The 41702-nt window shown below is 66.7% G+C and carries 41 protein-coding genes (1 of these 41 cut by a window edge); 31 read left to right on the top strand and 10 right to left on the bottom strand.

Annotated features, from left to right (window positions below; genetic code table 11):
• Positions 1-508 precede the first annotated feature (508 nt).
• The 4 genes from rpmH (at position 509) to mnmE (ending at position 4445) form a co-directional block, all read left to right on the top strand.
• On the top strand, positions 509-643 hold the full coding sequence (rpmH, locus tag P8934_RS18780) for a 50S ribosomal protein L34 (protein WP_010626003.1): 135 nt from the start codon (positions 509-511) through the stop codon (positions 641-643).
• A gap of 13 nt (positions 644-656) precedes the next feature.
• Positions 657-1073 (top strand): ribonuclease P protein component, encoded by a 417-nt coding sequence (gene rnpA / locus P8934_RS18775; RefSeq protein WP_278032355.1) that lies wholly within the window; start codon positions 657-659, stop codon positions 1071-1073.
• A 204-nt stretch (positions 1074-1277) separates the two neighbouring features.
• Positions 1278-2975, top strand: a complete 1698-nt coding sequence (yidC, locus tag P8934_RS18770) for a membrane protein insertase YidC (RefSeq protein ID WP_278032354.1) — start codon at positions 1278-1280, stop codon at positions 2973-2975.
• Between the two features lie 99 nt (positions 2976-3074).
• A complete protein-coding gene (mnmE, locus tag P8934_RS18765; protein WP_278032353.1) occupies positions 3075-4445 on the top strand; it encodes a tRNA uridine-5-carboxymethylaminomethyl(34) synthesis GTPase MnmE in 1371 nt (456 codons plus the stop codon).
• A 194-nt stretch (positions 4446-4639) separates the two neighbouring features.
• Here the strand turns inward: mnmE and rlmJ are convergent, their stop codons facing one another.
• The 4 genes from rlmJ to rdgB all read right to left on the bottom strand — a co-directional run bounded on the left by rlmJ (position 4640) and on the right by rdgB (position 8101).
• The gene (rlmJ, locus tag P8934_RS18760; protein ID WP_278032352.1) at positions 4640-5488 is read right to left on the bottom strand and encodes a 23S rRNA (adenine(2030)-N(6))-methyltransferase RlmJ; all 849 of its coding nucleotides are present in this window, start codon (positions 5486-5488) and stop codon (positions 4640-4642) included.
• 88 nt (positions 5489-5576) lie between these two features.
• Positions 5577-6260 (bottom strand): OmpA family protein, encoded by a 684-nt coding sequence (locus P8934_RS18755; protein ID WP_133637136.1) that lies wholly within the window; start codon positions 6258-6260, stop codon positions 5577-5579.
• A gap of 30 nt (positions 6261-6290) precedes the next feature.
• The gene (gene hemW / locus P8934_RS18750; RefSeq protein ID WP_278032351.1) at positions 6291-7493 is read right to left on the bottom strand and encodes a radical SAM family heme chaperone HemW; all 1203 of its coding nucleotides are present in this window, start codon (positions 7491-7493) and stop codon (positions 6291-6293) included.
• Positions 7493-8101, bottom strand: a complete 609-nt coding sequence (rdgB, locus tag P8934_RS18745) for an RdgB/HAM1 family non-canonical purine NTP pyrophosphatase (protein ID WP_278032350.1) — start codon at positions 8099-8101, stop codon at positions 7493-7495. Before rdgB ends, hemW begins: the two co-directional genes overlap by 1 nt.
• Before the next feature lie 408 nt (positions 8102-8509).
• On the opposite strand from rdgB, the gene P8934_RS18740 reads away from it, so the two are divergent.
• Positions 8510-9211, top strand: coding sequence for a LuxR C-terminal-related transcriptional regulator (locus tag P8934_RS18740; protein ID WP_278032349.1), 702 nt, complete (start codon positions 8510-8512; stop codon positions 9209-9211).
• Between the two features lie 7 nt (positions 9212-9218).
• On the opposite strand, the gene P8934_RS18735 is transcribed toward P8934_RS18740, so the two are convergent.
• The 5 genes from P8934_RS18735 to P8934_RS18715 form a co-directional block, all read right to left on the bottom strand.
• Entirely contained in the window at positions 9219-10466 is a 1248-nt protein-coding gene (locus P8934_RS18735; RefSeq protein WP_278032348.1) for a bifunctional aminoglycoside phosphotransferase/ATP-binding protein, read from the bottom strand.
• A 30-nt stretch (positions 10467-10496) separates the two neighbouring features.
• The gene (gene hemL, locus P8934_RS18730) at positions 10497-11786 is read right to left on the bottom strand and encodes a glutamate-1-semialdehyde 2,1-aminomutase (protein ID WP_133637141.1); all 1290 of its coding nucleotides are present in this window, start codon (positions 11784-11786) and stop codon (positions 10497-10499) included.
• Positions 11787-11962: 176 nt separating this feature from the next.
• Entirely contained in the window at positions 11963-12823 is an 861-nt protein-coding gene (locus P8934_RS18725) for a hydroxymethylpyrimidine/phosphomethylpyrimidine kinase (RefSeq protein WP_278032347.1), read from the bottom strand.
• Positions 12823-13254: a protoporphyrinogen oxidase HemJ gene (gene hemJ / locus P8934_RS18720; protein WP_278032346.1), complete on the bottom strand. Its 432-nt coding sequence runs from the start codon at positions 13252-13254 to the stop codon at positions 12823-12825. The genes P8934_RS18725 and hemJ overlap by 1 nt, the downstream gene beginning before the upstream one ends.
• A 9-nt stretch (positions 13255-13263) precedes the next feature.
• Positions 13264-15036 carry a chloride channel protein gene (locus P8934_RS18715; protein WP_278032345.1) on the bottom strand — a complete coding sequence of 591 codons (1773 nt, stop codon included), beginning with the start codon at positions 15034-15036 and terminating at the stop codon, positions 13264-13266.
• 128 nt (positions 15037-15164) lie between these two features.
• Between P8934_RS18715 and argC the strand changes: the two genes are divergently transcribed.
• The 25 genes from argC to P8934_RS18590 all read left to right on the top strand — a co-directional run bounded on the left by argC (position 15165) and on the right by P8934_RS18590 (position 40529).
• Positions 15165-16199, top strand: coding sequence for an N-acetyl-gamma-glutamyl-phosphate reductase (gene argC / locus P8934_RS18710; RefSeq protein WP_278032344.1), 1035 nt, complete (start codon positions 15165-15167; stop codon positions 16197-16199).
• Positions 16200-16302: 103 nt separating this feature from the next.
• Complete coding sequence (erpA, locus tag P8934_RS18705) at positions 16303-16656, top strand: iron-sulfur cluster insertion protein ErpA (protein ID WP_278032343.1); 354 nt, start codon at positions 16303-16305, stop codon at positions 16654-16656.
• A 114-nt stretch (positions 16657-16770) separates the two neighbouring features.
• Complete coding sequence (locus P8934_RS18700; protein WP_278032342.1) at positions 16771-17538, top strand: transporter substrate-binding domain-containing protein; 768 nt, start codon at positions 16771-16773, stop codon at positions 17536-17538.
• 110 nt (positions 17539-17648) lie between these two features.
• Complete coding sequence (locus tag P8934_RS18695; protein ID WP_133637148.1) at positions 17649-18320, top strand: amino acid ABC transporter permease; 672 nt, start codon at positions 17649-17651, stop codon at positions 18318-18320.
• Between the two features lie 12 nt (positions 18321-18332).
• A complete protein-coding gene (locus P8934_RS18690) occupies positions 18333-19106 on the top strand; it encodes an amino acid ABC transporter ATP-binding protein (protein ID WP_278032341.1) in 774 nt (257 codons plus the stop codon).
• A 533-nt stretch (positions 19107-19639) separates the two neighbouring features.
• The gene (mnmG, locus tag P8934_RS18685; protein ID WP_278032340.1) at positions 19640-21544 is read left to right on the top strand and encodes a tRNA uridine-5-carboxymethylaminomethyl(34) synthesis enzyme MnmG; all 1905 of its coding nucleotides are present in this window, start codon (positions 19640-19642) and stop codon (positions 21542-21544) included.
• The gene (gene rsmG / locus P8934_RS18680) at positions 21541-22197 is read left to right on the top strand and encodes a 16S rRNA (guanine(527)-N(7))-methyltransferase RsmG (protein ID WP_278032339.1); all 657 of its coding nucleotides are present in this window, start codon (positions 21541-21543) and stop codon (positions 22195-22197) included. The genes mnmG and rsmG overlap by 4 nt, the downstream gene beginning before the upstream one ends.
• A gap of 37 nt (positions 22198-22234) precedes the next feature.
• The gene (locus P8934_RS18675; RefSeq protein WP_106231169.1) at positions 22235-23005 is read left to right on the top strand and encodes a ParA family protein; all 771 of its coding nucleotides are present in this window, start codon (positions 22235-22237) and stop codon (positions 23003-23005) included.
• Between the two features lie 41 nt (positions 23006-23046).
• On the top strand, positions 23047-23961 hold the full coding sequence (locus tag P8934_RS18670) for a ParB/RepB/Spo0J family partition protein (protein WP_278032338.1): 915 nt from the start codon (positions 23047-23049) through the stop codon (positions 23959-23961).
• Between the two features lie 180 nt (positions 23962-24141).
• A complete protein-coding gene (locus P8934_RS18665; RefSeq protein WP_278032337.1) occupies positions 24142-24525 on the top strand; it encodes an ATP synthase subunit I in 384 nt (127 codons plus the stop codon).
• Between the two features lie 24 nt (positions 24526-24549).
• Positions 24550-25374 (top strand): F0F1 ATP synthase subunit A, encoded by an 825-nt coding sequence (atpB, locus tag P8934_RS18660; protein ID WP_278032336.1) that lies wholly within the window; start codon positions 24550-24552, stop codon positions 25372-25374.
• A 63-nt stretch (positions 25375-25437) separates the two neighbouring features.
• A complete protein-coding gene (gene atpE, locus P8934_RS18655) occupies positions 25438-25665 on the top strand; it encodes a F0F1 ATP synthase subunit C (RefSeq protein ID WP_023006402.1) in 228 nt (75 codons plus the stop codon).
• Between the two features lie 75 nt (positions 25666-25740).
• Complete coding sequence (locus P8934_RS18650) at positions 25741-26211, top strand: F0F1 ATP synthase subunit B (protein ID WP_106231173.1); 471 nt, start codon at positions 25741-25743, stop codon at positions 26209-26211.
• An 11-nt stretch (positions 26212-26222) separates the two neighbouring features.
• Entirely contained in the window at positions 26223-26759 is a 537-nt protein-coding gene (locus P8934_RS18645) for a F0F1 ATP synthase subunit delta (protein WP_133637155.1), read from the top strand.
• A 16-nt stretch (positions 26760-26775) separates the two neighbouring features.
• Positions 26776-28320 carry a F0F1 ATP synthase subunit alpha gene (gene atpA / locus P8934_RS18640; protein ID WP_106231175.1) on the top strand — a complete coding sequence of 515 codons (1545 nt, stop codon included), beginning with the start codon at positions 26776-26778 and terminating at the stop codon, positions 28318-28320.
• Between the two features lie 71 nt (positions 28321-28391).
• Positions 28392-29273, top strand: a complete 882-nt coding sequence (atpG, locus tag P8934_RS18635) for a F0F1 ATP synthase subunit gamma (RefSeq protein ID WP_278032335.1) — start codon at positions 28392-28394, stop codon at positions 29271-29273.
• Between the two features lie 66 nt (positions 29274-29339).
• A complete protein-coding gene (gene atpD, locus P8934_RS18630; protein WP_278032334.1) occupies positions 29340-30716 on the top strand; it encodes a F0F1 ATP synthase subunit beta in 1377 nt (458 codons plus the stop codon).
• A 25-nt stretch (positions 30717-30741) separates the two neighbouring features.
• The gene (locus tag P8934_RS18625; RefSeq protein WP_133637157.1) at positions 30742-31170 is read left to right on the top strand and encodes a F0F1 ATP synthase subunit epsilon; all 429 of its coding nucleotides are present in this window, start codon (positions 30742-30744) and stop codon (positions 31168-31170) included.
• A gap of 128 nt (positions 31171-31298) precedes the next feature.
• The gene (mgtE, locus tag P8934_RS18620) at positions 31299-32675 is read left to right on the top strand and encodes a magnesium transporter (RefSeq protein ID WP_278032333.1); all 1377 of its coding nucleotides are present in this window, start codon (positions 31299-31301) and stop codon (positions 32673-32675) included.
• Positions 32676-32762: 87 nt separating this feature from the next.
• Positions 32763-33572 carry an undecaprenyl-diphosphate phosphatase gene (locus P8934_RS18615; protein WP_278032332.1) on the top strand — a complete coding sequence of 270 codons (810 nt, stop codon included), beginning with the start codon at positions 32763-32765 and terminating at the stop codon, positions 33570-33572.
• Positions 33569-34672, top strand: a complete 1104-nt coding sequence (locus tag P8934_RS18610; protein WP_278032331.1) for an FAD:protein FMN transferase — start codon at positions 33569-33571, stop codon at positions 34670-34672. The genes P8934_RS18615 and P8934_RS18610 overlap by 4 nt, the downstream gene beginning before the upstream one ends.
• A 68-nt stretch (positions 34673-34740) precedes the next feature.
• Positions 34741-36108, top strand: a complete 1368-nt coding sequence (gene glmU, locus P8934_RS18605) for a bifunctional UDP-N-acetylglucosamine diphosphorylase/glucosamine-1-phosphate N-acetyltransferase GlmU (RefSeq protein ID WP_278032330.1) — start codon at positions 34741-34743, stop codon at positions 36106-36108.
• Between the two features lie 11 nt (positions 36109-36119).
• Positions 36120-37955 (top strand): glutamine--fructose-6-phosphate transaminase (isomerizing), encoded by a 1836-nt coding sequence (gene glmS / locus P8934_RS18600; protein WP_278032329.1) that lies wholly within the window; start codon positions 36120-36122, stop codon positions 37953-37955.
• Positions 37956-37996: 41 nt separating this feature from the next.
• Entirely contained in the window at positions 37997-38827 is an 831-nt protein-coding gene (locus tag P8934_RS18595; protein ID WP_278032328.1) for a DUF72 domain-containing protein, read from the top strand.
• A 361-nt stretch (positions 38828-39188) separates the two neighbouring features.
• Positions 39189-40529 (top strand): sodium-dependent transporter, encoded by a 1341-nt coding sequence (locus P8934_RS18590; RefSeq protein WP_278032327.1) that lies wholly within the window; start codon positions 39189-39191, stop codon positions 40527-40529.
• 78 nt (positions 40530-40607) lie between these two features.
• On the opposite strand, the gene P8934_RS18585 is transcribed toward P8934_RS18590, so the two are convergent.
• Positions 40608-40823: a hypothetical protein gene (locus P8934_RS18585; protein WP_106231186.1), complete on the bottom strand. Its 216-nt coding sequence runs from the start codon at positions 40821-40823 to the stop codon at positions 40608-40610.
• A gap of 248 nt (positions 40824-41071) precedes the next feature.
• Here P8934_RS18585 and hexR point away from each other — a divergent pair, with 248 nt between their 5' ends.
• Positions 41072-41702, top strand: the 5' portion of a protein-coding gene (hexR, locus tag P8934_RS18580; protein WP_278032326.1) for a transcriptional regulator HexR. 233 nt of this gene lie beyond the right edge of the window; 631 of the gene's 864 nt are visible here — the first part of the coding sequence; it begins with the start codon at positions 41072-41074; its stop codon lies beyond the right edge, outside the window.

Below are 41702 nucleotides of genomic sequence, written 5' to 3'. Positions count from 1 at the left end.
CGACCTCACCATTGCATTGAAAACGACCGCCTATTGTATCGTTCAGGCGACGGGTTATCCACATGCCCCATGCCGCGATACGGTCTGTGGAAAACCCCTGCGCGACCCGCAACGAAACCCTTTTCGGCATGATGCACGACCCGCGCAGGTCGCCTCTACCTGCCGGGCGTCAGGGCAGGCAATCCCCGCCGCATCCCCACCTTGTCCACAGCAACTCTTTATCTCTAACATATTGATTAAAAATGGTTATACTGGCTTGATCACAATACATATCCCCAATAGTGATAACAGGGCGCGTCCCCTGCCGGTGATTGCCGGAGGGCGCGACGAGAGGACAGCGGGGCGCCATGCCCGGCCGGCAGCATCGGGACGCACGGAAGAATTGCACCGCGGGCCTGAAATCACTACAATTTCCGGTCTTGAACCGAATACCCCCGGGTCCGCCAGCGGCATCCGGATGTCTCCGAATGATCGATTCGTTCCGAAAACCACGTGGGAATAACGAGTTATGAAACGTACTTTTCAACCCAGCGTCCTCAAGCGCAAGCGCGTGCATGGCTTCCGTGCACGCATGGCCACCAAGAATGGTCGTGCCGTACTGGCCCGTCGCCGTGCCAAGGGCCGTAAGCGCCTGAGCGCCTGACTGCGGCCCTCGCGTGTCCAGTCAGGGCTATCCCCGGCAGCTGCGACTGCTGACCGCCGGGGATTATCGACGTGTCTTCGAAACGGCTGCATTCAAGGTCCACGGCAAGGGGCTGATGGCCCTCGCCTCTCCCAACGAGCGAGGTCATCCGCGACTCGGCCTGATCTTCAGCAAGAAGAACGTCCGCAGAGCCGTCGACCGAAACCGCCTCAAGCGCATCGTGCGTGAATCCATCCGGCTTCAGCAGCACCGCTTGCCCTCGGTGGATATCGTGGTGCTGGCAAGACGAGGAGTCCATGAACTGGACAATGCCACCGTGCATCGCCAGCTCCACGGGATGTGGCGTCGCCTGGAGCGAGAGGCGCGCAAGTCGTCCCCCGGGATGGACTCGCCCAGCCCGGAGAGCGGTAACGCGGGCCGCGCACGGTGACCGGCACCCTAGCGTGCCGGTGCACCCCGGAGCCGGCATGGACATGACCACTGCCTGCCTCGTTGCGCCCCTCCACGCTGACGCCTCGGATGCAGCCAGCCTGCACGCGTTGTCCAGCCTGCCTTCGGCAGGCTTTCGTGTATCTCGGGTGGGCGACCTGCGTTGCGCCATCGGAATGTTCACTACCCATCGGGCAGACCCCTCATGGACGTAAAACGACTTCTCCTCGTGATTCCCCTGGCGGTACTCGCGTACCTGCTGATCGTGCAGTGGAATCAGGACTACGGACAGGTGACCCCTGAGCCGCAAGCTCCCGCCATCACCAGCAGCGCTCCGGAAGGGTCCCGCCAGGACCCCGCATCCACGGGCAGCGACGACCTCTCGGTCCCGGCGACTGCCGGCCCGGCGGACGACATGACCGGCGAGATTCCCGGCGAGCCCGCCTCTGCGTCGGGCAGCCGTGACCTGGTGGCCGTCGTCACCGACGTGCTCGATGTCCGCATCGACCCCCAGGGGGGAGACATCGTCTACGCGGCGCTGCCCCAGCACCGCTTCAGCCTCGACTCCGAGCGCCCCTATGTGCTGCTCTCCGACAGCGAGGGTCGCAGCTATGTGGCACGCTCCGGCCTTCAGCTCGAGGGCCACGAGGGCCGCATCACCTTCACCCCCGAGGCGACCGAATACCGGCTGGGCGAGAACGACGAGCGACTCGAGGTTGACCTTGCCGCCGAAGTGAATGGCGTGGAGGTGATCAAGCGCTTCACCTTCGAGCGTGACAGCTACGCGGTGGACGTGAACTACTACCTGGCCAACAACACCGAGCAGCCCGTCACGGCCCGTTTCATCGGCCAGCTGGCCCGCGACAACAGCAGCGACCCCTCCAGCGGACCGGCCCTGGGCATGCAATCCTTCCTGGGCGCAGCCTACTCCACCCCGGAGGATCGCTACCTCAAGGTCGACTTCGAGGAGATCCAGGAAGGCGCCTTCAACAACCGCGATGTCGAGGGGGGCTGGGTCGCTATCATCCAGCACTACTTCACCTCGGCCTGGGCACCCGCCCAGAACCAGCAGAACCTCTACTACGCCACCACCGACTCCCGCGGCCGCAACGTGGCGGCCTTCGCCGGCCCCACCAGCAGCGTGGCCGCCAGCGGCGAGGCGACGCTGGGGGCGACCCTCTACATGGGCCCCAAGGTGCAGGAGCGACTGGAGGCCGTGGCCCCCCACCTGGAACTGACGGTGGACTTTGGCTGGCTGTGGTTCATCGCCAACCCGCTGTTCTGGCTGCTGGACCAGATCCATGACCTGATCGGCAACTGGGGCTGGTCCATCGTCCTGCTCACCCTGCTGGTGAAGCTGGCCCTCTGGCCGCTCTCCGCCAAGGCCTACAAGTCCATGGCCCGCATGCGCAAGCTGGGCCCTGAGATGCAGCGCCTCAAGGAGCAGTTCGGCGACGATCGCCAGAAGATGTCCCAGGAGATGATGAAGTTCTACCAGAAGGAGAAGATCAATCCCCTGGGCGGCTGCCTGCCGATCCTGGTGCAGATGCCGGTGTTCATCGCCCTCTACTGGATGCTGCTGGAATCCGTGGAACTGCGTCACGCCCCCTTCATGTTCTGGATCCAGGACCTCTCGGTGAAGGATCCCTACTTCATCCTGCCGATCCTGATGGGCGCCTCGATGTTCGTCCAGCAGATGCTCAACCCGACACCTCCGGACCCGATGCAGGCGAAGATCATGAAGATGCTGCCGATCGTCTTCACCTTCTTCTTCCTGTGGTTCCCGGCGGGCCTGGTCATCTACTGGGTGGTCAACAACTGCATCTCCATCGTTCAGCAGTATGCAATCACCCGCAAGATCGAGGCCGACCCGAGTATCGGCAAGGGCATGAAGACCAAGTAGCCCGGTGCTTCTCCCGACACCCAGACCCCCGCTCCGGCGGGGGTCTGGCGTTTGCGGGGCCCGACCCGGAGAATATCCCTTCCAGCAGAGGAGCCGCCGATGACCGCCAGTCTCCACGATCAGGACACCATCACCGCCCTGGCCACGCCACCAGGCCGCGGCGGCGTGGGCATCATCCGCCTCTCCGGCCCCGTCTGCAGGACGATCGCCGAGGCCATGGTGGGCCACTGCCCGACCCCACGATACGCCCACTACGGCCCCTTCCGCGGCGAATCCGCGGTGATCGACGAGGGCATCGCGCTGTTCTTCCCGGGACCCCACTCCTTCACCGGCGAGGATGTCCTGGAACTCCAGGGGCATGGCGGTCCGGTGATCATGGACCTTCTGCTCGAGCGCTGCGTGCAGCTGGGGGCACGGCTTGCCCGCCCCGGGGAGTTCTCGGAGCGCGCCTTCCTCAACGACAAGCTGGACCTGGCCCAGGCCGAGGCCATCGCCGACCTGATCGAGGCCAGTTCCCGGGGGGCGGCCGAGAACGCCGTGCGCTCCCTGCAGGGCGAGTTCTCGCGTCGCGTGGCATCACTGGTCCAGCGGCTGATCGAGTTGCGCATGTACGTCGAGGCCGCCATCGACTTCCCCGAGGAGGAGATCGACTTCCTCGCCGACGGGCATGTCGCCAGCCGGCTGGCCGCGGTCCAGACGGAACTGGCCGAGGTGCGGGCCGCGGCCGGTCAGGGGGCCCTGATGCGGGAAGGGATGAGCGTGGTGATCGCCGGGCGTCCCAATGCCGGCAAGTCGAGCCTGCTCAATGCGCTGACCGAACAGGATACCGCCATCGTCACCGACATCGAGGGCACGACCCGGGACGTGCTGCGTGAGCATATCCACCTGGATGGCATGCCCCTTCACGTCATCGACACGGCCGGACTGCGCGATACCCCGGACGCGGTGGAGAAGATCGGGGTGGCCCGGGCCTGGGGGGAGATCGAGAAGGCCGACCGGGTGCTGCTGCTGGTGGATGCGGCCACCACCGATGCCATCGACCCCATGGCCATCTGGCCCGAATTCGTCGCACGCCTTCAGGACCCCTCGCGGCTGACGCTGGTGCGCAACAAGATCGACGCCAGCCACGAAGCCCCCGGCATCGATAACGACGCCACCACGCCGGTGATCCGGCTGTCGGCCCGGAGCGGCGCGGGGGTGGATGGCCTCAGGGAGCACCTCAAGTCGGTGATGGGCTATGCCGCCACCACCGAAGGGCGTTTCTCGGCCCGGCGACGCCACCTGGAGGCTCTCGACCGCGCCAGCCAGGCGCTCGCCAATGGCGAGGCGCAGCTCGCCGGCTACGGGGCCGGTGAACTGCTTGCCGAGGACCTGCGCGATGCCCAGCAGGCGCTGGGGGAGATCACCGGGGAGTTCAGCGCGGATGACCTGCTGGGTGAGATCTTCGGCAGTTTCTGTATCGGCAAGTAGCCGCTCCCGCAGGACCGCGCTGTCAGCGCGGTCGATACCACCCCCGCTGGGTGAGATCTTCGGCAGTTTCTGTATCGGCAAGTAGCCGTTCCCGCAGGACCGCGCTGCCAGCGCGGTCGATACCACCCCTGCTGGGCGAGATCTTTGGCAGTTCCTGTATCGGCAACTAGCCCATTACTGCAGGGACCACTCACCTACTCCTCCACCCACCAGTCGCCGGTATGGCGGCTGGTGGCCCCCAGCAGCGGCGTGACCTGGCGCATGGCAGCTTCCAACCGCGTATCCAGCCCCCAGGGGGGATTGATCACCAGCATGCCGCTGCCGACCATGCCGCGCTCGCCCTCCTTCGCCTCGCGCAGCCTCAGCTCGCTGCGCCAGATCTTGCGCAGGCCACCCTCGCGCAGCCCCTCCAGCAGCTCCCGATGGCGGCCAACCGGCAGCAGCGGGTACCACACCAGCACGACGGCATGTCGCGCCAGGCGCATGGCCTCGAGCAGCACCTCGGCCACTTCGCCATACTCCGCCTTGCGCTCGTAGCTGGGGTCGACCAGCACACAAAGCCGCGGGGTGGCCACCGGTAGTCGCTTCACCAGACCCTCGAGGCCGTCGCCATGGATGCGCTGCACATTGTCGGGCAGTGTCTGGCGAGCCAGGTGGCCATGCTCGCCGGGGTGCAGTTCGAAGAGCATCAGCCGGTCACTGGCACGCAAGCGATCCGAGAGCCACCAGGGCGAGCCGGGATAGTGGTCGAGCCGGCCGTCTCGCGCCTGGACCCGGCCAACAGCAGCGAGCCAGTCGCCGAGCAGCGGGTCATCACCCAGTCGCGCCCTCGCCTGCCATAGCCGGGCAATGCCCTCCCGGTACTCCCCCAGCCTCGCGGTCTCCTCGGCCGCCAGCGGGTAGAGACCGCGACCGGCATGGGTATCCAAGTACGTAACGGGTGATTTCTTACGTAATAAATGGTCGACCACCGCGAAGAGCGTCAGATGCTTGTGAACATCGGCGAAATTGCCCGCATGATAGGCATGCTGGTAGGAAAGCATGGAAGGAGATCCGTGAGTCGGCAAGACGAAAGGGCCCGCCACTGCATGGCAGCGACGGGCCCGGATGGTACGGCTTCAGGAAGCCGAGTTACTGCTGCTGGAAGCGGGACTCGATAGGTGTGAGGGTGATCTCCACCCGACGATTCTGGGCCCGGCCCTGCTCGGTGTCGTTGCTGGCCACCGGCTGGTTCTCGCCATAGCCGCGCATGGCCAGGCGGTTGCGTGATACGCCGGACTGGGCGAGGTAGGTGCCCACCGAATCGGCACGACGTTCGGAGAGCCGCTGGTTGTAGCTGGCGTCGCCGGTGCTGTCGGTATGGCCCGCGATGTTGACCTGCGTATCGGGGTACTGCTGCAGCACCGCGGCCACGTCATTGAGGGCATTGCGCGCATTGGGGGTCAGGTCGCTGGAGTCGAAGGCGAAGGTCACCTCGCTCGGCATGTTGAGCACGATATCGTCACCGCGACGATCGACACCGATTCCGGTGCCCTGCGTGCTCTGACGCAGCTGCTCCTCCTGACGATCCATGTAGGCGCCAATGCCACCGCCGGCAGCGGCCCCCACGGCAGCGCCGATCAGGGCGCGATCGCGACGGCTGGTGCTGCCGTCACCACTGAGGGCACCGGCAGCGGCACCCACGGCGGCGCCGATGGCCGCACCCGTCCCAGTCTGGCTACGCTGGGTCTCCCCGGTATAAGGGTCGGTGGTGGTACAGCCTACCAGCAGCGCGGCGGCGGCCAGAGGTGCTATCAGTCGGATGGATCTGCTCATGGTGTCCTCTTCTCCTTGGGTTGACGAGTGTCATCCTTCACTGACCCGATCATCATCGATCAGAGCCAGCAACTCGTTCAAGAATAGTAGACCCTGGGGTGATGCCCTAAGCCAGTCGGCATCTTCCACAAGAAGTCCTTTTTCACGGGCCAAGACCAGCCTGTCAAGCAGCGCCCGCGGCCCACGCCCCGTATGGGCCTGCCAGGTCGACAGGGGCACCCCCTCCACCAGGCGCAGGGCATTCATGGCGAACTCCAGCGGCAACTCGCGCTCCTCGATCTCGGTTCGACCCGCCACGAAGCCGCGCGGGTCGTCGAGGCGACGCAGATAGGCGTCGGGCAGGCGCGATTTCCAGCGGCGCTGGATCTGCAGGCCAGCGTCGTCCGGAACGCTGAGCTTGCCATGAGCACCGGCGCCGATCCCCAGATAGTCGCCGAAGCGCCAATAGTTGAGGTTGTGACGCGAGCTGCGTCCGACACGGGCATAGGCGGAAATCTCGTAGCGCTCCAGGCCCGCGGCCTCCAGGCGCTCGTGTCCCAAGTCCTGGATGTCCCACAGCACCTCCTCCTCGGGGAGCGAAGGCGGGAAGGCATGGAATTCGGTATTGGGTTCCAGGGTCAGCTGGTACCAGGAGAGATGCTCCGGGGAGAGGGAGAGCGCCCGGTCGAGGTCGTCCAGCGCCAGGGCCGGCGTCTGCTGCGGAAGTCCGTGCATCAGGTCGAGGTTGAGGTTGTCGAAGCCCGCCTGACGCGCCTCCTCGACGGCCGCCACGGCATCGTCACCGCCATGGATACGCCCCAGGGCCGCCAGCTGTGCGTCCTGGAAGCTCTGCACGCCAAGCGACAGGCGGTTGATGCCCGCCGCCCGGTAGTGGGCGAAACGTCCTCGCTCCAGGGTCCCGGGATTCGCTTCCAGGGTGATCTCGATATCGGCGGCCAGCGGAAGCCGGCTTGCCACGGCCTGCAGCAGCCGTTCGTAGAAGCCGCCCGACATCAGGCTCGGGGTCCCCCCTCCGATGAAGATGCTCACCAGTTCGCGTCCCGCGACGAGCGGCAGGTCGGCCTCGAGATCCGCGATCAGCGCCTCGAGATAGCGGGCCTCGGGGAGCTCGGCGCGCTGCCCCACTCCATGGGAATTGAAGTCACAGTAGGGACACTTGCGCACGCACCAGGGGACGTGGACATAGAGCGACAGCGGTGGCATATCGAGTGCTGACAGGGCAGAGGCGCTCATCATTGCCCTTGCCCGACATCCATCGCCGCTACCAGCGCCTGCAGGGCCCGCCCCCGGTGGCTGAGCCGATTCTTCTGCTCGGCGGTGAGTTCGGCGGCAGTCGCGCCCTGATCGGGGAGCCAGAACAGCGGATCATAGCCGAAGCCCCCCTCGCCGCGGGGAGCCGGCAGGATCTCGCCTTCCCAGCTACGCTGCACGATAAGCGGCACCGGGTCCTCGGCATGGCGCAGCAGCACCAGCACGCACCAGTAGCGAGCTCGCCGATGCCCTTCAGGCACGTCGGTCAGGGATGCCAGCAGCCGGGCGTTGTTGCGCGCATCGCTCTTCGGCTCGCCGGCATAGCGCGCGGAGTAGATGCCGGGGGCCCCGTTCAGGGCATCGACCTCGAGGCCGGAATCGTCGGCCAGGGCCGGCAGCCCGCTAAGACGACTGGCTTCCCGGGCCTTGAGCAGGGCGTTCTCGACGAAGGTCAGGCCGGTCTCCTCGACATCGGCCACGCCGAAGTCGGCCTGGGGCCGCACGTCGAAGCCCAGCGGGGCGAGCAGCTGATGGAACTCGCGCAGCTTGCCGGTATTGCCACTGGCCAGGACCAGCAGGGCTGGGGTCATGGTCGATTCTCCAGACGATCAGGGATGGTCCATTCTACGAGCCGAGACCACCATGGGGAAACGGCCAGGCCGGGAAGATGAGGGGCAGGTCACTCATGAGGATGAGTTTTCTCATACATTATCGTGAGATGTGAAATCTCAAACTCGGGCGCATGAGGCTGAATTTCGTTGGCCGGTGGTCTCGACCGAAGCAGTAGGAAAGCCCCCTTCCGACGCCAACTCCTTGACCACGCTGGTTAACGGCTTATCTTGCGGCACAAAAAAATATAAAGGAATTTTATTATAACCAAAAGTTAGTAACGAAAGATTACATTCTGATCAAGACTAAGAGCCAGTGTGGCGCTTGTGCCACAAATGGCTGATTGCCTCATCATGAAGGTTAACCGCATCTTGCGAAGGGGTCGCACCATGGAACAGGGGAAGAGCCTGGTGTTGCTGGTCACCGCCAACAACCCTCAGTCACAACTCTTCATCAACTATCTCCACGACCAGCTCGACTGTCCGGTCTCGGTGGTCGCGCCGGGGACGGAGTGGAAGGGCAAGGATGCCTCGCCGACCGTGGTGCTGCTCGATGCGGATCATATCGACGAGGCGACCATGCAGCAGTGGCATGTCAAGGCGGCCGAGGCCGGTGACATGTCGCTGGCCGCCTTCAACCTGCGGGACGAGGAACATGCCGTCGAGGTCCTCTCGGCCATGAACCTGCAGGGGGTCTTCTATCGCAGCGATTCACTGGAGATGATCTGCAAGGGGCTTTCGATTCTGCTGGAAGGCAACCTGTGGATGTCGCGCTCGTTAATGACGCGCATGATCCAGTTCTTTCGCCGCCAGCAGCTCAACTCCTACCGGCCGGTCTGTGGCCTTACGCACCGCGAGCTGGAGATCATCGCCATGCTGGGCACGGGGGCCTCGAATATCGAGATCGCCGACCAGCTGTTCGTCAGCGAACACACCGTCAAGTCCCACCTCTACAACATCTTCCGCAAGATCAAGGTGCACAACCGCCTCCAGGCGGTGAACTGGGCCCGCCAGAACCTCGGCGCCCCGCCACCGCTGGTGGGACGCCGCCAGCGCGACACGTCCCACCAGGGCTCGCCTCACCCCAACTGACCGCACTTCAGGTCAAGCGCACGTGATCCTGGATCAGGCCCGCCAGGGTCTCGGCGGCATTGTCCGCCGTGGTATCGAGGTGCAGCAGGTGCAGGCGTTCCTCGTCACTGAAGGCCTCGCTGTCTGCCTGCTGGCGCGCCAGTATGGCCAGGCTCTCCTCGACCGGCACGCCGTGGCGCCGGGCGCGCTTGTCGATGCGCCGGCGCAGGGTGGCCTCATCGGCCTCGAAGCTGACCAGCAGCACCGGCAGGCCCCTGGCCTCGGCCTGCTGGCGCAGGAGATCACGCTGCTTCCGCTTGAGGAAGGTGCCGTCGACGCAGGTCGGGAAACCCGCCTCCAGCAAGGTGCCGGCGCATTCGGCCAGTCGACGGTAGGTGCGCTCGGTGGCCTCCCGGGCAAAGATGTCCACAGGTGGTCGTGACGAGACCGCCTGTGGATCGATATCGTGCAGCCGTCGCCGCTCCACATCCGAACAGAGGCGAACGGCCCCCAGGCGACCGACCAAGGTCCGGGTGAAACGGCTCTTGCCGCTGCCCGAGACGCCGATGCCGATGATCAGCGGCGGGAAACGGAACTCGGCATAGGCCTCTGCCAGTTCCAGGTAGCCCCGGCACTCCCGCATCGTCTCGGCCAGCAGGGCAGGGCGTTCGCCATCCTCACCGGCCGCCTGATGGCGCTGCAGGGCGCGTCGCGCACCGGACAGGGCCTCGACGACACGGAAGACCGAGAGCAGGCGAGCCAGCTCGTAGTCACCGGACCGGCGCAGGTAGCCATCGAGGGCCTGGCGAGCCAGGCCGGTCTCGCCATGGGATTCCAGCCCCACCAGCAGCGCCGCCAGGTCGCTGCCCGGATCGACGATGCTATCTCCCCCGGGTCCCAGGAGGTCCCGACCGATGGCATTGGCCAGCAGCACCCGGCCCTGGTCGCAGAGCCGACTGTCGGGCTGCGTGGTGGCCCAGCTCGCTGCCAGCAGCCGCTCCCGTCGCGCCAGGATGACCGGCGCCAGGCGGGCGAGGTCCTGCTCAAGCCACTGCCGGAGGCGGGCCAGACGCAGGCGATCCTCCTCCCCGGCCAGCAGCGGCTCGATGGCCGCGGTCTCCCCGTCGAGCCGTTCCCGGAGGGCGACCAGCCCCGCATCGTCGGGGCCAGTCGCTCCGGGCGAGCAGCGATGGAAGGCCACCAGCCGGTCGACCAGCTCCTCCAGCTGCAGCGCCTCCTCGCAGGAGGCCGCATGTTCGGCTTGTGTCTGGCGCATCTGGGGTCTCCCGCTATGGAGGGTAGGGTCTCAGGCCGGCTGCATCGCCGCGAATGCCTTCTCGGCGCCGTCCAGGGTGAGCTGGATGTCCTCGGGGGCATGGGCACTGGACATGAAGCCGGCCTCGAAGGCCGACGGCGCCAGGTAGACTCCCTGGTCGAGCATCAGGGAGAAGAAGCGACGGAAGGCATCGGCATCGCAGGCGGTGGCCTGGGCGAAGTTGTCGACCCGGCTCTGGCCGGTGAAGAAGACCCCGAACATGCCGCCGGCACGCTGGGTGATCATGTTGATACCCGCGGCATCGGCCCTCTCCTGGAGGCCATGGCAGAGGGTCTCGACCCGCTGCGCCAGGGCGTCATGGAAGCCCGGCTGGCGCAGCTTGCCGAGCAGCGTGATGCCCGCCGCCATGGCCAGCGGATTGCCGGAGAGGGTGCCGGCCTGGTAGACGGGACCGAGCGGGGAGATCACCTCCATGATCTCGCGACGACCGCCGAAGGCACCCACCGGCATGCCGCCACCGACGATCTTGCCCAGGCAGGTGAGGTCCGGCTCGATGCCGTAGTGGGCCTGGGCCCCGCCCATTGCCACGCGGAAACCGGTCATCACCTCGTCGAAGATCAGCACGCTACCGTGCTGGTCGCAGACGCGGCGCAGGGTCTCCAGAAAGCCTGGCTGCGGCGGGATACAGTTCATGTTGCCGGCCACCGGCTCGACGATGATGCAGGCCACCTCGCTGCCGATCTCCTCGAAGCACTGCTCCACGGCATCGGGATCGTTGTAGGAGAGGGTCACGGTGTGCTCGGCCAGGGAGGCCGGTACCCCGGGGGAGCTGGGTTCACCGTGGGTCAGGGCACCCGAGCCGGCCTTGACCAGCAGCGAGTCGGAGTGGCCGTGGTAGTTGCCCTCGAACTTGACGATCTTGTCGCGGCCGGTATAGCCCCGCGCCAGGCGGATGGCCGACATGGTCGCCTCGGTACCGGAATTGACCATGCGCACCATCTCGATGGAGGGGATCATCTCGCAGATCAGGTCGGCCATGGTGGTCTCGATGGCCGTGGGGGTGCCGAAGGAGAGGCCGCTGTCGAGCCGCTCACGCACCGCCCCCAGCACCTCGGGGTCGGCGTGGCCGGTGATCATGGGCCCCCAGGAGCCGACATAGTCGACATAGCGCTTGCCTTCCACATCATAGAGGTAGGCGCCCCGGGCACGCTCCATGAACACCGGGGGACGGTCCATCCCCTTGAAGGCGCGAACCGGCGAGTTGACCCCGCCGGGAATGTGGCGGCAGGCCTGCTCGAAGAGCTGTGCGGATGTGGTCATGTCAACCTCTTGCCCTGTTGATGCGTGCCCGATCTGACGGGCTGTGGATAGCTCTCTGGATAACCTTGTGGCAGGCGGTGAAGCGTCGGTGAATATCGTCAAACCTCGCTCGTCCATGCCTCTGCCGGGTTGGCCCCATTCTCGTCTCCCCGAGGGGCGATGGCCAGTCCGCCCCCTCATCCCGGCGGCGTCGCGGCGTCGATGGCAAGAAAGGCGGGCCTCGCCGGCAACTGCCAGAGCCGCCGCGGCAGCCGCTGGTCATGTCCCGGCTGCCAGCCGCTGGCCAGCGCCTGCCAGGTGAAGGCCTGCGCCTGCTCGCAGGCCGTGACCAGCGACTCGCCCGCCGCCAGGCGAGCCGCCAGGGCACTGGCCAGGGTACAGCCGGAGCCGTGGAAGCGCCCCGCGAGTCGCGGCCAGGTCCACTGCCGGCTGGTCTCCGGCGCATGCAGGGTGTGTTCCACCCGGTCGGCCGGCACCCGTCCCGCGGGGTGGTCGGTGCCGGTGACCAGCAGGGCCTGGCAGCCGAGGGACATCAACCTCACCGCCCGCTCGGTGTCATCGACGAATTCGGCACCCGCCAGGCGGGCCAGCTCCTGGCGGTTGGGCGTCAGGATATCCACATGCGGCAGCAGGTGATGGCACATGGCGTCGACAAGCTCGGCTGTGGACAAGTCACTGCCACCGCCGGCCCTGAGGACCGGATCCATCACCACCGGTACCCCTGGCCGACGTCGCAGGATATCCACCACGGCGTCCAGCACGGCGCCATCCGCGATCAGGCCGATCTTGATCGCGGCGATCTCGAAGTCGTCCAGGGCCGCCGACATGGCGAACAGGTCATCGGCGGGCACGGGCCTCACCGCGGTCACGTCCCGGCAGTTCTGCACCGTCAGCGCCGTGGGCACGGTCAACGCCCAGCCGCCGCAGGCCGCCACCGCCTCGCTATCGGCGACCAGGCCGGCGCCTCCGGTGGGGTCATGACCGGACAGCACCAGCACCGTCGGCAGGTGAGGGGAGAGTTCAGGAGAATCGGCCATCAGAACGGTTTCAGCACGGCCAGGAAGATGATCAGCAGCAGGGCGATCACCGGCAACTCGTTGAACCAGCGAAAGAACACATGGCCGCGTCGACAGCGCGCTTCGGCGAACTGCTTCAGGTAGATCAGGCAGACATGGTGATAGCCCACCAGCAACGCCACCAGCAGCAGCTTGGCATGGATCCAGCCCTGGGCGAGCCAGGCAGGATTGAGCACCAGCAGGGCGCCCCCGAACAGCAGCACAGCGATCATCGACGGGGTCATGATCCCGCGGTAGAGCTTGCGCTCCATCACCAGGAAGTGATCGATGGCCTGCTGCTCGCCCCTGTCCCGGGCCATGGCGTGGTAGACGTACAGGCGTGGCAAGTAGAACAGGGCGGCGAACCAGGTCACCATGGCCACCAGGTGCAGGGCCTTCATCCACAGATACATGACGACTCCTCAGCCGTGGGTCGAATCGGAAAAGCGGTAGTAGCGCTCGATGGCGTCGCGGGTGATGATACCGGAAATCCGCTTCTGCTTCGGCCGGTGACCGTGCTCCACGTATAGGGCATCCAGCGCCTTGTCGTTGAGTCGTTCGAAGGCTTCGGAGAGCGTCGCCTGCAGGTGGATCGGTGCCATGTCCAGGCGCTGACCAGGAATCTCCAGCAGGTCCAGCAGGGCACTGTCGTCCTCCGACTCGGGCTCGTCATGCTCCAGCAGCCAGCGGGCCAGGTCGGCCGCCTTGAGCGCCAGGGTCGGCTTGTCGTCCGTTGAACGCTCGATCAGCACCCAGGCAGGGTTGGACTCGAGCAGGGCACTGGCCTGGTCACGGGTCACCATGCGCGAGGTGCGCACCAGGCTGCGCTCCATCACCGCCGGGACCGAGACCCGGGACAGCGCCTGCATCAGGGGTTGTTGCAGCGGGTGCAGCCCCTGGCGGGTCTGGGTGAGGAAGAACCCCTGGCTGCGGCTCAGCTGCCGAGACGTGAGGCTGGCCACCACCACCGCCAGCATCCCCGGCATGATGATGCCGGGAGTATGGGTGAGCTCGAGCAGGGCCATCAGGGCTGCCAGGGGCGCCTGCAGCACGGCCCCCATCATGGCGGCCATGCCCAGCAGAGCATAGACCTCGGGTGCCGAGGCCCCCACCGGCAGCAGGGCCTGGCCGGCCAGGCCGCACAGGGCACCGGCCGCACCGCCGACCACCAGGATGGGGCCGATGATGCTGATCGGGATGCCACAGGCCACGGTGAAGGCCGTGAGCAGCAGCTTGCCGATGGCCACCGCTAGCAGCACGTCCACCGCGGCGGCCCCGCCCAGCGCCAGCTGCAGCGTGTCATAGCCCATCCCCTGCACCTCGGGGTACCACCAGGCCACCCCTGCCACCGCCAGTGCCGCCAGGGCGAAGCGCGGCGCCATGGGCAGGCGCTGAAGCCGCTCGTGCCCTCGGGCCACACGCACGAAGAGTGCCGCCAGCAGCCCGATCAGCAGGGCACTGGCCAGGATCCAGGGCAGGTCCAGCAGGGATCTCAGGTGCAGGTCGGGGATGCCGATGGCGGGTTCGGGCCCGTAGACCAGCTGGGCCACCACGGCACCCATGGAGGAGGCCAGGATCACCGGCATGAAGCCGATGATGGTGTACTCCATCATCACCACTTCCATGGCGAAGATGACGCCGGCGATGGGCGTGTTGAACGAGGCCGAAATGCCCGCCGCCGTGCCACAGGCCACCAGCACCCTGAGGCTGTTGTGGGGCAGGCGCAGGTACTGCCCGAGGCCGGTGGAAGCCGCCGCCCCCAGATGAATCGCCGGCCCCTCGCGACCGGCGGAAAGGCCACCGATCACCGACACCACGCCCACCCACCACTGGGCCAGCCAGTTGCGCAGCGGGAAGCGTCCCTGATGATAGGTCAGCCGGTCGATGACGTGGACCACCCCGATACGCCGTCCCTCCGGCGGCAGGCGAATGAGCCACAGGCCGATCAGGGCCGCCGCGACCAGGGGCATCAGCACCCGCAGGGCCGACGGCAGGGCCTCGAAGGCCTCGGGGTCGCCGTCGGGAAACAGCAGCAAGCCGCCCAGCGACAGCAGCAGGCGGAACACCACCATCAACCCGCCGGTCACCAGGCCCGACACCACGCCCAGCACGCAGAGCTGCGGCAGGGCATCGACGTTGGCCAGCTGGCGACGGAAGCCTTCCAGGCTGAAGTCGGGTAGCGAGAGACGCGGCACGGCGACGATCCTGTTCGACCTTGCTGGGGGGACCCGCCAGGCTGGGCCTGGGTAGGGCGCGTCTCTCTTGTGTATCATATCCGGGGACACAGGTCCCAGCGTCACGTCACCAACCCCAGGAGGCCATCGTGATCAAGGTCGGAATCGTCGGCGGCACCGGTTACACCGGCGTCGAACTGCTCAGGCTGCTGGCCCGTCACCCGGACGTGGCGGTGGAGGCCATCACCTCGCGCTCCGAGGCCGGCATGGCCGTCAGTGAGCTGTATCCCAACCTGCGCGGCCACTACGACGACTTGGCCTTCAGCGAGCCCGATGCCGACCGGCTGGCCCGCTGCGATGCCGTCTTCTTCGCCACCCCCCACGGCGTGGCCCATGCCCTCGCCGGCGAGCTGCTCGAACGGGGCACCCGGGTCATCGACCTCTCGGCCGACTTCCGGCTGCGCGATACCGAGGAGTGGTCCCGCTGGTACGGCCAGCCCCACGGCGCCCCAGAGCTGCTGGGCGAGGCGATCTACGGCCTGCCTGAGGTCAACCGCGAGCACATCCGCCAGGCACGACTGATCGCCGTGCCCGGCTGCTACCCGACTGCCGTGCAGCTCGGCCTGCTGCCGCTACTGGAAGCGGGCGTGATCGATACCGAACATGTCATCGCCGACTGCAAGTCCGGTGTCACCGGCGCCGGCCGAGGTGCCAAGGTACCCTCGCTGCTGGCCGAGGCCAGCGAGTCCATGAAGGCCTATGGCGCCTCGGGCCACCGCCACCTGCCGGAGATCCGCCAGGGGCTGGCCGATGCCGCCGGCGGCCCGGTGGGCCTGACCTTCGTGCCTCACCTGACGCCGATGATTCGCGGCATCCACGCCACCCTCTACGGCCGCCTGACCGCCGACCCCGGCGACCTCCAGGCGCTGTTCGAGCGGCGCTTCGCCGGTGAGCCCTTCGTCGACGTGATGCCGGCCGGCAGCCATCCCGAGACACGCAGCGTGAAGGGGGCCAACCTCTGCCGCCTGGCGGTCCACCGTCCCGGTGACGGCGATACCGTGGTGGTGCTCTCGGTGATCGACAACCTGGTCAAGGGCGCCTCGGGCCAGGCCGTGCACAACCTCAACCTGATGTTCGGCCTCGACGAGCTGGCCGGCCTCGACGCACCGGCCATCATGCCCTGAGCCGCACCATACGCGACTCGCCCCAGCAAAAGTTGACCCTTTTGCTGGGGATTGTGGATAATCCCCCCTGGCAAGACATTCATCGATCCAGGGGAGGTCACCCATGAGCGGTGCCGAATCCTTCGTTCCCACCCCCTTGTTGCTCTCGGACGGGGCCCGTGCCCGTCTCGCGGCGCTCATCGAGGAACAGGGCAACCCCCGGCTCAAGCTGCGGGTCTACGTCACCGGCGGTGGCTGCTCGGGCTTCCAGTACGGCTTCGACTTCGCCGAGGACATCGCCGACGACGACACCCTCGTCGAATTCGGCCAGGTGGCGCTGGTGGTCGACCCGCTCTCCTACCAGTACCTCGTCGGCTCCACCGTCGACTACGAGGAAGGGCTCGCCGGCGCCCGCTTCCTGGTGCAGAACCCCAACGCCACCACCACCTGCGGCTGCGGTGCCTCCTTCATGGTCTGACCGCCAGCGTTGGCTCAGCGGCGACAGCACGCTTTCCCCTCCACTTGACGCTTCCCCGGGAACTCGCCATGGTTTAGGGCGTAATCCACAACAAATTCTTCCATGGGGAATTGTATGAAACGCCAACTGAAGACCGCCTCCCTGGCCGCCAGCGTCGCTTTCGGGCTGGGGCTTGCCGGTGTGGCCAGCGCCGACAATCATGTCCTCGAGGTCGTCACCGACCCGAGTTTCGTGCCCTTCGAGATGATGGACCAGGAGACCGGCGAGATGGTCGGCTTCGACATGGACATCATCAGCGAGCTGGCCGAGCGTGCCGGCTTCGAGTACAACCTGCGCACCATGGACTTCAACGGCATCATCCCCGCCGTGCAGACCGGCAATGTCGACATCGCCATCGCCGGTATCACCATCACCGAGGAGCGCGAGGAGGTCGTCGACTTCTCCGATCCCTACTACGACAGCGGCCTGCGGATCCTGGTCGGCGCCAACGACAACAGTGTCGCGGAGCTCGAGGACCTGAAGGGCAAGAAGATCGGCACCAAGGTCGGCTCCACCAGCTACGACTTCCTCGAGAAGAACCTCGGCGACGAGGCCGACATCACCCCCTACCCGGGCAGCAGTGACATGTACATGGCCCTGCTCGGCGGCAGTGTCGATGCCGTCTTCTACGACGCCCCCAACGTCGGCTACTTCTCCAAGACCCGCGGCGAGGGTCGCGTCAAGGTCGTCGGCGACCTCTACGAGGGCCAGCAGTACGGCATCGCCTTCGCAGACGGCAGCGAATGGGTCGAGCCCGTCAACGAGGCCCTGGCCGCCATGAAGGAAGACGGCACCTACGACGAGATCCACGCCAAGTGGTTCGGTAGCGCCAGCGGCGAATGATCCCCTTCGCCTGCTGATCGCGGGGCCGGGTCAAGCGCCCGGCCTCGTTGCGTTGCGAACACCGCACGCTCCCCCCTGTCGTCACCCCTGCGTCTTGACGGAGAAACCTTGTGGACGTCACCTTCCAATTCGACTGGCAGGCGGCCTTTGCCTCCATTCCCCACCTGCTACCGGGGATTCCCTACACCCTGCTGATCTCCTTTGCGGGCCTGGCCATCGGCTTTCTCATCGGCATCATCTTCGGCCTGCTGCGTATCAGTCCCATCGCCTGGCTGCGGGTTCCCGCGATCACCTACATCGAGATCTTCCGTGGCACCCCGGTCCTCGTCCAGGTGCTGTTCATCTTCTACGGCCTGCCACAGCTGCTGGGTGGCCCGATCAATGCCCTGGTGGCCGGCATTGCCGCCATCGCCGTCAACTCCGGCGCCTACATCTCCGAGATCGTCCGCGGCGGCGTGCAATCCATCGACCGAGGCCAGAAGGAGGCCGGGCTCTCGCTGGGGCTCTCTCGACGCCAGACCTTCCGCTACATCATCTGGCCCCAGGCCTTCCGGCGCATGATCCCGGCGCTGGGCAACCAGGGCATCATCAGCATCAAGGACACCTCGCTGTTCTCGGTGATCGGGGTCGGCGAGCTGGTCCGTCAGGGCCAGGTCTACATCGCCACCACCTTCACTGCCCTGGAGGTCTACCTGATGGTCGCCATGCTCTATCTGGCGATCACGCTCTCCCTGTCGTTGGTGCTGCGCATCATCGAACGCAAGGGCCTGGCCGGACAATAAGGAAAGCGCGACATGAACCAAGACAAGTCCTCTTCCGGCGCCGACCCCATCGTGCGCCTCGACAAGGTCAACAAGTTCTTCGGCGACCTGCACGTACTGAAGGACATCGACCTGGAGGTCTCGCCCGGGGAAGTGGTGGTGATCGTCGGTGCCAGCGGCTCGGGCAAGTCGACGCTGATCCGCTGCATCAATGGCCTCGAGGAGTTCCAGCAGGGCCATATCGAGGTCGATGGCAACGAGCTGCTGCCCCATGGCAAGGCGGGCCAGGCACTGCAGAAGATCCGAACCGAGGTCGGCATGGTCTTCCAGCAGTTCAACCTCTTCCCGCACCTGAGCGTGCTCGACAACGTGACCCTGGCGCCCATGAAGGTGCGTGGCTGGAGTCGCGTGGATGCCATCGAGACGGCCGAACGGCTGCTCGAGCGGGTGGGCATCAGCGACCAGGCGGCCAAGTATCCCGGGCAGCTCTCCGGCGGTCAGCAGCAGCGTGTGGCCCTGGCGCGCGCCCTGGCGATGGAGCCGCGCCTGATGCTGTTCGATGAGCCGACCTCAGCGCTCGACCCGGAGATGATCGGCGAGGTCCTCGATGCCATGCGTGAGCTGGCGAAGGAGGGCATGACCATGATGATCGTGACCCACGAGATGGGCTTCGCCCGGGAGGTCGCCGACCGCGTGATCTTCATCCACCAGGGCGAGATCGCCGAGGAGGGGCCGCCCGAAGAGGTCCTGGATCACCCCCGCAACAAGCCGACCCAGCAGTTCCTGTCGAGGGTACTCAAGCACTGATCCCGCTCACAGGTACCCGCCCGAAAAGGCCCTGTCGTTATCGACAGGGCCTTTTTTTTGCCTGTGGACAGAAAATCCGCAAAAACGGGCTCCAACGGCCTGCAGCCCCTGTCACGCGTGGCACCGGACGGATCAACGCAGGTTGTTCACCATCACGGTGACAAGCCGGGTAGACAGCGGTGGACAAGCGGTGTCCGAGTCGGGCTGTGGACAAGCGAGCTTTCCGTCCACAGGCTCCCGACACCTCATCCGCAGCCAGTCACCCTCCTGTCCCGCCAGGAGTCAACAACGCAAGCTGTTGAAAAAAATGAAACTGATACGGTTATCCACGGAAAATGTCCACACCAGTAGTTACTACCACAACAGAACTTCTCTTTTATATTCTGTTTTATTGTTTAGGAGTGAAGAGAGGACCATCAGCCTGGGCAATCGGATGTGGAAAACCCTGACGATTACCCACAGGAGGTTTATACTGCCCCGCTGATTTCCACTCCTGACTGCAACATCGGCGCCAATGCGCCAAGAGGTGACCCTTGGAGTATCCCGACCGCTTTGACGTCATCGTCATCGGCGGCGGCCATGCCGGAACCGAAGCCGCCCTGGCCTCGGCCCGCATGGGCTGCCGGACCCTGCTGCTGACCCATAACATCGAGACCCTCGGCCAGATGTCCTGCAATCCCGCCATCGGCGGGATCGGCAAGAGCCATCTGGTCAAGGAGATCGACGCCCTGGGTGGTGCCATGGGCCTGGCAACCGACCAGGGTGGCATCCAGTTCCGCGTGCTCAATGCCCGCAAGGGACCGGCGGTACGTGCCACCCGGGCCCAGGCCGACCGGGTCCGCTACAAGGCGGCGATTCGCACCATGCTGGAGACCCAGGCCAACCTGACGCTATTCCAGCAGGCGGCGGGCGACCTGATCGTCGAGGGTGATACCGTGCGCGGCGTGGTCACCGAGACCGGTATTCGCTTCATGGCCGAGACCGTGGTGCTGTGCACCGGGACCTTCCTCGGCGGGGTGATCCATATCGGCCTCGACACCAGCCGTGGCGGCCGCGCCGGGGACCCGCCCTCCAACGCCCTGGCGGAACGCCTGCGGGCGTTGCCGTTCCGGGTCGACCGCCTGAAGACGGGAACGCCGCCCCGGCTCGACGCCAAGAGCGTCGATTACTCGCGTCTCGAGGAGCAGCCCGGCGACAGCCCGACGCCGGTGATGTCCTACCTCGGCAACCGCGGGATGCACCCCCGGCAGGTGAGCTGCCATATCGCGCACACCAACGAGCGCACCCACGAGATCATCCTCGCCAACCTCGACCGTTCACCGATGTACTCCGGGGTGATCGAGGGGGTCGGGCCACGCTACTGCCCCTCCATCGAGGACAAGGTGCATCGCTTTGCCGACAAGGCGAGCCATCAGGTGTTCATCGAACCGGAAGGCCTCGACACCCACGAGCTCTACCCCAACGGGATCTCCACCTCGCTGCCCTTTGACGTGCAGCTGCAGGTGGTGCGCTCCATCGAGGGACTGGAGAACGCCCATATCACCCGGCCGGGTTATGCCATCGAGTATGACTTCTTCGATCCTCGGGACCTGCGTCACTCCCTGGAAACGAAGTTTATCCACAACCTCTATTTCGCCGGCCAGATCAACGGCACTACCGGTTACGAGGAAGCGGGTGCCCAGGGGCTGCTGGCCGGCCTCAACGCCGCGCGGCGGGCCCGCGGGCTGGAGGCCTGGTCACCGCGTCGCGACGAGGCCTATCTCGGCGTGCTGGTCGATGACCTGATCACCCTCGGGACCAGGGAGCCCTACCGCATGTTCACCTCGCGGGCCGAATACCGCCTGCTGCTGCGCGAGGACAACGCCGACATGCGACTCACCGAGACCGGTCGCGAACTCGGCCTGGTGGACGATGCCCGCTGGGCGGCCTTTGCGGCCAAGCGCGAGGCGGTGGAGCGCGAGAGCGCACGGCTCAAGGCCAGCTGGGTTCAGCCGGGCTCCCCGGCGGCCGCCCGGGTCGAGGCCAGGACCGGCACGCCACTGGCGCGCGAATACAGCCTCATGGACCTGCTGCGGCGCCCTGAGCTCGCCTATGGCGACCTCGCCGACCTGCCCGGCATCGAAGGGCGAGCGGTCGAGGACGAGGCGGTGGCCGACCAGGTCCAGATCCAGGCCAAGTACCAGGGCTATATCGATCGGCAGCAGAACGAGATCGACAAGCTCAAGCGCCACGAGGCCACGCCGCTGCCGGCCGACCTCGACTACCAGCGGGTCGAGGGGCTGTCCCACGAGATCCGCCAGAAGCTCGAGGAGGCCCGCCCCGAGACCCTGGCCCAGGCCGGACGCATCTCCGGGGTGACCCCGGCGGCGGTCTCGATCCTGCTGATCCACCTCAAGAAGCGGCGACTCCTCGACGACAGCCGGGCGGCCAGCGCATGACCTCGAGCGAGCAGATCGTCGAGGCGCGCCTCGATGGCGGACTGGCGGCGCTGGGTATCGCCGTGGATGACAAGCAGCGGCATCGGCTGCTGGCGCTGGTGGGACTGTTGCACAAGTGGAACCGCGCCTATAACCTCACCGCGGTACGCACGCCGGAGGAGATGGTGACCCGCCACCTCCTCGACAGTGCCGCGGTGCTGCCCTTCGTGCAGGGCCCGGAGCTGCTTGACGTGGGCTCGGGCCCCGGGCTACCGGGACTGGTGCTGGCGATCCTCGACCCGAGCCTCGCGGTCACGCTGCTCGACAGCAACGGCAAGAAGGTGCGCTTCCAGCGCCAGGCCGTGATGGAGCTGGGCCTTGGCAACGTGACCCCGGAGCAGGCCAGGGTCGAGGCCTTCGCGCCCGTCGCCGGGGGCTATGCCCAGGTGATCTCGCGGGCCTTCTCGAGCCTGGGCGATTTCATCGCGCTGACGTCGCGCCTGGTGGCGCCGGATGGCGAATGGCTGGCCATGAAGGGGCCCGCCGTGGATGATGAACTGGCCGGACTGCCCGAGGAGATCGTCGTGGCGGCACGACACGACCTCGCGGTGCCCTACGAGACCGGCAGCCGGCAGCTCGTGGTCCTTCGGCACCGGGATGTGACCCAGGCCTGACCCAGAGGCGTCTGTTTCCCCAGCAAGGGAGTTGCCCGTGACCAAGATCATAGCCTTGACCAACCAGAAGGGCGGCGTGGGCAAGACCACCACCGCCGTGAACCTAGCCGCCAGCCTGGCGGCCCTGGACCGCCGCGTGCTGCTGGTCGACCTGGACCCCCAGGGCCACGCCACCATGGGCAGCGGCGCCGACAAGCATGATCTGGATGGCAGCGTGCTCGACGTGGTGCTGGGCGAGAAGCGGCCCACCGAGGTGATCCTCGACTGCCCGCAGGCGGGCTATGCGCTGCTGCCCGGCAACGGTGACCTGACCGCCGCCGAGGTGGAGCTGCTCGACCGTCACGAGGGGCGCGAGCGCTGCCTGGTCAAGGCCCTGGAGGAGGTGGCCGGCGAATATGACGTGGTGCTGATCGACTGCCCACCGTCGCTGAACATGCTCACCGTCAATGCCCTGACCGCCGCCGACGGCGTGCTGATCCCGCTGCAGTGCGAGTTCTACGCCCTGGAGGGGCTGTCGGCGCTGCTCGATACCGTGGAGCAGATCAAGGACAGCGTGAACCCCCAGATCGAGATCTTCGGGATCCTGCGTACCATGTTCGATGCCCGCAACAGCCTCACCCGCGATGTCAGCAAGCAGCTGCGCGACTACTTCGGCGATGCGCTGCTCAAGACCACCATCCCGCGCAACGTGCGGGTCGCCGAGGCGCCGAGCCATGGGCTGCCGGTGACCAAGTACGCCCGCTTCTCGCGCGGCAGCCAGGCCCACCGGGTGCTGGCCAAGGAACTGATCCGGCGCCTGTCGCTGTAGGCCGGCCGCCGAATACCGCTGGTAGTGATGAGGGAATGTCGATGACGCGTAAACGCGCCCTGGGACGCGGCCTGGATGCCCTGATCGGTGCCAATGCCCGCCGCCGTGAAAGCCTTGACCTGCCCGAGGTCGACACGCGCGAGGCCACGCCGGTCGCGGAAATGCCGGAAAGCCCCGCCGAGGAGCGCCTCGAGCGGCTGCCGCTGGGGCAGCTCTCCCGCGGCAAGTACCAGCCGCGTCGTGACATCCAGCCCGAGGCCCTCGAGGAACTGGCCGATTCGATTCGCGCCCAGGGCGTGATGCAGCCCATCGTGGTCCGTCCCGTCGGCGAGGCACGCTACGAGATCATCGCCGGCGAGCGTCGCTGGCGCGCCGCCCAGCTCGCCGAGCTCGACGTGATTCCCGCGGTGATCCGCGAGGTCAGCGACGAGGTCGCGCTGGCCCTGGCGCTGATCGAGAACATCCAGCGCGAGGACCTCAACCCCGTCGAGGAGGCGATGGCCCTCAAGCGGCTGCTCGAGGAGTTTGCCCTCACCCAGCAGCAGGTGGCCGATGCCGTGGGCCGCTCTCGTGCCCAGGTGGCCAACCTGCTGCGGCTGCTGACGCTGGACCCCGAGGTGCAGACCCTGCTCGAGCGCGGCGACCTGGACATGGGCCACGCTCGCGCCCTGCTGGCGCTCTCCGGCGCCAAGCAGCGCAAGGCCGCCCATGAGGTGGTCAACAAGGATCTCACGGTTCGTGACACCGAGGCGCTGGTCAAGCGCCTGGCCAACGGGGAACCCGCCAAGCCGCGGCGCGAGGCGCCGTCCGCGGACGTGGCCGGCCTCGAGACGCGGCTCGCCGAGGTGCTCGGGGCGCCCGTCAAGATCCAGCATGGCCGCGGGGGCAAGGGGCGGGTGACCATCCGCTACGCCAGCCTCGACGAGCTCGACGGCATCCTGGAGCATATCCGGTGAGCCGAATGGGCGTGGGACATCGCCGGAACTGTCGACAATCCGTCCCCCTTTGGTCGAAGACGGATCTCATATTGCCGGAATCGCCGTCGCTCTGGTTGAAGGGGCGGGGGGGGTTCCCTATAATCCGCGGTTGTTTGCCTGTGGGTCGCGGTCCGTTGCACAGGACATGGCGAGTGAGACATGGCTAGCCACCCGGCGGCGAGACGGCGACCCAACTATCGCCGACTGCTGCAGGCTCAGGGAGGAGTCGTCGTCGCCATGGCGCTCCTCGGCCTGGTGGCAGGCGGGCAGGAGGCAGCCCTCTCGGCAGTGACCGGTGGTCTCGTCTGTCTTCTTCCCAATCTCTATTTCGTCTGGCGACTCGGCGTTCTGGGGGGCGGCCGACAGGCAAGGCGCTTCGTGTCCAGCTTCTATCGGGCCGAGGCGGGCAAGCTCGGTTTGACGGTGGCACTGTTCGCCCTGGTGTTCGCGTCAGTACCCCCCTCAAACCTGGCTTTTTTCTTTGGCGCATACGTGGCGGTCCACTTCATGCACTGGCTGGCTCCCTGGCTACTGCGTGGATGACCGACCCCAACGAGAGGCAGATCCATGGCTGGCAACAACCCCTCGCCGACCGAGTACATACAGCACCACCTGCAGAATCTGACCTTCGGCTATCACCCCGAGAACGGCTGGTCGATGGCACACTCCGCCGCCGAGGCGCAGGAGATGGGCTTCTGGGCCCTGCACCTGGATACCATGGGCTGGTCCATCGCCATGGGCGTGCTGTTCATCTGGCTGTTCCGCAAGGCCGGCAAGGTGGCGACCACCGGCGTGCCGGGCACCCTGCAGAACCTCGTCGAGATGGTCTTCGAGTTCGTCGAGAACACCGTCCACGGGGCCTTCCATGGCCGCAACCCGGTGATCGCGCCGCTGGCGCTGACGCTGTTCGTCTGGATCTTCCTGATGAACCTGCTCAAGCTGATCCCGGTGGACTATGTGCCCGAGATCTTCGTGCGCCTCGGCATCGACTACATGAAGATGGTGCCCACCACCGATCCCAATGCCACCCTGGGCATGGCGATCGGCGTCTTCCTGCTGATCATCTACTACAGTCTCAAGGTCAAGGGCGTGGGCGGCTTCGCCAAGGAGCTCTCGCTCACGCCCTTCAATCACTGGTCGCTGATCCCCTTCAACCTGATCATGGAAGTGATCGGCCTGCTGGTGAAGCCGCTCAGCCTCGGCCTGCGTCTCTTCGGCAACATGTTTGCCGGCGAGGTGATCTTCATCCTCATCGCCCTGCTGCCGTTCTGGGTGATGTGGACGCTGAACGTGCCCTGGGCGATCTTCCACATCCTGGTCATCACCCTTCAGGCCTTCATCTTCACCGTGCTGTCCGTCGTCTACCTGAGCCAGGCGCACGAACATCACTGAAACGCGCAACACTTGATCAACCCCCAACCTTGAACCTCAACTCGAGAAACTAGGAGCACCACCATGGAACTCGTCTACATTGCTGCCTCCCTCATGATCGGTCTGGGCGCCCTCGGTACTGGCATCGGCTTCGCCATCCTCGGTGGCAAGCTGCTGGAATCCACCGCGCGCCAGCCGGAGCTGGGCGACCAGCTGCAGACCAAGACCTTCCTGATGGCCGGCCTGCTGGACGCCGTGCCGATGATCGGTGTCGGTATCGCGATGTACCTGATCTTCGTTGTTGCCGGTTAACGTGCCGCATACCGGGCGCCCTGCGCTCGGTTTGCCTGTTTCCGGTCGCCACGAACCAGTCAGAGGTACATCCCTGTGAATATCAACATGACGCTTATCGGGCAGACGATCGCCTTCGCGATCTTTGTCTGGTTCTGCATAAAGTTTGTGTGGCCGCCGATCAGCAACGCGCTCCACGAGCGGCAGCGCAAGATCGCCGATGGCCTCGATGCGGCCAGCCGGGCTTCCCGCGACCTCGAGCTCGCCCAGGAGAAGGCGGACGCCACCCTGCGCGAGAGCAAGGAGCAGGCTTCCCAGATCCTCGAGCAGGCCAACAAGCGCTCCTCGCAGATGATCGAGGAGGCCCGCGAGCAGGCCCGCGCCGAAGGTGAGCGCATCGTGGCATCCGCGCGTGCCGAGATCGACCAGGAAGTCCAGCGTGCCAAGGACGAGCTGCGCGCCCAGGTATCGCACCTGGCGGTCTCCGGGGCCGAGCGGGTTCTTGAAGCCTCCGTCGACGAGAAGGCACATCGCAAGCTGCTCGACAAGCTTGCCGCCGAACTGTGAGGAGGTGACCCATGGCGGAACTGTCTACCGTCGCACGACCCTATGCCAAGGCAGCGTTCGACTATGCCCGTGACCAGCAGGTACTGGATGCCTGGTCCGGCTGGCTGGTCACGCTGGGTCGCGTCGTCGCCGTGCGTGATGTCGAGAAGCTTCTGACCCATCCGGGCCTGGCCGCCGAGCGCAAGGTGGCCCTGCTGCTGGAGCTGGCGGACATCGACATCGACGAGGCGGCGCGTCGCTTCCTCGACACCCTGGGCGAGAAGGGCCGCTTGCCGGCCCTGACGGCCATCGCCGAACAGTTCGAGCGGCTGCGCGCCGAGCTCGAGAAACGCGTCGATGTCACCGTGGTCTCGGCCTACCCGCTCGACGACAAGCAGCAGAACAAGCTCGCCGGTGCGCTCAAGAAGCGCCTGAATCGCGAAATCTCCATTACCACTCAGGTGGACTCCGCGCTTCTCGGTGGTGTCATCCTGCGTGCCGGCGACACCGTCATCGACGGGTCGGTACGCGGTCGACTGACACGCCTCTCCGAAGCCCTTACCGCCTGAGTCTGAGGGACATGGCATGCAGCAACTGAATCCTTCCGAGATCAGCGACATCATCAAGCAGCGTATCGAGAAGCTGGATGTCGCATCCGAAGCCCGCAATCAGGGCACCATCGTCAGCGTCTCCGACGGCATCGTGAAAGTGCACGGCCTCGAGGACGCGATGTTCGGTGAAATGATCGAGTTCCCCGGCAGCATCTTCGGCATGGTGCTCAACCTCGAGCGCGACTCCGTGGGCGCCGTGGTGCTGGGCGACTACCTGCAGCTCGAAGAGGGCATGACCGCCCAGTGCACCGGCCGCATCCTCGAGGTGCCGGTGGGCCCCGAGCTGGTCGGCCGCGTGGTCGATGCCCTGGGCAACCCCATCGATGGCAAGGGCGACATCAACGCCAAGATGACCGATGCGGTGGAGAAGGTCGCCCCCGGCGTCATCACCCGCCAGTCGGTCGACCAGCCGGTGCAGACCGGCCTCAAGTCCATCGATGCCATGGTGCCGATCGGCCGCGGCCAGCGTGAGCTGATCATCGGCGACCGCCAGATCGGCAAGTCGGCCATCGCCATCGATGCCATCATCAACCAGAAAGGCAAGGGCATCACCTGCGTCTACGTGGCCATCGGCCAGAAGCAGTCGACCATTGCCAACGTGGTGCGCAAGCTCGAGGAGCACGGCGCGATGGAGCACACCATCGTGGTCGCCGCCGGCGCCGCCGACCCGGCCCCGATGCAGTTCCTTGCGGCCTACTCCGGCTGCACCATGGGCGAGTACTTCCGCGACCGCGGCGAAGACGCGCTGATCGTCTACGATGACCTCTCCAAGCAGGCCGTGGCCTATCGCCAGGTCTCCCTGCTGCTGCGCCGTCCGCCGGGCCGCGAGGCCTTCCCGGGTGACGTCTTCTACCTCCACTCCCGCCTGCTCGAGCGTGCCGCCCGCGTGAACGCCGACTACGTCGAGAAGTTCACCAACGGAGAGGTGAAGGGCAAGACCGGCTCGCTGACGGCCCTGCCGATCATCGAGACCCAGGGCGGTGACGTCTCGGCCTTCGTGCCGACCAACGTGATCTCCATCACCGACGGTCAGATCTTCCTCGAGACCGACCTGTTCAACTCGGGCATCCGTCCGGCGATCAACGCCGGCCTTTCGGTCTCCCGTGTCGGCGGTTCGGCCCAGACCAAGATCATCAAGAAGCTCGGCGGCAGTGTGCGCCTGGCCCTGGCCCAGTACCGCGAGCTGGCGGCCTTCGCTCAGTTCGCCTCAGACCTGGACGAGGCCACCCGCAAGCAGCTGGAGCATGGTCAGCGCGTCACCGAGCTGATGAAGCAGAACCAGTACTCGCCGATGTCCGTGGCCGAGATGGCCCTCTCCCTGTATGCCGCCAACGAGGGCTACCTGGAAGAGGTCGAGGTCAACAAGGTGCTGGACTTCGAGCGTGCCCTGCGCGACTTCATGAAGGCCGAATACGCCGAGCTGCTCGACAAGATCAACCAGACCGGCGACTACAGCAGCGAGATCCAGGAAGGGCTGAAAGAGGGTCTCGACAAGTTCAAGGCCACTCAGAGCTGGTAATCCCGTTGGCCCGTCCCGCATGCGGGACGGGCCCTGGAGCTTTCTGAGTGCCACGAACGGAGTAGATCGCTATGGCAGCTGCAAAAGAGATACGCACCCAGATCGGGAGCATCAAGAACACGCAGAAGATCACCAGCGCCATGGAAATGGTCGCGGCGTCGAAGATGCGCAAGGCCCAGGACCTGATGAAGGCCAGCCAGCCCTATGCGCGTCAGATCCGCAACGTGGTCTCGCATGTCGCCGATGCCAACCCGGAGTACCGTCACCCCTGGATGGTCGAGCGAGACGCCAAGCGGGTGGGCTATATCGTGGTCTCCACCGACCGTGGCCTGTGTGGCGGCCTGAACGTCAACCTGTTCAAGGCCGTGGTCAAGGATGCCCGGGCGTGGCGCGACCAGGGCGCGGAGCTCGACTTCTGTGCCCTGGGCTCCAAGGCCGGCACCTTCTTCAAGAGCTATGGGGGCAACCTCGTCGCGGCGAAGAGCGGTCTGGGCGAGTCGCCCGAGGTCGAGGACCTGATCGGCAGCGTGAAGGTGATGCTGGATGCCTATGACGAGGGCGAGCTGGACCGCCTGTTCGTGGTGTACAACGAGTTCGTCAACACCATGACCCAGAAGCCGGTGGTCCGTCAGCTGTTGCCCCTGTCGCCCGACATGGGAACGGAATCGCACGACGAAGAAGACACGCGTCCCGGTAGCTGGGACTACCTGTATGAGCCGGATGCCAAGGCGCTGCTGGATAGCCTGCTGGTGCGATTCGTCGAATCGCAGGTCTATCAGGCGGTGGTCGAGAACGGTGCCTGCGAGCAGGCCGCGCGGATGATCGCCATGAAGAGTGCCACCGACAACGCCGGCAATCTCATCGACGACCTGGAGCTGGTGTACAACAAGGCCCGTCAGGCGGCCATTACCCAGGAAATCTCCGAGATCGTCGGTGGTGCCGCCGCCGTATAGCGCCAGGGGAGGCCATGGCCCTCCCGGCATGCAGGTTTCATTTTCAGGTATTTGAGAGGAACCAAGATGAGCGGACGTATCGTACAAATCATCGGCGCGGTGATTGACGTAGAGTTTCCGCGGGACAACGTGCCCAAGGTCTACGACGCGCTGAAGGTCTCGGATGTCGAGACCATTCTCGAGACCCAGCAGCAGCTGGGTGACGGCGTGGTGCGCACCATCGCCATGGGTTCCACCGAGGGGCTCAAGCGCGGCATGGACGTCACCAACACCGGCGCGGCCATCTCCGTGCCGGTGGGCAAGGCGACGCTGGGCCGCATCATGAACGTGCTCGGCGAGCCCATCGACGAGGCGGGCGAGATCGGCGAAGAAGAGCGCATGCCGATCCACCGCAAGGCCCCGGGCTACGCCGACCAGGCGGCCTCCAACGAGCTGCTCGAGACCGGCATCAAGGTCATCGACCTGGTCTGCCCGTTCGCCAAGGGCGGCAAGGTCGGCCTGTTCGGCGGCGCCGGCGTGGGCAAGACCGTCAACATGATGGAGCTGATCCGCAACATCGCCACCGAGCACAGCGGTTACTCGGTGTTTGCGGGCGTCGGCGAGCGGACCCGTGAGGGTAACGACTTCTACCACGAGATGACCGAGTCCAACGTCATCGACAAGGTGTCGCTGGTCTACGGCCAGATGAACGAGCCGCCCGGCAACCGCCTGCGCGTGGCGCTGACCGGCCTGACCATCGCCGAGAAGTTCCGCGATGAAGGCCGCGACGTGCTGCTGTTCGTCGACAACATCTACCGCTATACCCTGGCCGGTACCGAGGTCTCTGCCCTGCTGGGCCGGATGCCCTCCGCGGTGGGTTACCAGCCGACCCTGGCCGAGGAGATGGGTGTGCTCCAGGAGCGCATCACCTCCACCAAGACCGGCTCGATCACCTCCGTGCAGGCCGTCTACGTCCCCGCGGACGACCTGACCGACCCGTCGCCGGCGACCACCTTCTCGCACCTGGACGCCACCGTGGTACTGGCGCGCTCCATCGCCGAGCTGGGTATCTATCCGGCCATCGATCCGCTGGACTCCACCTCGCGCCAGCTCGACCCGCTGGTCGTCGGCGAGGAGCACTACAACACCGCCCGCGGCGTGCAGAACGTGCTGCAGCGCTACAAGGAGCTCAAGGACATCATCGCGATCCTGGGCATGGACGAGCTGTCCGACGAGGACAAGCTGGCCGTGTCGCGGGCGCGCAAGATCCAGCGCTTCCTGTCGCAGCCGTTCTTCGTGGCCGAGGTGTTCACCGGGTCGCCCGGCAAGTACGTGTCCCTCAAGGACACCATCCGCGGCTTCCAGGGCATCCTCGACGGCGAGTACGACGAGTTGCCGGAGCAGGCCTTCTACATGGTCGGCACCATCGACGAGGCCGTCGAGAAAGCCAACCAGATGAAGTAATCCCGTCTACCTGGGAGACGTCGTCATGACGAAAAGCTTCAAGTGCGAGATCGTCAGCGCCGAGGAGGGGATCTTCTCCGGCCAGATCGAGCGGGTCATCGCCACCGGGCGCATGGGCGAGCTGGGGATCCTACCCGGCCACGCCCCGCTGCTGACCGAGCTCAAGCCGGGCCCGGTGCGCGTGATCCATGATGGCGGCCAGGAGGAGAACTACTATGTCTCGGGAGGCTTCCTGGAAGTCCAGCCGGATGTGGTGACCATCCTGGCCGACGCGGCCACTCGCGCCCATGACCTCGATGAGGCGGCGGCCGAGGAGGCACGTCAGCATGCGCTGAAGAGCCTCAACGACAAGTCCGCCGAGCTGGACTATACCCGGGCATCGGCCGAACTGGCCGAGGCTGCCGCCCAGCTGCGCACGATCCAGCAACTGCGCAAGAAGGCCGGCAAGGGCTGATCCTGCCTCGTGCCGTCGACCGCGCCCCCCGTACCCAGTGTCCGGGGGGCGTTGTCGTCTCTGGCCGCCACCGTCCCTCACACCTCGCGGCCACCGGCTGACGACACGGCGTTCACAGGAGGATAGCCATGTCCCTCGATGAGACCCTGCAGCCGCATCGTGCGGCGCTGATGACCGCCCTGGAGGAGGAGGACGGTGATCGGCTCGGCGTGCTGCTGCGCGAGCTGCGTTCGGCGGACATCGGCGAGCTCGTCGAGGATGCCCTGGGTGAGGAGGAGGAGGGCCTGCCGGTGGCCCTGGCGCTGCTCGACGGCCTGCCCCTCGAGCGGCGGGCCAATGTGCTGGGCTACCTGCCCGGCGAGGAGCAGCGAGCGGTCGCCGAGGCGATGGAGGACAAGGCGCTGCTGCTGCTGCTCGAGGAGATGGGCTCCGACGAGCGGACCGACCTCTTCAAGGTGCTGGACGAGGATCGGCGCGAGGCCCTGCTGCGGCGCATGGCCCACCGCGAGCGCGAGGAGCTCAAGCGGCTGGCGAGCTACGAGGAGGGCACCGCCGGGGCGATCATGACCTCGGACTACGTGGCCATCCCGACCGGCATGACCGTCTCCCGCGCCCTGATGCGGGTGCGGCAGACGGCCCCGGATGCCGAGACGGTCTACCAGCTCTATATCGTCGACCCCGAGGGACGCCTGGCCGGCACCCTGTCGCTGCGCCAGCTGATGGTGGCGCGCCCCGGGGCGCTGATCGACGACCTGATGATCAAGGACGTGATCAGCGCCAGCGTGGACGAGGCCCAGGAGGAGGTGGCACGCACCGTCGCCCGCTACGACCTGCTGGCGCTGCCGGTGGTCGACACCGAGTGGCGCCTGGTGGGAATCGTCACCCATGACGACGCCATGGACGTGGTGGAGTCCGAGGCCACCGAGGATATCCACAAGGGGATGTCCATCGGCGCGCTGGAGGACGGGGTCAGCCGGGTGCCGCTGTGGAGCCTCTACCGCAAGCGGGTCACCTGGCTGGTGCTGCTGGTGTTCGGCAACCTCTTCTCCGGGGCCGGCATCGCCTACTTCGAGGAGACCATCGCCGCCCAGGTGGCGCTGGTCTTCTTCCTGCCGCTGCTGATCGGCAGTGGTGGCAACGCCGGTGCCCAGGCCGCCACCCTGATGGTGCGCGGCATGGCCACCGGTGACGTGGGCGTCAAGGACTGGGGCAAGCTGCTGGGCCGCGAGCTGCTGGTGGCCGGCTCCCTGGGGCTGACCATGGCGCTGGCCGTGGCCCCCATCGGGGTGATCCGCGGCGGCGAGGCGGTGGCGATGGTGGTGGCGGTGAGCATGATCTGTATCGTGCTGTTCGGCAGCCTGCTGGGCATGTGCCTGCCCTTCGTGCTCGACCGCCTGGGCTGGGACCCGGCCACCGCCTCGGCGCCGCTGGTGACCACCGTGATCGATGCCTCGGGGGTGGTGATCTACTTCGGCTTCGCCACCGCCATGCTGTCAGGCGTCTGACCCCCTGGCGGCGGACAGCCGGGCCGCGGATGTGTATCCTCTGCTTCCGCCGAGGTGTCGGCGCCTTCCACCCACACGGACCGTTTCATGGACTGGCTACAGATCGTTGTTCTCTCGATCGTTCAGGGATTGACCGAGTTCCTGCCGATCTCCAGCTCCGCCCACCTGATCCTGGTGCCGGTCTTCACCGACTGGACCGACCAGGGCTTGGCCTTCGACGTCGCCCTGCACATCGGCAGCCTGAGCGCGGTGGTGCTCTACTTCCGCCATGAGCTGGTCGGCATGACCGCCAGCTGGTGCCGAAGCGTGGTGGGGCGCGGCACCGATGAGGAAGCGCGTCTGGCCTGGTGGGTGATCCTCGCCACCATCCCGGTGGGGCTCGCGGGGTTGGCCTTCCAGGACACCATCGAGGTCGTCATGCGCTCACCGCTGGTCATCGCCGGCGGCCTGATCGGTTTCGGCCTGCTGCTCGCCTACGCCGACTGGTGCCGCCGCGGCTCGCGCAACGAGTACCACCTGAGCTGGCAGGATGCCCTCTGGATCGGCCTGGCCCAGGCCCTGGCGCTGATCCCCGGCACCTCCCGTTCCGGCATCACCATGACCGCGGGGCTGCTGCTGGGCCTGAACCGGGAGAGCGCGGCACGCTTCTCCTTCCTGCTGTCGATCCCGGTGATCGTGCTGGCCGGTGGCCTGGAGATCGTCGGGCTCGCCGGCGCCCCCGGACCGGTGGACTGGGACGCCCTGATCATGGGGGCGCTGCTCTCGGGCATCAGTGCCTATTTCTGCATCCACTTCTTCCTGGTCTTCATCAAGCGCATCGGCATGCAGCCCTTCGTGGTCTACCGCCTGGTGCTGGGCGTGGCCCTGATCTGGCTATTCGGAGGTTCCCCGTCATGAGCGTCTGGCGTTCCCTGTGGCTGCTCCTGCTGATCCTCGTGATGGCGGGCTGCTCCGAACGCGACCGGCCGCTGGACTCGCCGGTGACCCTGGAGGGAGAGACCTTCGGCACCTTCTACCAGGTGACCATCGCCGACCCCCTGACCCAGGGGGAGGCCAATGAGCTGGAGGAGGGCATCCAGGCCGAGCTCGAGGCGGTGGATGCGGCCATGTCCACCTGGCGCGAGGATTCCGAACTCATGGCCTTCAACGAGGCGCCGCTGGGCGAGTGGCAGCCGCTCTCCGACGCGCTGATCGAGGTGCTGGCCATCGGCCAGTCGGTGGCCGAGGCCAGCGACGGGGCCTTCGACATGACCATCGGCGGGCTGGTCAACCTGTGGAGCTTCGGGCCCGAGGCACGCCCCCGGGAGGTACCGGACGAGGCCACCCTGGCCGCCCGACTGGCCGAGATCGGCCCCGACAGCCTGGAGGTCGACGAGCAGGCGTTCCAGGCGCGTCGCCTGCGCGATGTCTTCGTCGACCTCTCCGGCGTGGCCAAGGGCCATGCCACCGACCGGGTGGTGGCCTACCTGACCCGGCAGGAGCTCGACCACTTTCTGGTCAACCTGGGCGGCGAGGTCAGGGTGCGCGGCCATCGTGACGCCGAGTCCGAGCCCTGGCGCATCGGCGTCGAGATCCCCCGGGATGGCCCCCAGGCCGCCCGGCATGTGTTGCCGCTGGAGGACATCGCGGTGGCCACCTCCGGCGACTACCGCAACTACTTCGAACACGACGGCCAGCGCTACTCCCATACCCTGGACCCGCGCACCGGCCGGCCCATCGACCACCGCCTGGCCTCGGTCACCGTCGTCCACCCCTCCGACGCCTGGGCCGATGCCTGGGCCACCGCCCTGCTGGTGCTCGGCGAGGAGGCGGGCATGGCGCTGGCCCGGGAGCGCTCGCTCGCGGTCCTGATGCTGGTGCGCCAGGGCGAGGGCTGGACGAGCCTCGCCAGCCCGGCCTTCGTGGACCATTTCGGCCGCGAGGCCGTCGACGACCTCGGCGTCACCGTGGTCGATGGACCGGCATCCGGCGCGGCGGCGGATGCGAGCCGCCCCTAGACATGGCGGGAGAGGCGCGACGCCCCCTAGAATAGACGGGATCAGACGAACCAGCACAAGGAGTCATGATGACGCTCGACGTGGTGATACTGGCAGCGGGGCAGGGAACCCGCATGCGCTCGACCCGGCCCAAGGTGCTGCACCGCCTGGCCGGCAAGCCGATGGTGCGTCACGTGATCGACACTGCCCGGGGCCTCGAGGCCGAGCGCACCCATGTGGTGGTGGGCCACGGGGCCGAGCAGGTCCGCGAGGCACTGGCCGACTGCCGGGTGCACTTCGCCCTGCAGGCCGAGCAGAAGGGCACCGGCCATGCCGTGGCCCAGACCCTGGAGGCGCTCGGCGAGGGCCGGGTGCTGGTGCTCTACGGCGACGTGCCGCTGATCCGCCGCGAGACCCTGGTCGCGCTGCTGGCCCACGTCGACGAGCGGCACCTGGGCCTGCTCACCGTGACCCTGGAGGACCCCGCAGGCTACGGGCGCATCCTGCGCAATGCGGCCGGTGAGGTGGTGGCCATCGTCGAGCACAAGGATGCCTCCGAGACCGAGCGGGCTGTGCGCGAGTGCAATACCGGCATCATGGCCATGACCGCCGCCCAGCTGCGGCGCTGGCTGCCGCGTCTCTCCGCCGACAACACCCAGGGCGAGTACTACCTGACCGACATCATCGCCATGGCCGCCGCCGAGGGCGTGAGCATCGCCACCGCCCAGCCGGCGCGACCGCTGGAGGTCGAGGGCGTCAACAACCGTGCCCAGATGGCCCGCCTGGAGCGCGCCCACCAGCACGACATCGCCGAGCGACTGATGGAGCAGGGGGTGGCGCTGGCCGACCCGTCGCGCCTCGACGTGCGTGGCCGCCTGACCTGCGGCCATGACGTGGAGATCGACGTGAGCTGCGTCTTCGAAGGCGAGGTGGAACTGGGCGAGGGGGTGCGCATCGGTCCCCACTGCGTGATCCGCGACAGCCATGTCGGCGCCGAGAGCGTGGTCGACTCCCACAGCGTCCTCGACGGGGCGGTGGTGGCCGGGCGCAATCGCATCGGTCCCTTCGCCCGGCTGCGGCCCGGCTCGCGGCTGGCGGTGGGGGCCCGGGTCGGCAACTTCGTCGAGACCAAGAACGTCGAGGTGGGCGAGGGCAGCAAGATCAACCACCTGAGCTATGTGGGCGACGCCCGGCTCGGGCATGATGTCAACGTCGGTGCCGGGACCATCACCTGCAACTACGATGGCGTCAACAAGCACCGCACCGAGATCGGCGACGAGGCCTTCATCGGCTCCAACACGGCGCTGGTGGCGCCGGTCAGTGTCGGCCGCGGCGCCACCGTGGGTGCCGGCTCGACCATCAGCAAGGATGTCGCCGACAACGCCCTGGCCGTCTCCCGGGGCCGCCAGGTGAGCAAGGCCGACTGGCCGCGGCCGACCAAGCGCCAGGAACCCTGAGGAGAGGTCATATGTGTGGAATCGTCGGTGCCGTTGCCGAACGCAACGTCCAGGGTATCCTGCTGGAGGGGCTCAAGCGCCTGGAATACCGCGGCTATGACTCCGCCGGCATGGCGGTGCTCGCCCCGGAGGGCCGCCTGCAGCGACGGCGTGCCCTGGGCAAGGTGGCGGCCCTGGAGGAGCGCCTGGTCGCCGAGCCGCTGCCGGGACGCAGCGGGATCGCCCATACCCGCTGGGCGACCCATGGCCGCCCCAGCGAGGTGAATGCCCATCCGCACCAGTCCGGCGAACGGCTGGCGGTGGTACACAACGGCATCATCGAGAACCATGAGGCGCTGCGGCGCGAGCTCGAGGCCGAGGGCTACGCCTTCACCTCCGAGACCGATACCGAGGTGATCGCCCACCTCCTGGAGCGGGAGAGCCGCGAGGCCGGTGACCTGCTCACCGCCGTTCGGCGGGTACTGGCCCGGCTGGACGGCGCCTATGCGCTGGGGGTGATCCATGCCGAGGAACCCGACGTCGTCATCGGGGCCCGCAAGGGTAGCCCGCTGGTGGTGGGGGTGGGCATCGACGAGGCCTTCCTGGCCTCCGACCCCCTGGCCCTGCTGCAGGTCACCGACCGCTTCATCTACCTCGAGGAGGGCGACGCAGTGCGCCTCTCCGCCGGCGGGCGCATCGAGGTGTTCGATGCCCGGGGCATGCCGGTCGAGCGCGAGGTGCAGACCTTCGAGCATGGCGACGGGGCGGCCAGCAAGGGCGACTATCGCCACTTCATGCTCAAGGAGATCCATGAGCAGCCGATGGTGATCGCGGCCGCCCTGGAGGGGCGCCTGGGCGAGCGCTCGGTGCTGGTGGAGAGTTTCGGCCCCGAGGCCGAGGCCCTCTTCCGGCAGGTCAGGCAGATCCACATCGTCGCCTGCGGCACCAGCTACCATGCCGGCATGGTGGCCCGCTACTGGCTCGAGCGCTACGCCGGGGTGCCGGTGCAGGTGGAGGTTGCCTCGGAGTATCGCTATCGCCAGGTGGTGGTGCCGGAGGGCACCCTCTTCGTGACCCTCTCCCAGTCCGGCGAGACCGCCGATACCCTGGCGGCGCTGCGCTTCGCGCGGGAGCGCGGCTATCTGGCCAGCCTGGCGATCTGCAACGTGCCGGGCAGCTCGCTGGTGCGCGAGTCGGACCTGACCCTGATGACCCAGGCCGGGCCCGAGATCGGCGTGGCCTCCACCAAGGCCTTCACCACCCAGCTCACCGCCCTGATGCTGATGACCCTGGCGCTCGGCCGGGTACGAGGCCTGGCCGAGGCCGAGCAGGCAAGCCTGGTCCAGGGGCTGCGTGAACTGCCCGGCCTGGTGGCACGGGTACTGGAGCTGGACCCGGCCATCGAGCGGCTCTCCATGGCCTTCGCCGAGAAGCACCATGCCCTCTTCCTGGGCCGCGGCGCCCACTTTCCCATCGCCCTGGAGGGCGCGCTCAAGCTCAAGGAGATCTCCTATATCCACGCCGAGGCCTACCCGGCGGGCGAGCTCAAGCACGGTCCGCTGGCGCTGGTCGACAGCGAGATGCCGGTCATCTCCGTGGCGCCCAACGACGAGCTCCTCGACAAGCTCAAGTCGAACCTTCAGGAGGTCCGCGCCCGGGGGGGCGAGCTCTTCGTCTTCGCCGACGAGCAGGTGGGACTGAACGAGGAGGAGCACGTTCACGTGCTGCGCCTGCCCCATGTGCACGAGGCGCTGGCGCCGATCCTCTATACCCTGCCGCTGCAGCTGCTCAGCTACCACGTGGCGGTGCTCAAGGGCACCGACGTGGACCAGCCGCGCAACCTGGCCAAGTCCGTCACCGTGGAGTGAACCCGCTGGATGCTCCGCCGCGCCTTCACCTGGGGCTGCCCATGTGGGCCAATCCCGACTGGCGCGGCGGCCTCTATCCGCCCCATGGCGGCAATCAGGGCTGGCTGGCCGACTACGCCCGGGTGTTCTCCACCGTGGAGGGCAACACCACCTTCTACAGTGGCGCCCCGCGGGCCGAGACGGTGGCAGCCTGGGCCCGCCAGGCACCACCGGACTTTCGCTTCTGCTTCAAGCTGCCGGGGAGCCTGACCCACGAGCGGCGTCTCGCCGCCATCGAGGCCGACCTCGATGCCTTCCTCGAGGCACTCTCCCCGCTGCATGACCGGCTTGGCCCGATGATGGTCCAGCTGCCCCGGGATTTCGGTCCCGACGAGCTGCCGCGGCTGGAGCATCTGCTGGCACGCTGGCCGGCAGGGATTCCCTGTGCGGTGGAAGTGCGCCACAGGGAATTTTTCCACAAGGGGAGGGCCGAGAAGGCCCTCAACCGAATGTTGATAACTTATGGCGCTAACCGTGTAATGCTCGACGTGCGTCCACTCTTCGCCACCGCCCCCGGCGCCCACCCGGGGCTCCAGCATGCCCAGGCCGAGAAGCCGAGAGTCCCATTACACGTGCTTTCCACGGGGGACAGCCCGCTGGTGCGTTTCATCGGCCACCTCGACGGCGACCTCAACGAGCGCTGTTTCATGCCCTGGATCGAGCGACTCATCCTGTGGATAAATCAGGGGAAAACCCCTTACCTGATGGTGCATACGCCGGACAACCGCGGGGCGCCGGAACTGGCGCGCCGTCTGCATTCGCGGCTTCGTGAACACTGTCCACTCCCCGCCCTCGAGGCCTTCGCCGGCGAGCGCCAGGCGACGCTCTTCTAGGCGCGCTTCAGGCCGTCGCACTACGCCCAAAGGGGGAGGCAATAATCTCGCCATCGTGGCTGGCCATCGAGCGTTTGATCGGATAGTTTTATGGGCCGGAGTGCCAATACCCATGGATATTGACTGGATCCTACGCATAACCCGCGTGGATCTTGCGAGTATCTGGCACCCGGGCATTCTCCCGTTCCCTGCCGCACCGGCCCGGGACGTGCGAGATGCGACACGGCAGCGATCCTGCCTGGATCCTGTCATGCTCTGGACGGCGTCGTGTGACCCATGGCGCCCTGGACGTGGCAATGACAAGCACAAGCCGTCATCGCGCCGGACCGGCCGTTGGCGACACGTACACTCAGGGTGAAACATGTCGAAACTCTCCCACGCACAGTGGTCATCGAAGATGGCCTTCATCCTGGCAGCCACCGGTTCGGCGGTGGGGCTGGGCAATATCTGGCGCTTTTCCTACATGGTGGGTGATAGCGGGGGCGCCGCCTTCGTGCTCATCTATCTGGCCTGTGTGGCCCTGGTGGGCCTGCCGATCCTGGTGGCCGAATGGCTGATCGGCCGCCGTGGGCAGGAAAACCCGATCAACTCCATGGTCGACCTGGCCCGCAGGAATGGCCGTCTGCCCGCCTGGGCACTGGTCGGGGCCAGCGGGGTGCTGGCCGCCTTCCTGATCCTCTCCTTCTACAGCGTGATTGGTGGCTGGTCCCTCTCCTATACCCTCGGTTCGGTGACCGGCGCCTTTACCGGCCAGGATTCCGACGGCGTCAGCGAGATCTTCACCGGCCTGCTGGGTAACCCCGTGGCCCTGACCCTGTGGCATACCGCCTTCATGGCGCTGGTGATCTGGATCGTGGCGCGTGGTGTCACCAAGGGCCTGGAGGGCGCCGTGCGCACCCTGATGCCGGCACTGGTGGTGCTGATGCTGGTGCTGGTGGGTTACGGCATGACCACCGGCCATTTCGGCGAGGCGCTGGCCTTCATGTTCAGCCCCGACTGGGGCGCGGTCACCGGCGAAGTGGTGCTGGCTGCCATGGGCCAGGCCTTCTTCACCCTGTCGCTGGGCATGGGCATCATGATGGCCTACGGCTCCTACCTGGGCGAGGACGTCAACCTGATCGGCACGGCGCGGACGGTGATCATCCTGGATACCACCATCGCCCTGCTGGCGGGCCTGGCCATCTTCCCCATCGTCTTCGCCAACGGCCTGAGCCCGGGCGAGGGACCCGGCCTGATCTTCGTCACCCTGCCACTGGCCTTCGGCAACATGACCGGTGGCATGATCCTCGGCCTGATGTTCTTCCTGCTGCTGACCTTCGCCGCGCTGACCTCGGCGATCTCGCTGCTGGAGCCGGTGGTGGAGCTGATGGAGGAGCGCACCCCGCTCTCCCGCGTGGCGGCCACCCTGGTGGGCGGCGTGGCGGTCTGGGCGCTGGGTATCGCGGCGCTGATGTCGTTCAACGTCTGGAGCGAGCTGTCGATTGCGGGCCTGAACATCTTCGACTTCCTGGACACCCTGACCAGCAAGTTCCTGCTGCCGCTGACCGGCCTGGGGGCCATCCTGTTCGTGGCCTGGCGGCTGGACCGCGACAGCGTGGCGACCGAGCTGAACCTCTCCGGCGGGCAGGCGACGCTGTGGCACCTGGTGTCCCGTTTCGTGGCCCCGGTGGGCGTGATCCTGGTCTTCGTCTCGAGCCTCTGAGCCGACAATGTCGGACAGACCGGCACGATGTACCTTCAACGAGCCCCGCCCCGGCGGGGCTCGTTGCGTGATGCGACCTCAGTGCATCTCGTCTTCCGCCAGCTCCTCGTCGGGGAGCGGGGCGATGTCCCGGCTCAGGCGCTTGAATTCGTTGTGCAGTTCGATGCCGCGCCGGGCGCGCAGGTTGCGCTGGGCGGCGGTGCGTGAACGCTGCTCGTGTTCGACGACTTCCATGCTCATGAAGATGTCGAGAAGCTCACTCTTGAGGGAGGATAACCGTTCGACATTGCGCATGATCGACTCTCCTAAAAGATTCGCGACACTGCATGTCTTACTATACCCCACTTGACAGAATGATGACGGCGCCTGCTGCGAGCGCACAACGCTGTGCCAACGCTCGCCGCCTGCGCGGCTGTTCGGCCGTACCCAGGCGCCGAAGTGCGCATCGGTCGCCGGCTTGGGGCATACTGTGAGCATGAACCCGCCAATCGTTCCGCCGTTCCGCCCTCGTCGCGGGGCGGCCAGTCCGCAAGGAGTCCCGCGTGAGCCGCGCCCTGTTCGATGAGATGAGACGTCGCATGGAGCACTTCCGCCGCTCCGAGCAGAAGGTGGCGCGCTTCGTGCTGCGCCAACCCGAGGAAGTGATCCACATGCGCATCGTCGACCTGGCCACCGAGGCCAAGGTCAGCGAGCCCACCGTGGTGCGCTTCTGCCGCGCCCTGGGATGCAACGGCTTCCAGGACTTCAAGCTCCAGCTGGCGCAGATGCTGGCCTCGGGCAGCCAGTTCGCCCAGTTCTCGATGAATGACAGCGACTCGGTGGCGGAATTCTCCCAGAGCATCTTCGATTCCACCGTGGGCACCTTGCTCTCGGTGCGCGACCGGCTCGACAACGAGGCGCTGAGCCAGGCCATCAATGCCCTGGCCATGGCCAACCGGGTAGAGTTCTATGGCTTCGGCGCCTCCGGCGCGGTGGCCTTCGATGCCCAGCACAAGTTCTTCCGCCTGCAGATCTCCACGGCGGCCTACGCCGACCCGCACATGCAGAACATGTCGGCGGTCACCCTCAATGAGGGTGACGTGGTGGTGGCGATCTCCCAGACCGGCCGCACCCGGGCGCTGGTGGCCAGCGTGCGCCTGGCCCGCGAAGCCGGCGCCACGGTGATCGGGCTCT

Source organism: Halomonas sp. CKK8, assembly GCF_029625235.1.
Taxonomy (GTDB): domain Bacteria; phylum Pseudomonadota; class Gammaproteobacteria; order Pseudomonadales; family Halomonadaceae; genus Halomonas; species Halomonas ventosae.
Note: the sequence above shows the minus strand (reverse complement) of the source record. Positions and strands in the feature narration are given on the sequence as shown.

Excerpts from the sequence above, each read along its gene's own strand:
- P8934_RS18755 (WP_133637136.1), bottom strand. The coding sequence starts at position 6,260 with ATGAGCAGATCCATCCGACTGATAGCACCTCTGGCCGCCGCCGCGCTG.
- atpA (WP_106231175.1), top strand. The coding sequence starts at position 26,776 with ATGCAGCAACTGAATCCTTCCGAGATCAGCGACATCATCAAGCAGCGT.
- glmS (WP_278032329.1), top strand. The coding sequence starts at position 36,120 with ATGTGTGGAATCGTCGGTGCCGTTGCCGAACGCAACGTCCAGGGTATC.
- P8934_RS18700 (WP_278032342.1), top strand. The coding sequence starts at position 16,771 with ATGAAACGCCAACTGAAGACCGCCTCCCTGGCCGCCAGCGTCGCTTTC.
- hemL (WP_133637141.1), bottom strand. The coding sequence starts at position 11,786 with ATGACCACATCCGCACAGCTCTTCGAGCAGGCCTGCCGCCACATTCCC.
- mnmE (WP_278032353.1), top strand. The coding sequence starts at position 3,075 with ATGACCGCCAGTCTCCACGATCAGGACACCATCACCGCCCTGGCCACG.
- P8934_RS18740 (WP_278032349.1), top strand. The coding sequence starts at position 8,510 with ATGGAACAGGGGAAGAGCCTGGTGTTGCTGGTCACCGCCAACAACCCT.
- P8934_RS18735 (WP_278032348.1), bottom strand. The coding sequence starts at position 10,466 with ATGCGCCAGACACAAGCCGAACATGCGGCCTCCTGCGAGGAGGCGCTG.
- atpE (WP_023006402.1), top strand. The coding sequence starts at position 25,438 with ATGGAACTCGTCTACATTGCTGCCTCCCTCATGATCGGTCTGGGCGCC.
- P8934_RS18585 (WP_106231186.1), bottom strand. The coding sequence starts at position 40,823 with ATGCGCAATGTCGAACGGTTATCCTCCCTCAAGAGTGAGCTTCTCGAC.
- P8934_RS18725 (WP_278032347.1), bottom strand. The coding sequence starts at position 12,823 with ATGGCCGATTCTCCTGAACTCTCCCCTCACCTGCCGACGGTGCTGGTG.
- rpmH (WP_010626003.1), top strand. The coding sequence starts at position 509 with ATGAAACGTACTTTTCAACCCAGCGTCCTCAAGCGCAAGCGCGTGCAT.
- P8934_RS18645 (WP_133637155.1), top strand. The coding sequence starts at position 26,223 with ATGGCGGAACTGTCTACCGTCGCACGACCCTATGCCAAGGCAGCGTTC.
- P8934_RS18595 (WP_278032328.1), top strand. The coding sequence starts at position 37,997 with ATGTGGGCCAATCCCGACTGGCGCGGCGGCCTCTATCCGCCCCATGGC.
- atpD (WP_278032334.1), top strand. The coding sequence starts at position 29,340 with ATGAGCGGACGTATCGTACAAATCATCGGCGCGGTGATTGACGTAGAG.
- atpG (WP_278032335.1), top strand. The coding sequence starts at position 28,392 with ATGGCAGCTGCAAAAGAGATACGCACCCAGATCGGGAGCATCAAGAAC.
- rlmJ (WP_278032352.1), bottom strand. The coding sequence starts at position 5,488 with ATGCTTTCCTACCAGCATGCCTATCATGCGGGCAATTTCGCCGATGTT.
- hemW (WP_278032351.1), bottom strand. The coding sequence starts at position 7,493 with ATGAGCGCCTCTGCCCTGTCAGCACTCGATATGCCACCGCTGTCGCTC.
- P8934_RS18615 (WP_278032332.1), top strand. The coding sequence starts at position 32,763 with ATGGACTGGCTACAGATCGTTGTTCTCTCGATCGTTCAGGGATTGACC.
- mgtE (WP_278032333.1), top strand. The coding sequence starts at position 31,299 with ATGTCCCTCGATGAGACCCTGCAGCCGCATCGTGCGGCGCTGATGACC.
- P8934_RS18665 (WP_278032337.1), top strand. The coding sequence starts at position 24,142 with ATGGCTAGCCACCCGGCGGCGAGACGGCGACCCAACTATCGCCGACTG.
- rdgB (WP_278032350.1), bottom strand. The coding sequence starts at position 8,101 with ATGACCCCAGCCCTGCTGGTCCTGGCCAGTGGCAATACCGGCAAGCTG.
- P8934_RS18670 (WP_278032338.1), top strand. The coding sequence starts at position 23,047 with ATGACGCGTAAACGCGCCCTGGGACGCGGCCTGGATGCCCTGATCGGT.
- P8934_RS18590 (WP_278032327.1), top strand. The coding sequence starts at position 39,189 with ATGTCGAAACTCTCCCACGCACAGTGGTCATCGAAGATGGCCTTCATC.
- erpA (WP_278032343.1), top strand. The coding sequence starts at position 16,303 with ATGAGCGGTGCCGAATCCTTCGTTCCCACCCCCTTGTTGCTCTCGGAC.
- atpB (WP_278032336.1), top strand. The coding sequence starts at position 24,550 with ATGGCTGGCAACAACCCCTCGCCGACCGAGTACATACAGCACCACCTG.
- P8934_RS18690 (WP_278032341.1), top strand. The coding sequence starts at position 18,333 with ATGAACCAAGACAAGTCCTCTTCCGGCGCCGACCCCATCGTGCGCCTC.
- hemJ (WP_278032346.1), bottom strand. The coding sequence starts at position 13,254 with ATGTATCTGTGGATGAAGGCCCTGCACCTGGTGGCCATGGTGACCTGG.
- rsmG (WP_278032339.1), top strand. The coding sequence starts at position 21,541 with ATGACCTCGAGCGAGCAGATCGTCGAGGCGCGCCTCGATGGCGGACTG.
- P8934_RS18610 (WP_278032331.1), top strand. The coding sequence starts at position 33,569 with ATGAGCGTCTGGCGTTCCCTGTGGCTGCTCCTGCTGATCCTCGTGATG.
- glmU (WP_278032330.1), top strand. The coding sequence starts at position 34,741 with ATGACGCTCGACGTGGTGATACTGGCAGCGGGGCAGGGAACCCGCATG.
- yidC (WP_278032354.1), top strand. The coding sequence starts at position 1,278 with ATGGACGTAAAACGACTTCTCCTCGTGATTCCCCTGGCGGTACTCGCG.
- P8934_RS18625 (WP_133637157.1), top strand. The coding sequence starts at position 30,742 with ATGACGAAAAGCTTCAAGTGCGAGATCGTCAGCGCCGAGGAGGGGATC.